The 53,440-nt window shown below is 61.5% G+C and carries 64 protein-coding genes and 1 pseudogene (1 of these 65 cut by a window edge); 42 read left to right on the plus strand and 23 right to left on the minus strand.

The genetic code is table 11. The features are described from left to right. Together CHB96_RS23500 and CHB96_RS23510 are read right to left on the minus strand one after the other, a co-directional pair. Positions 1-545 carry the 5' portion of an SDR family oxidoreductase gene (locus CHB96_RS23500; RefSeq protein WP_089250850.1) on the minus strand. Its footprint begins 208 nt before the window's first position, so only the first 545 of its 753 coding nucleotides appear in the window; it begins with the start codon at positions 543-545; the stop codon falls past the left edge of the window. A 358-nt stretch (positions 546-903) separates the two neighbouring features. Further along, positions 904-1,419 carry a hypothetical protein gene (locus tag CHB96_RS23510; RefSeq protein WP_089250854.1) on the minus strand — a complete coding sequence of 172 codons (516 nt, stop codon included), beginning with the start codon at positions 1,417-1,419 and terminating at the stop codon, positions 904-906. A 43-nt stretch (positions 1,420-1,462) separates the two neighbouring features. Here CHB96_RS23510 and CHB96_RS23515 point away from each other — a divergent pair, with 43 nt between their 5' ends. From CHB96_RS23515 to CHB96_RS30225, 4 genes are all read left to right on the plus strand, one after another. Continuing rightward, the gene (locus CHB96_RS23515) at positions 1,463-2,785 is read left to right on the plus strand and encodes an SMI1/KNR4 family protein (RefSeq protein ID WP_089250856.1); all 1,323 of its coding nucleotides are present in this window, start codon (positions 1,463-1,465) and stop codon (positions 2,783-2,785) included. Between the two features lie 106 nt (positions 2,786-2,891). Then, on the plus strand, positions 2,892-3,230 hold the full coding sequence (locus tag CHB96_RS23520) for a hypothetical protein (RefSeq protein WP_089250858.1): 339 nt from the start codon (positions 2,892-2,894) through the stop codon (positions 3,228-3,230). Between the two features lie 68 nt (positions 3,231-3,298). Beyond that, positions 3,299-3,583, plus strand: coding sequence for a hypothetical protein (locus CHB96_RS30220; protein WP_245866087.1), 285 nt, complete (start codon positions 3,299-3,301; stop codon positions 3,581-3,583). Positions 3,584-3,622: 39 nt separating this feature from the next. Beyond that, positions 3,623-3,820 carry a hypothetical protein gene (locus CHB96_RS30225; protein ID WP_245866089.1) on the plus strand — a complete coding sequence of 66 codons (198 nt, stop codon included), beginning with the start codon at positions 3,623-3,625 and terminating at the stop codon, positions 3,818-3,820. Positions 3,821-3,850: 30 nt separating this feature from the next. On the opposite strand, the gene CHB96_RS23530 is transcribed toward CHB96_RS30225, so the two are convergent. Further along, positions 3,851-4,066, minus strand: a complete 216-nt coding sequence (locus CHB96_RS23530; RefSeq protein ID WP_089250860.1) for a DUF4287 domain-containing protein — start codon at positions 4,064-4,066, stop codon at positions 3,851-3,853. Positions 4,067-4,175: 109 nt separating this feature from the next. Further along, positions 4,176-4,547, minus strand: a complete 372-nt coding sequence (locus CHB96_RS23535) for a MerR family transcriptional regulator (protein WP_089250861.1) — start codon at positions 4,545-4,547, stop codon at positions 4,176-4,178. A gap of 93 nt (positions 4,548-4,640) precedes the next feature. Here CHB96_RS23535 and CHB96_RS23540 point away from each other — a divergent pair, with 93 nt between their 5' ends. Continuing rightward, a complete protein-coding gene (locus CHB96_RS23540; protein ID WP_089250863.1) occupies positions 4,641-5,552 on the plus strand; it encodes an NADP-dependent oxidoreductase in 912 nt (303 codons plus the stop codon). Positions 5,553-5,671: 119 nt separating this feature from the next. On the opposite strand, the gene CHB96_RS23545 is transcribed toward CHB96_RS23540, so the two are convergent. Together CHB96_RS23545 and CHB96_RS23550 are read right to left on the minus strand one after the other, a co-directional pair. Further along, positions 5,672-6,178: a hypothetical protein gene (locus tag CHB96_RS23545; protein ID WP_245866090.1), complete on the minus strand. Its 507-nt coding sequence runs from the start codon at positions 6,176-6,178 to the stop codon at positions 5,672-5,674. Between the two features lie 623 nt (positions 6,179-6,801). Then, entirely contained in the window at positions 6,802-7,227 is a 426-nt protein-coding gene (locus tag CHB96_RS23550) for a MarR family winged helix-turn-helix transcriptional regulator (RefSeq protein ID WP_089250865.1), read from the minus strand. A 29-nt stretch (positions 7,228-7,256) separates the two neighbouring features. Between CHB96_RS23550 and CHB96_RS23555 the strand changes: the two genes are divergently transcribed. The 21 genes from CHB96_RS23555 (at position 7,257) to CHB96_RS23650 (ending at position 31,139) form a co-directional block, all read left to right on the plus strand. Further along, on the plus strand, positions 7,257-7,700 hold the full coding sequence (locus CHB96_RS23555; protein ID WP_089250867.1) for a VOC family protein: 444 nt from the start codon (positions 7,257-7,259) through the stop codon (positions 7,698-7,700). A gap of 206 nt (positions 7,701-7,906) precedes the next feature. Beyond that, a complete protein-coding gene (locus CHB96_RS23560; RefSeq protein ID WP_089250869.1) occupies positions 7,907-8,821 on the plus strand; it encodes a DMT family transporter in 915 nt (304 codons plus the stop codon). A 311-nt stretch (positions 8,822-9,132) separates the two neighbouring features. Further along, positions 9,133-10,452: a UDP-glucose dehydrogenase family protein gene (locus CHB96_RS23565; protein WP_089250871.1), complete on the plus strand. Its 1,320-nt coding sequence runs from the start codon at positions 9,133-9,135 to the stop codon at positions 10,450-10,452. 626 nt (positions 10,453-11,078) lie between these two features. Continuing rightward, entirely contained in the window at positions 11,079-12,587 is a 1,509-nt protein-coding gene (locus CHB96_RS23570) for a sugar transferase (protein ID WP_371829048.1), read from the plus strand. Positions 12,588-12,806: 219 nt separating this feature from the next. Beyond that, positions 12,807-13,715 carry a glycosyltransferase gene (locus CHB96_RS23575; protein WP_176444469.1) on the plus strand — a complete coding sequence of 303 codons (909 nt, stop codon included), beginning with the start codon at positions 12,807-12,809 and terminating at the stop codon, positions 13,713-13,715. Then, a complete protein-coding gene (locus CHB96_RS23580) occupies positions 13,712-14,689 on the plus strand; it encodes a glycosyltransferase (RefSeq protein ID WP_089250875.1) in 978 nt (325 codons plus the stop codon). Before CHB96_RS23575 ends, CHB96_RS23580 begins: the two co-directional genes overlap by 4 nt. Before the next feature lie 34 nt (positions 14,690-14,723). Then, positions 14,724-16,055, plus strand: a complete 1,332-nt coding sequence (locus CHB96_RS23585; protein ID WP_176444470.1) for an O-antigen ligase family protein — start codon at positions 14,724-14,726, stop codon at positions 16,053-16,055. Beyond that, positions 16,043-17,362: a hypothetical protein gene (locus tag CHB96_RS29480; RefSeq protein WP_141136548.1), complete on the plus strand. Its 1,320-nt coding sequence runs from the start codon at positions 16,043-16,045 to the stop codon at positions 17,360-17,362. Before CHB96_RS23585 ends, CHB96_RS29480 begins: the two co-directional genes overlap by 13 nt. Beyond that, positions 17,359-18,702 carry a lipopolysaccharide biosynthesis protein gene (locus CHB96_RS23590; protein WP_089250879.1) on the plus strand — a complete coding sequence of 448 codons (1,344 nt, stop codon included), beginning with the start codon at positions 17,359-17,361 and terminating at the stop codon, positions 18,700-18,702. Before CHB96_RS29480 ends, CHB96_RS23590 begins: the two co-directional genes overlap by 4 nt. A 271-nt stretch (positions 18,703-18,973) precedes the next feature. Then, positions 18,974-19,891, plus strand: a complete 918-nt coding sequence (locus tag CHB96_RS23595; protein ID WP_176444471.1) for a polysaccharide pyruvyl transferase family protein — start codon at positions 18,974-18,976, stop codon at positions 19,889-19,891. Between the two features lie 14 nt (positions 19,892-19,905). Beyond that, a complete protein-coding gene (locus tag CHB96_RS23600; protein ID WP_176444472.1) occupies positions 19,906-20,772 on the plus strand; it encodes a glycosyltransferase family 2 protein in 867 nt (288 codons plus the stop codon). Positions 20,773-20,913: 141 nt separating this feature from the next. Then, complete coding sequence (locus CHB96_RS30435; RefSeq protein WP_176444473.1) at positions 20,914-21,339, plus strand: DapH/DapD/GlmU-related protein; 426 nt, start codon at positions 20,914-20,916, stop codon at positions 21,337-21,339. 901 nt (positions 21,340-22,240) lie between these two features. Beyond that, complete coding sequence (gene gmd / locus CHB96_RS23610) at positions 22,241-23,263, plus strand: GDP-mannose 4,6-dehydratase (protein WP_176444474.1); 1,023 nt, start codon at positions 22,241-22,243, stop codon at positions 23,261-23,263. After that, entirely contained in the window at positions 23,260-24,237 is a 978-nt protein-coding gene (locus CHB96_RS23615; RefSeq protein ID WP_089250957.1) for a GDP-L-fucose synthase family protein, read from the plus strand. Before gmd ends, CHB96_RS23615 begins: the two co-directional genes overlap by 4 nt. Before the next feature lie 55 nt (positions 24,238-24,292). Continuing rightward, on the plus strand, positions 24,293-24,823 hold the full coding sequence (locus CHB96_RS23620; protein ID WP_245866093.1) for a DapH/DapD/GlmU-related protein: 531 nt from the start codon (positions 24,293-24,295) through the stop codon (positions 24,821-24,823). A gap of 216 nt (positions 24,824-25,039) precedes the next feature. After that, positions 25,040-26,317 (plus strand): O-antigen ligase family protein, encoded by a 1,278-nt coding sequence (locus tag CHB96_RS23625; protein WP_245866095.1) that lies wholly within the window; start codon positions 25,040-25,042, stop codon positions 26,315-26,317. Next, positions 26,314-27,222, plus strand: coding sequence for a glycosyltransferase family 2 protein (locus CHB96_RS23630; protein ID WP_089250889.1), 909 nt, complete (start codon positions 26,314-26,316; stop codon positions 27,220-27,222). The genes CHB96_RS23625 and CHB96_RS23630 overlap by 4 nt, the downstream gene beginning before the upstream one ends. Then, positions 27,219-28,004: a glycosyltransferase family 2 protein gene (locus CHB96_RS23635; protein WP_089250891.1), complete on the plus strand. Its 786-nt coding sequence runs from the start codon at positions 27,219-27,221 to the stop codon at positions 28,002-28,004. The genes CHB96_RS23630 and CHB96_RS23635 overlap by 4 nt, the downstream gene beginning before the upstream one ends. Further along, positions 28,001-29,365: a lipopolysaccharide biosynthesis protein gene (locus CHB96_RS23640; protein ID WP_089250893.1), complete on the plus strand. Its 1,365-nt coding sequence runs from the start codon at positions 28,001-28,003 to the stop codon at positions 29,363-29,365. The genes CHB96_RS23635 and CHB96_RS23640 overlap by 4 nt, the downstream gene beginning before the upstream one ends. Then, positions 29,362-29,874 (plus strand): acyltransferase, encoded by a 513-nt coding sequence (locus tag CHB96_RS23645; protein ID WP_245866097.1) that lies wholly within the window; start codon positions 29,362-29,364, stop codon positions 29,872-29,874. Before CHB96_RS23640 ends, CHB96_RS23645 begins: the two co-directional genes overlap by 4 nt. Next, on the plus strand, positions 29,874-31,139 hold the full coding sequence (locus tag CHB96_RS23650) for a glycosyltransferase (RefSeq protein WP_089250895.1): 1,266 nt from the start codon (positions 29,874-29,876) through the stop codon (positions 31,137-31,139). The genes CHB96_RS23645 and CHB96_RS23650 overlap by 1 nt, the downstream gene beginning before the upstream one ends. On the opposite strand, the gene CHB96_RS23655 is transcribed toward CHB96_RS23650, so the two are convergent. After that, the gene (locus CHB96_RS23655; RefSeq protein ID WP_245866099.1) at positions 31,091-32,098 is read right to left on the minus strand and encodes a cellulase family glycosylhydrolase; all 1,008 of its coding nucleotides are present in this window, start codon (positions 32,096-32,098) and stop codon (positions 31,091-31,093) included. The two genes, CHB96_RS23650 and CHB96_RS23655, sit on opposite strands and share 49 nt — an antisense overlap. Before the next feature lie 53 nt (positions 32,099-32,151). Here CHB96_RS23655 and CHB96_RS23660 point away from each other — a divergent pair, with 53 nt between their 5' ends. The 7 genes from CHB96_RS23660 to CHB96_RS23690 all read left to right on the plus strand — a co-directional run bounded on the left by CHB96_RS23660 (position 32,152) and on the right by CHB96_RS23690 (position 36,816). Then, positions 32,152-32,742: a serine acetyltransferase gene (locus tag CHB96_RS23660; protein WP_245866100.1), complete on the plus strand. Its 591-nt coding sequence runs from the start codon at positions 32,152-32,154 to the stop codon at positions 32,740-32,742. Further along, a complete protein-coding gene (locus tag CHB96_RS23665) occupies positions 32,739-33,251 on the plus strand; it encodes an LbetaH domain-containing protein (RefSeq protein WP_245866101.1) in 513 nt (170 codons plus the stop codon). Before CHB96_RS23660 ends, CHB96_RS23665 begins: the two co-directional genes overlap by 4 nt. Beyond that, positions 33,251-34,318 (plus strand): glycosyltransferase, encoded by a 1,068-nt coding sequence (locus CHB96_RS23670; protein ID WP_089250897.1) that lies wholly within the window; start codon positions 33,251-33,253, stop codon positions 34,316-34,318. Before CHB96_RS23665 ends, CHB96_RS23670 begins: the two co-directional genes overlap by 1 nt. A 145-nt stretch (positions 34,319-34,463) precedes the next feature. Continuing rightward, entirely contained in the window at positions 34,464-34,826 is a 363-nt protein-coding gene (locus CHB96_RS23675) for a hypothetical protein (RefSeq protein WP_089250899.1), read from the plus strand. Between the two features lie 100 nt (positions 34,827-34,926). Beyond that, a complete protein-coding gene (locus CHB96_RS23680) occupies positions 34,927-35,574 on the plus strand; it encodes a GNAT family N-acetyltransferase (RefSeq protein ID WP_089250901.1) in 648 nt (215 codons plus the stop codon). A gap of 106 nt (positions 35,575-35,680) precedes the next feature. Next, positions 35,681-36,073 carry a hypothetical protein gene (locus CHB96_RS23685; protein ID WP_089250903.1) on the plus strand — a complete coding sequence of 131 codons (393 nt, stop codon included), beginning with the start codon at positions 35,681-35,683 and terminating at the stop codon, positions 36,071-36,073. Further along, complete coding sequence (locus CHB96_RS23690; RefSeq protein WP_089250905.1) at positions 36,070-36,816, plus strand: RES domain-containing protein; 747 nt, start codon at positions 36,070-36,072, stop codon at positions 36,814-36,816. Before CHB96_RS23685 ends, CHB96_RS23690 begins: the two co-directional genes overlap by 4 nt. A gap of 188 nt (positions 36,817-37,004) precedes the next feature. On the opposite strand, the gene CHB96_RS29485 is transcribed toward CHB96_RS23690, so the two are convergent. The 3 genes from CHB96_RS29485 to CHB96_RS23695 form a co-directional block, all read right to left on the minus strand. Continuing rightward, complete coding sequence (locus tag CHB96_RS29485) at positions 37,005-37,223, minus strand: hypothetical protein (protein WP_141136550.1); 219 nt, start codon at positions 37,221-37,223, stop codon at positions 37,005-37,007. A gap of 151 nt (positions 37,224-37,374) precedes the next feature. Continuing rightward, entirely contained in the window at positions 37,375-37,578 is a 204-nt protein-coding gene (locus CHB96_RS29490; protein WP_141136551.1) for a hypothetical protein, read from the minus strand. Positions 37,579-37,590: 12 nt separating this feature from the next. Next, the gene (locus tag CHB96_RS23695) at positions 37,591-38,025 is read right to left on the minus strand and encodes a MerR family transcriptional regulator (RefSeq protein WP_089250907.1); all 435 of its coding nucleotides are present in this window, start codon (positions 38,023-38,025) and stop codon (positions 37,591-37,593) included. Between the two features lie 53 nt (positions 38,026-38,078). On the opposite strand from CHB96_RS23695, the gene CHB96_RS23700 reads away from it, so the two are divergent. After that, entirely contained in the window at positions 38,079-39,032 is a 954-nt protein-coding gene (locus CHB96_RS23700) for an oxidoreductase (RefSeq protein ID WP_089250909.1), read from the plus strand. A 4-nt stretch (positions 39,033-39,036) separates the two neighbouring features. Here the strand turns inward: CHB96_RS23700 and CHB96_RS23705 are convergent, their stop codons facing one another. From CHB96_RS23705 to CHB96_RS23735, 7 genes are all read right to left on the minus strand, one after another. Further along, positions 39,037-39,609: an Asp23/Gls24 family envelope stress response protein gene (locus tag CHB96_RS23705; RefSeq protein WP_089250911.1), complete on the minus strand. Its 573-nt coding sequence runs from the start codon at positions 39,607-39,609 to the stop codon at positions 39,037-39,039. Further along, positions 39,606-40,199 (minus strand): DUF6286 domain-containing protein, encoded by a 594-nt coding sequence (locus CHB96_RS23710; protein WP_089250913.1) that lies wholly within the window; start codon positions 40,197-40,199, stop codon positions 39,606-39,608. Before CHB96_RS23710 ends, CHB96_RS23705 begins: the two co-directional genes overlap by 4 nt. Continuing rightward, complete coding sequence (locus CHB96_RS23715) at positions 40,196-40,588, minus strand: Asp23/Gls24 family envelope stress response protein (protein WP_089250915.1); 393 nt, start codon at positions 40,586-40,588, stop codon at positions 40,196-40,198. Before CHB96_RS23715 ends, CHB96_RS23710 begins: the two co-directional genes overlap by 4 nt. Next, positions 40,581-40,760 (minus strand): DUF2273 domain-containing protein, encoded by a 180-nt coding sequence (locus tag CHB96_RS23720; protein ID WP_089250917.1) that lies wholly within the window; start codon positions 40,758-40,760, stop codon positions 40,581-40,583. The genes CHB96_RS23715 and CHB96_RS23720 overlap by 8 nt, the downstream gene beginning before the upstream one ends. Before the next feature lie 61 nt (positions 40,761-40,821). Then, positions 40,822-41,094 carry a hypothetical protein gene (locus tag CHB96_RS23725; RefSeq protein ID WP_089250919.1) on the minus strand — a complete coding sequence of 91 codons (273 nt, stop codon included), beginning with the start codon at positions 41,092-41,094 and terminating at the stop codon, positions 40,822-40,824. After that, the gene (locus CHB96_RS23730) at positions 41,091-41,420 is read right to left on the minus strand and encodes an Asp23/Gls24 family envelope stress response protein (protein WP_245866103.1); all 330 of its coding nucleotides are present in this window, start codon (positions 41,418-41,420) and stop codon (positions 41,091-41,093) included. The genes CHB96_RS23725 and CHB96_RS23730 overlap by 4 nt, the downstream gene beginning before the upstream one ends. Beyond that, a complete protein-coding gene (locus CHB96_RS23735; RefSeq protein ID WP_089250973.1) occupies positions 41,417-41,902 on the minus strand; it encodes an Asp23/Gls24 family envelope stress response protein in 486 nt (161 codons plus the stop codon). The genes CHB96_RS23730 and CHB96_RS23735 overlap by 4 nt, the downstream gene beginning before the upstream one ends. Positions 41,903-42,110: 208 nt before the next feature. Here CHB96_RS23735 and CHB96_RS23740 point away from each other — a divergent pair, with 208 nt between their 5' ends. Next, a complete protein-coding gene (locus CHB96_RS23740) occupies positions 42,111-42,713 on the plus strand; it encodes an RNA polymerase sigma factor (protein ID WP_089250921.1) in 603 nt (200 codons plus the stop codon). Beyond that, a complete protein-coding gene (locus CHB96_RS23745) occupies positions 42,704-43,168 on the plus strand; it encodes a hypothetical protein (protein WP_245866105.1) in 465 nt (154 codons plus the stop codon). Before CHB96_RS23740 ends, CHB96_RS23745 begins: the two co-directional genes overlap by 10 nt. Positions 43,169-43,182: 14 nt before the next feature. On the opposite strand, the gene CHB96_RS23750 is transcribed toward CHB96_RS23745, so the two are convergent. Genes CHB96_RS23750 through CHB96_RS23760 form a run of 3 tightly spaced genes read right to left on the minus strand, consistent with a single transcriptional unit; the run spans position 43,183 to position 45,989 of the window. Continuing rightward, on the minus strand, positions 43,183-43,818 hold the full coding sequence (locus tag CHB96_RS23750; RefSeq protein WP_089250923.1) for a GntR family transcriptional regulator: 636 nt from the start codon (positions 43,816-43,818) through the stop codon (positions 43,183-43,185). An 18-nt stretch (positions 43,819-43,836) separates the two neighbouring features. Next, complete coding sequence (locus CHB96_RS23755; protein WP_089250977.1) at positions 43,837-44,781, minus strand: hydroxymethylglutaryl-CoA lyase-like TIM-barrel protein; 945 nt, start codon at positions 44,779-44,781, stop codon at positions 43,837-43,839. Further along, entirely contained in the window at positions 44,781-45,989 is a 1,209-nt protein-coding gene (locus tag CHB96_RS23760) for a CaiB/BaiF CoA transferase family protein (RefSeq protein WP_089250925.1), read from the minus strand. The genes CHB96_RS23755 and CHB96_RS23760 overlap by 1 nt, the downstream gene beginning before the upstream one ends. A 179-nt stretch (positions 45,990-46,168) precedes the next feature. On the opposite strand from CHB96_RS23760, the gene CHB96_RS23765 reads away from it, so the two are divergent. Beyond that, a complete protein-coding gene (locus CHB96_RS23765) occupies positions 46,169-47,563 on the plus strand; it encodes a GntP family permease (protein WP_089250979.1) in 1,395 nt (464 codons plus the stop codon). A 190-nt stretch (positions 47,564-47,753) separates the two neighbouring features. Beyond that, positions 47,754-48,356 (plus strand): hypothetical protein, encoded by a 603-nt coding sequence (locus CHB96_RS23770; RefSeq protein WP_089250927.1) that lies wholly within the window; start codon positions 47,754-47,756, stop codon positions 48,354-48,356. Positions 48,357-48,362: 6 nt separating this feature from the next. Here the strand turns inward: CHB96_RS23770 and CHB96_RS23775 are convergent, their stop codons facing one another. Further along, positions 48,363-49,127, minus strand: coding sequence for a phosphotransferase enzyme family protein (locus CHB96_RS23775; RefSeq protein ID WP_176444475.1), 765 nt, complete (start codon positions 49,125-49,127; stop codon positions 48,363-48,365). A 151-nt stretch (positions 49,128-49,278) separates the two neighbouring features. Here CHB96_RS23775 and CHB96_RS23780 point away from each other — a divergent pair, with 151 nt between their 5' ends. After that, positions 49,279-49,692, plus strand: coding sequence for a YybH family protein (locus CHB96_RS23780; RefSeq protein WP_089250931.1), 414 nt, complete (start codon positions 49,279-49,281; stop codon positions 49,690-49,692). Then, positions 49,689-50,159 (plus strand): HIT family protein, encoded by a 471-nt coding sequence (locus CHB96_RS23785; RefSeq protein WP_089250933.1) that lies wholly within the window; start codon positions 49,689-49,691, stop codon positions 50,157-50,159. The genes CHB96_RS23780 and CHB96_RS23785 overlap by 4 nt, the downstream gene beginning before the upstream one ends. Positions 50,160-50,326: 167 nt before the next feature. On the opposite strand, the gene CHB96_RS23795 is transcribed toward CHB96_RS23785, so the two are convergent. Next, complete coding sequence (locus CHB96_RS23795) at positions 50,327-51,397, minus strand: NAD(P)-dependent alcohol dehydrogenase (protein WP_089250935.1); 1,071 nt, start codon at positions 51,395-51,397, stop codon at positions 50,327-50,329. Positions 51,398-51,490: 93 nt separating this feature from the next. Here CHB96_RS23795 and CHB96_RS23800 point away from each other — a divergent pair, with 93 nt between their 5' ends. Beyond that, the gene (locus CHB96_RS23800) at positions 51,491-52,069 is read left to right on the plus strand and encodes a TetR family transcriptional regulator (RefSeq protein ID WP_089250981.1); all 579 of its coding nucleotides are present in this window, start codon (positions 51,491-51,493) and stop codon (positions 52,067-52,069) included. 78 nt (positions 52,070-52,147) lie between these two features. Here the strand turns inward: CHB96_RS23800 and CHB96_RS23805 are convergent, their stop codons facing one another. After that, positions 52,148-52,747: a DJ-1/PfpI family protein gene (locus CHB96_RS23805; protein WP_245866108.1), complete on the minus strand. Its 600-nt coding sequence runs from the start codon at positions 52,745-52,747 to the stop codon at positions 52,148-52,150. Between the two features lie 229 nt (positions 52,748-52,976). Between CHB96_RS23805 and CHB96_RS23810 the strand changes: the two are divergent. Then, a pseudogene (locus CHB96_RS23810) lies at positions 52,977-53,440 on the plus strand (hypothetical protein); the annotation flags it as partial.

Consider the following 53,440-nt stretch of genomic DNA (forward strand, 5'->3'; position numbering starts at 1 on the left):
GGTACCAGCTCGACTACACGGACGCTGGTGTCGGTCAGCTGCACCCGCAGCGATTCGGTGAACGAGTGCACGGCCGCTTTGGTCGCGTTGTATGTCGGCGTCACGGGCAGGGGAACGAACGCGAGACCCGAGCTGACCGTCATGAGCGTCGCGGCCGGCTGGACACGCAGGTGCGGTAGGAATGCGTGGACGAGGCGGATCGTGCCGAGCAGATTGACGGAGATCGTGCGTTCAGCGACGTCGATGGATGCAGGGTCGAGAAGGTTCTCGGGTTCCATGATCCCTGCCATCGTGATCAGGGTGTTCAGTGCGGGGTGTCGTTCGGTGAGGGTTGCCGCAGCGGCAGAGATGGACTCTGCATCCGAGGTGTCGATTTCGACGGTGTCGATTCCCGGGTGCGCGGACGCGATCTCGCGCAACAACGCCGTCCGGCGTCCACCGACGATGACCGTGTTGCCCGCGGCCTGAAGTCGCAGCGCGAGACCGAGTCCGAGGCCCGACGTGGCACCGGGGATGAAGATCGTGTTGTTTCCGTTGACGTTCATGATGTTCACTGTGCGCCCGTTCGTGTATCCGAGCCACACCCCGCTGAACCCCGGACCGACGATCCGGGTCTCGGCGGCCGATCCTTCGGTTCTGCGAAAGGGATCGTCGGGCCTTGTGAGACAACAACATCAGCGCTACCGCGGCACCGAGCGTGGTCCCGTTCCGTCGCTCCCGCACAATCACCTCGTGCATCGTCCCGACGTGGAGGTGGTCACTCGAGATGCCCGACAAATGTCGATGCGATTGCGACAGACGAACTCACTTCAGCGGTAGGTGCCCACTAGGGAACGACGGATCCGGCGACCGACCGACAACAGTGCCCCGCAACCGATCGTTGCGGAGCACTGTCGTGCAACGTCAGAACCCGAACGAACCCGTTGGGAGACATGCGGAACCCGTGCAGACGGGCTCGGGTTCCGGCTCCACGAATTCGGGAACGGTGATGACGACCGCGTGAGCTGTTGCACCGCCGGGGATCTGCGCGGCCGGGGTGCCCCAGGCTTCGGTCTGCTCGCCGCCGCCGGCGGCGTACTGCCGGCATGCCCATTCGATCGTGTAGGTGCCGTCGGCCACGACCGGATCGGTCAGGACGAGTGATGCTCCCGTGGGGACGGCATTGTTCGCGACGTACAAACCGGGATCTTCGAAGCCTGTCTCGACGAAATCGTCGACGTCACCGAAGCCGCAGTACGTGGGGGCGGCGCCGCCGGCGAACGTGAAGGTGCCGGTGACGGTGTTGACGCCGGTCGAAGTGACTGCCGAGCTGAAAACGGCGGTGACGTCGCCGGGCGCAGCCTGCGCGGGCGTCGCAAAAGCGAGAGAGAGGGGTACGGCTGCGGTTGCGGCGAGCAGGGCGGTTGCGGTCTTGCGCATCTGACGGCTCCAAAGGGGAATACGGGTCCCGACCCACTCGCAGATGATGGCACGGTTGCGCGTCGGTCACCCAGTGAGTCCGGCCGCGCCCAACGGTGTGTCGGTCAGCACGGCCGGGCCAGGACACGTCGCGGTGACGGTCGAGGTTGCTTACCGCCCAGCCACCGACCACGTTCCGAACGGGTGGACCCTCGAAGCATCCGGCACCTTCGACGCCGTGACACCGTTGCGGGTCGAGACCTCGGACGGTGTGGTGCACGAGGAGTTCGTCGACCTCGCGCAGATCATCCTGCCCTCGGAAATCACGTATCGAATGTTTCGACGCTTCCGCGAGGACAACGGACTGGAACAGCATCTCTTCGAGCTCACGCCCGCGATGAAGCTGGACGGTCAAGGACGGCTCGCCCCGATCGCTCCCGCCGAGCACGTCGCGGACAACTTCGTACGATGGGAAGTTGCATGTCCGACATCGACGCCTGGCCAGTCCGTTGCAGTCAACGGAAGTGAAACGAGTCGCGCCGATGCCTTGAGTGCCATCGTCGACACCGGCCTCAGTCTTCTGCGAAGAGAAACCCCCGAGGCCGGACCGTTGTCACCGATCTTCGTGGCCTTGGACTCGGAGTTCGCCTGGGTCAACGGGTTCGGCGATCCGGCAGCGTCGAAATCAGATCTGACGCAGTTGGTTCTCGACGCTATCGAGGGCGAACGAGGCCGAGCGGTCGAACGTGCAGCGGATACCGCCACCCGCGCGGCGCGTCCGCCTGTGCGCTACTCGACGCCGCCATCGAGCGTCACGCACCAGTGGGATCGGATCGCTGCTTGGCTTCGAAATGCGGTGCCGAACTATGTCATCAACGGTGCCAATGAGGAACGAATCCTTGAGGCGAAGAGGCGGACCGGGGTCGAATGGCCCAGTGAGCTCGTCGAGCTGTTCCGATGCGTCGACGGGCTGCCTCGCGAACCGTGGATGGCGCTGTTTCCTCAGTACGCGCTGTTCGGTCTCGACGCGATGCTCGCGGATCGAGCGACGATGACCGAGATTTGGCAGAGGGGAGACGCGGAGAACGACCCGACGGGGGTGATTGAACGCACCGCAGGCAAGGCAGCGTGGACTTTCCTCGACGAATTCATTCCGATTGCGGGACTGGATGGTTACTTCTTGTTCGTCGACACCAGACCGGGCGACCTGAACGGATGCGTGACTGTTTTCGACAAGGTCGACTCCGATAACCAGGGCCCGCAATGGAATTCGATCAGCGCGATGCTCACGGATCTCGCGGAGAGTCTGGAGGCGGGCGTGCCGTTCGCGGGCGGGTGGCGTCACGAGATCGTCGACGGGCGTCTGCAGTGGGAGTATCACGGCTGACGGACAGCTCGCGTTGCTCGTACTGATCATCTCCCGCACCAACGCGGCAAATAGAGGGATCATTGTACGATGAGGTCGCTGACCTGCGTCAAGAGAGGAGTGCGAGATGCCCGTCGTGGATATGAAGGCAACTCGCCAGATGCTGATGCAAAAGGCGATCTTGCACAAGATCGAGCGGGAGCACCTTTCGTTCGACACCGATGCGGTACGCCAGAGTCTCGACGGCATCCGCCGGAACGTCTCGCGTGACGCACTTATGACCAGCTACCTCGACCGGTGGGAGCGGATCGTCCGCGACAACGACGTCGACGGTCTTCGTCGCCTCGTTCATTCCGAAGACGAGATCAGCAAAGACATGCGGAGCCTGTCACCGCTGTACGTGTTGCTCAACGAGGCCGAGCGACTCGACGTGATCGACGACCTTCGTACTGCCATCCAGGCGTGAACCGCGACCAGTTCGAGCGGGCCATCAGGGCTTCGTGTGCGAACCTCGAAGAGTTCCAGGTGATCGTCATGGGTTCGCAGTCGATCCTCGGGAGCTATGACACCAGTGAGTTGCCGGACTCGGCGTTCCAATCGACTGAGGTCGATATCCTTCCAGGCAGCGGTATTTCCGATCCCGATGGCGTGTACGAGAAGCTGCTTACTCTCGATGTACGGCTGGGCGAGGGCTCGCCGTTCCACGAGCACCACGGCGTCTATGTCGAGGGCATCCACAAGGACACCGTTGTGCTGCCGAAGCATTGGGAAAATCGACTGGTTCACTTCACCGTCGAGGACGGCACGTCCGAGCTGTAAGGGCGGATCGCACTGTGCCTGAACCCCGTCGACCTATGTGTGGCGAAGTGCATTGCAGGCAGGGAGAAAGACCATCAGTTTCTCTCTGCGTTGATCGACGAAGGCATCATCGCCGCAGAAGAGATCATCGAGCGGATCGACAAGTACGGCATCGAGTGGCCGGACACCTACGATCTCGACAAGGACTTGGCGCTCACGAGAGCCCGAACTTGGCTGGCGACTGTCGGCAACTCATGAATTCGAGTGAGGATTCCAACCCGGCTCGGTCTACAGCGTCGTAATCAACCCTGTTTGCTTGGCGTGAGCAACCAGGGCATTGGCGTGACCGTGCCCCATCCCGTGGTCGGTCTTGAGCCATGCAACCAGCTCGGAGTGCTTGGCCTGAGGTGCCGCGGCGATGGCGTCGAGCCATTCGCTGATGGGCTTGCCGTACTTCTTCTCGATGGACGGGAAGTAGGACTGCGGGCCTTTGACGTCGGGCATGGGACTTCCTTTCGAGGAGTTGTGCTGGAGCAGACTGCTGTTGCTCCGGAAACTAATCGACGGTGGGTGGTGATCCCTCGTGAGGGCACGTACCTGACTCCGGGAAGCGTCATGCGGACGTGGATGTCTCGAGGGATTCGTCCGCGCACGCGATGAGGTAGCTGAGTTGGCTACGCGTCTCGGCGATGGCCTGCATCTGCTCGCCGAGACGCTCGTGCTCGGCCCGCATGATGCCGACGGATCTCCGCGTGACATGCGATGAGGGCGCGTCCACGCACGGCAGGATCGACGCGATGACTGTGCTCGACAGGCCGGCCGAGTAGAGCTGGCGCAGCAGTCTGACTCGATCGACGGCGTCGGAATCGTAGACGCGATGCGCCCCCGACCCGCTGCGCTGGGAATTCAGCAGTCCGCACTCCTCGTAATAGCGCAGCGACCTGACGCTGGCTCCTGTCCGTTGCGCCAATTCGCCGATGCGCATGGTGACTCTCCTCATAAAAGCTTGAACCTGACACTGACGAGAGGTTCTACGGTTGATTCAAACACACCTCGACACGAAGGCAACGGTCCACCAATGTTCGCAGTGCAGTACCAGACGTATGGAGAACCTTCCGTACTCGAGATCGCCGATCGTCCCGAACCCCACGCCGGACCCGATTCGGTGCGAGTCCGCGTCCTGGCCGTCAGTGTCAACCCCATCGACAGACTCTTGCGGGCCGGGCATCTGAAAGAGCTACTGCCGCTGCAGTTACCGGCCATCCCCGGTCGCGACGCTGTCGGCATCGTCGACGAAGTCGGTGAGGGTGTCACCGACGTCGCGATCGGCGACAAGGTGTTCGGACTCGGTGGAGTCAGCGACACTACCGCCGAATACGCCGTCCTCACCGCGTGGGCGCCGGTTCCAACAGTGTGGAGCGATGAGGAGGCCGCCGCGGCGGGGCTGGCGTCGGTGACCGCGCTACGGGCGTTGGACGCACTCGGCGAACTCGACGGCTCGACACTGCTGGTCGGTGGCGCCGCCGGTGCCGTGGGTAGCGCAGCGGCGGCATTCGCAATCGCAGCCGGGGTGCGCGTCGTCGGCACCGCCAGTGAGACCAATCATGAGCGTCTACGCGCGATGAAGGTCATCCCCGTCACCTATGGTGACGGACTCGTCGACCGCGTGCGCGCGGCGGCACCCGACGGCGTCGACTTCGCTTTGGACGCAGCGGGATCGGGGTCGCTCCCACAGCTGATCGAACTTGCCGGCGACACAGCGCATGTCGTGACAGTTGCGGACCACCAGGCAGCGAGCGAGTTGGGTGTTCGCAGCGTGTACGCAGAGAACGACTCGGCTCTGCTACGCCGCGCAGCGGCCTTCGCCGACGCTGGTCAGTACACGCCGCACGTCAGCGAGGTCATGTCCTTCCGAGACGCAGCCCGCGCCCACGCCCAGTCCGAAAAACGCAGCGGCAAGATCGTGCTGCGAATCGGACTCGACCGGTGACCGCTGAGAACTTGCCGCGATCAGACCGTCAAGCCCGCAAGCTGCTCGTCGAGCCAGGGCTACAATTCCGCACTTATGCAGACGAAATCGCGTAATTCACCTGCATAAGTGCGGGTTGGTCAAGGAACGAAGATCACTCCCAAGCCGGGTACGAGCGCGTTGGAGATCGAGGGCGCCTCGTACTGCTCACGGTGATGAGTAACGGTCACAAAGACTGGGCCAGAACCTGTTTCGGCCGTGACCTCCAGCGGGAGAGATCTTCCGTAGCTCTCGGTGTCGCTGTTCTCGAGATCGAGCCAGTGCCGTAGGTCGAGTGTTCCGGATGCACCCGTCGCAAGGTTGCGCCACTGCACTCCCAGCCATCGGTACGGGTATTGGGAGTGCCAGGCGGCGATGTCGGCTGCAGCGAAGTCGACGACGCCGGGTTGTTCACCGACGGTCAGTCGGATGGGGACAGTCTGGATGAGGCCGCCGGGGACGGCTGCCGGACCTATCTCGGGGCCCGTCACCACGGGTACCTGCAGCGTGGAGGTGTGTGGTGCGGCCGCTGCCGTCGCGGCAGTTCCGAGAACGAGAGGGATCGACAAGGCGATAGCAATTACTCCGCGGCGCAGCGAGTTTCGCATGCAGGCAACCTTTCGAATGGCGTCGTGGAATATTTTGACCGCTCTTTACTTGCGGCACTCACACGATTGCAAGACCGCTCGCGAGGCGTCCACCCTTCTGCGGCAGTTGTGATGGGGTTGTGACCGGCGCCGGCGCGAACCAGGGCGAATCGATGTTTCCAGGCGCTGTGGGTGCTACTCGGCAATTAGAGGGCATCAGATCCAAGACGGTTCGAGCTACGAGCACGTCCGAGTCAAGCATGAACCGATGCTCTGGATCCCGGATGCGGTGGCATGGTGTCTGGCGAAAGGAGGGCACTGGGGTAGTCGAGTCGAACCGAATATCCGTGCTCGCCACACAGTGCGATAGAAACGCAAAACCCGGCTCACCAACCGTCCGGAAGGCTGCCGGGCTCACTTCGACGAGGCTACTGCCCCGCGCTTCGACATTGTCGCACCGACCGGGTCGAATGTGGGTGTGACAACGCCGAATCCGCACTTATGCAGGCGATTTGGCCCAATTCTCCTGCATAAGTGCGGGTTCGGCCGGGGGAACATGCGCGCTACCGCGACACCGAGCGTGGTCCCGGCCCGTCGCTCCCGCACAATCGCTTTCAGCATCGTCCCCCAGACCGGAGCCGCACTCACTCGTTACGGCGTAGGACCAAGGCGAGGGCGTCGCGGAGCGTGTTCTGCTCGTCGGCGGGGAGGGCGCCGAGGAGGTCGCCTTCCATCTTCCGGATATCCCGACGGGCGGCGCGGACCAGCGTTCGGCCCTCGTCCGTGAGCTCGACCATTCGCCGCCGGCGATCCGCTTCGTCGACTACGCGGACGATCAGTTGCCGGTCGCCGAGGGCGTCCAAGTGTCCGATCAAGCGTGTCGGATCTCGGCGGGTGCGCGTGGCGAGCTCCTTCTGCGTCAGCCCTGGCTCGCCCCACAGACGGCTCAGGATCACGTACTCCCACATCGTCACGCCGTGCGCTTCCAGGATCGGTGCTTCGCGCTCGACGACGAGACTCAGCAGCTGACTGAGTAGAGCGCCGAGCTCCTCACTCTCTTCTCTTGCCATAATTCATACACCCTCGTAGATTATCTACCATGACCAACGAATCCGATCTCGACTCCTTAGAGCACAGTGCCACGTCCGGGCGCCCGCGTTTCGGGATGGTGGTCCTCTATGTCGGCGACCTTCAGCGCTCGATCGAGTTCTACCGCCTCCTCGGTATTGACGTGTCCGACGCGCACCCCGAGCGGCCGGTCGCCTTCTATAAGGAAGGCGACGAGACGAGGCTGATCCTCACCACCGCGCCGATCGCGCAACGCTTCGACCCCGAGTGGGTCCGACCCGCACCTAGCGGCTACCAGCAAGTCGTGGAGTTCTTCGTCGACACGGACGCAGCCGTCGACGCCACCTGGGAGCGACTGACCGCCGCCGGCCACACGGGCATCACCGCCCCCGCGAACCTCCTGGGGCCGTACGCAACGGTCGTCAAGGACCCGGACGGCAACGCAGTGCTGATCACCAACGAACCGCAACAGTAAGTTCTATCCACGCCAAGCAGAGCATGAGCGCTACGGTGCGGCTCCGCCGCCCGTGAGTGGAGAGTTGGTGTGGGAGGTAACTTTTCGCGCACGGGTGGCGAAGCCGCACTTGTGCAGGCGATTTGACCCGATTCTCCTGCATAAGTGCGGGTTCGAGCCGCGATAGGATTCGCCCTCACGGGCGTCGACACTGCATAGTCACACTCATGTCCACCGGCACCACTGTTCGCGGATCGACGTTCGGGATCTTCGCCCTGCTGGCGGCGACGCTGTTCTGGGCCGGCAACTACGTCGTGGGTGGCGCTGCGGTGTCGTCGATTTCGCCACTGGATCTGACGGCGTCGCGCTGGGTGATTGCTCTTGTGCCGTTGCTGGCTCTGGCGCACCTGATCGAGAAGCCCGACTGGTCCGCCGTCGCACGATCGTGGCCGACGATGATCGCACCCGCACTCCTCGGTCTGCTGGCCTACAACTTCCTTCTGTATTCGGCTCTGCAGCACACCACTCCGGTCAGTGCGTCACTGATCAACGCATTCAATCCTGCGTTGATCAGTCTCGCCGCAGCGCTCTTCCTGCAGCAGCGACTCAACGGAACGTCGATCGCCGGGATCGGTGTCGCTCTCGTCGGCGTCCTCTGGGTTCTGAGCGACGGTCATCCGACGGCTTTGCTGTCGTCGGGACTCGGTCTCGGTGATCTCTTGATGGTCGGCGCCATCTGTGCCTGGACCGCCTACACGTTGTCGGGGCGCCGCCGGTCGACGATTCCGCCCATCACCGCGACGGCCGTCCAGGCGCTCATCGTGATCGTCGTCCTGATACCTGTCGTACTCCTGACAGGTGGACCTCACATCCCCACCGAACCGGGCACGATCTGGGCACTGCTGTTCGTCGGCCTCGGCCCGTCGGTCGTGTCGTACGTGATGTGGAACAAGGCGCTGACGGTCATCCCACCCGCCCGCGCGGGGGTCTTCCTGAACCTCATCACAGTCTTCACTGTGGTGATCAGTGTCGGGTTGGGTCAGTCGTTCACTCTCGCCCAGGCAATCGGGGGAGTCACGGTCATCGCGGGAGTGGTCCTGACCAACCTGAAGGCGTTGCGACGACCCACCGAGACCACATGAACTGAAAGACTCGGAGCTACCGCGGCACCGAGCGTGGTCCCGCTCCGTCGCTCCCGCACAATCACGTCGAGCGTCGTCCCCCACTGGGAGGTGGCTGGGTGGAAGGACCTGCAGAGAACTTGGTTCTGCCCCGGTTGGCAGAGCGTCAATACTCCGTCCGAATGAAAACTGGCGAGTAACTACGGGTTTCGTTGTGGTGAACGACAACTCAACCGGTGCGACAGATGTCGGTGCCGCGCTCTACTATCTCCTAGTTGGAACTTCAACGTGACGACTTCGGCCAACTTCCATTTCGGGGGATACAGCGCATCATGCGGATCACAGTGTTCGGCACGGGGTACCTCGGTGCTACCCATGCTGCGTGTATGGCCGAGCTGGGGCACGAGGTGCTGGGCGTCGATGTCGATCCGGCGAAGCTCGCGAAGCTGGAGGCCGGTGAGGTCCCGTTCTACGAGCCCGGTCTCGAAGAGGTGCTGCAGCGCAACATCGCGGCAGGCCGGTTGCGGTTCACGTCGTCGTACGAGGAAGCTGCCGAGTTCGCCGATGTGCACTTCCTCGGTGTCGGCACCCCGCAGAAGAAGGGCGAGTTCGCCGCGGACATGGTCTATGTCGACGCCGTCGTCGAGACTCTTGCCCCGCTGCTGACCAAGCCTGCCGTCATCTTCGGTAAGTCGACGGTTCCCGTCGGGACGGCGTCTCGTCTCGGCGCGCGGGCCCGTCAGCTCGCCCCCGCGGGTGACGACGTCGAGGTCGCGTGGAACCCCGAGTTCCTGCGCGAGGGGTTTGCCGTCAAGGACACGCTGCACCCGGATCGTCTGGTGCTCGGCGTCGACCGTGACCGTCCGGGCCGTGCCGAGGCTCTAGCCCGTGAGGTCTATGCCCAGCTGCTCGACGAGCAAATTCCGTTCCTCGTCACCGATCTCGCGACTGCGGAGCTGGTGAAGGCGTCGGCGAACGCTTTTCTGGCCACGAAGATCTCGTTCATCAACGCCATCGCCGAGGTCTGCGAGGCCTCTGGAGCGGACGTCAAGATACTGGCCGACGCCATCGGACACGACGAGCGCATCGGCCGCAAGTTCCTCAACGCTGGCATCGGTTTCGGTGGTGGTTGCCTGCCCAAGGACATTCGCGCGTTCATGGCTCGTGCAGGTGAGCTCGGTGCCGACCAGGCGCTGACGTTCCTCCGCGAAGTCGACAACATCAATATGCGACGACGCACTCGCATGGTCGAGTTGGCGCGTGAGGCCTGCGGTTCGCTGCTCGGCGCTCGGGTGGCCGTGCTGGGGGCGGCGTTCAAGCCGGACTCCGACGACGTTCGTGACTCCCCGGCGCTCAACGTCGCCGGTCAGATTCAGCTGCAGGGCGCCGCGGTCAACGTGTACGACCCGAAGGCCATGGACAACTCGCGTGCACTGTTCCCCACGCTCGGTTACAGCGCGTCGACGCTCGAAGCGTGCCAGGGTGCCGACGTCGTACTGGTCCTGACGGAGTGGAAAGAGTTCAAGGCGCTGACTCCGGCCGATCTCGACGGTGTGGTTCGGGCGAAAGTCTTGATCGACGGCCGTAACTGCCTCGACCCGCAGCAATGGCGTGACGCAGGCTGGACGTATCGCGGACTCGGGCGGCCATGACCTCATAGTCCTCGAGAATCCGGACCTATGCCGCACGAAAACCAGCACAACTGACGGAAATAATTGGTGTCGTTCGGACGGATGATCCATTTACGGTTCGGTTTGGATACTGTCGGACATACCCGGCACAATGAACGTCAGCCGGTGCTAGATCGGCAAAAGGATTGTTTTCGAATAGCGGGCCACGGCCCCTGTTCGTAACAGTCAGAGTTTCAAAGTTTCCATTGCGTTAAGAACCGCGACAGAGACGTCGCGGTTGCGTGCTGCTCACAGGAGAATCGCTGTAGCGCAGTGACATTCGACGAAGTCACACTAGTCGACGTCATCTGTAACGCGGCAGCCGTCCACGGCGATGGTTGGTCTGGTCGGAATTTTTGTCAATTGCATCCACGCGCGTCTACGTGGGTGTGATAAACCGGGTGTGGTTACGTGATCATTCTGTGATGTGACCCACTAGGAGAGCTTTAAACACTACTGCGTGGGAAGATTTTCAAGGCTCAGCGAAGCGCAGCAGTACGAGGACCGGTTTCTTCACGTCAGTGCAGATGTGAGTGGAGAAGGTTCGTCAATGAACCTAAAGGACCGTCGGCCGCAAGCTGTCGGAGCATCGTAAGGAGGGGGAGTCCGTGGCAACACTGGATTCGGTGCAACAGACTCCAAGGGGAGTTACTCCGGCTAAGCAGGCCTGGCGCGTTCGGCGCCTCACGTCGCGTCGTGTGTGGGAGCACCAGTACGTCGACAGGCTTCGGGTCACGGACGTTCTGGTCGTCGTCGCTTCGATCGCGCTCGCGCAGATCATGCGCTTCGGCGAGGCGCAGACGGATCAGCCCAAGGCGTTCTTCGCGTACACGGGAGTGTCCGTCGCGTTCGCAGCTCTGTGGATCGCGTTCCTCGCGATCTTCCGCACTCGTTCACCACGCGTCATCGGCAACGGCGCGGAGGAGTACCGCCGCATCGTCTCGGCGACGTTCCGGTTGTTCGGCGTCGTCGCAATCTTGTCGCTTCTGTTCAAGGTCGACATCGCGCGGCTGTATCTGGCGATCGCTCTGCCCGTCGGCCTCCTCAGCTTGCTGCTGAGTCGATGGTTGTGGCGCAAGAGCGTCGCGGGCAAGCGCGGTAAGGGTCAGTACCAGACCTCTGTTCTCATCGTCGGTAGCCGTAAGGCAGCTGTCGCGATGGCCAAGCAGTTCGAGAAGTCGCCGTCGTCCGGTTACAGCGTGGTCGGCATGTGCCTCCCGGGCTACGAGATGGAGCGCGACGGTTTGATCGTCGACGGTCACGAGATCCCGGTTCTGGGCGACGAGCACACAGTCACCGACGCCATCGAGGCGTCCGGTGCCGACACGGTGGCCGTCACCGCGACCGAGCACCTGGGCCACAAGGGCATTCGCAAGATGGTGTGGGACCTGGAGAAGAAGAACGTCGATCTGGTCGTGGCACCGGGTGTGGTCGACGTGGCCGGCCCGCGTCTGGTGATGCGTCCCGTTGCCGGCTTCCCGTTGATTCACGTGGAGAAGCCGCAGTACAACGGTGCGACGCGTTTCAGCAAGACGGCGTTCGACATGGTGTTCGCCTCGATGGTTCTGTTGCTCATCGCTCCGCTGCTGCTCGTGGTTGCGGCTGCGGTGAAGCTGACGAGCAAGGGGCCGGTGTTCTACAAGTCGGAGCGCATGGGCATCGACGGTAAGCCGTTCCCGATGATCAAGTTCCGCAGCATGGTTCAGGACGCCGACAAGCATGTCGATGCTCTGCTCGCTCAGAACGAGAGCGAGGGCGGTGTGCTGTTCAAGATGCGTGAGGATCCGCGCGTCACGAAGGTCGGCAAGTTCATGCGCCGCTTCAGCATCGACGAGTTGCCGCAGTTCCTCAACGTCCTGCGCCGCGAGATGAGCGTCGTCGGTCCACGGCCGCCGTTGCGTCGCGAGGTTGAGACCTACGACGGAGATGTACGACGCCGTCTCCTGGTCAAGCCCGGCATCACAGGACTCTGGCAGGTCAGTGGTCGTAGCGACCTGTCGTGGGAAGAGACTGTGCGCCTGGATCTCTCGTACGTGGAGAACTGGTCGATGGTCGGAGACCTGCTGATCATCGCGAAGACGGTCAAGGCCGTCGCGGGGAGCGACGGGGCGTATTAGCATCAGGAATTCAATCTAGAGTGCAACAGTTTCATGCTGTGTTACGCGCTGTACGGCCTGGCAACCCATTCGTGTAGTAGTAGATTCAAGTGGCTGCTCCGGGAGAGCCTATGGAACGAACACTCTCATCTAGCTAAAGTAATATCGGAAGGTACTCCGTTGAACCACACACCGGCCTCCCTCGCTGAGATTATTCGGCCAGATAGCAGAGGTCTTTGGGTGGCCTCTACTGGCGGCCATCTGGAACAGCTTGTCCGAATTTCCAATCAAAATGAACACCGAAAAGATTCGACCTGGGTGACCTTTGACAATCAGCAGTCCCGAGGGCTTCTAAATGACCGGCCAACTGTCCACGTAGACTATGTTCGCCCTCGGGATGTTATTCGCGCGATCAAAGCTGCATTGACTGTAGTGCCATTGCTGAAGTCGCAGAAGTTCGACTTCTGTATAAGTACCGGTGCAGCGATTGCAGCTTTTATATTGCCTTTGGCTCGATTGTTTGGTGTCAGATCCATTTACATTGAGAGCGTCAGTCGGACGGCGGGCCCATCTTTGACAGGCAGATTGATGGCGCGCACTCCTGGAGTTGAAACATTCACCCAACATTCTCATTGGAATCTGCCGAGGTGGACTTACGCCGGAACACTGCTCGACAACTGGGAAATTGCGGAATCCAAATCATATAATGGCCCATTAAAGATATTCGTTACACTCGGCACAATCAAACCTTATAGGTTCGACAGGGCAGTGAACGCAATTCTAAAAATTGTCGATAACCGCGACCAGATAACTTGGCAAGTGGGCCAGACGGACCGGGACGATTTGCCGGGAGAAGTTTTTCTTGAACTAGACTCGACTCATATGGCGAAATACATTGCTGAAGCTGACGTGGTTGTGACTCATGCTGGCGTTGGATCCATTCTCAACATCCTCGACGCCGGTTCAGCGCCCGTTCTCGCAATTCGCACAAAGGAACACAACGAACATATCGACGATCACCAAATTCAGATCGCCGAGACAATGCGAACAAGGAACCTTGCGTTAGTATTGGATCTCGATATTCCTGATCGCAAGACGTTGCTGAGCGCTGGGAATCGTCGCGTGAAATTGAGGACCAGGACATCATGAAAAGTATCAACCAAACGGGTCTTTTCATCAGCTGGATAGGTTACCACGGCCGCAGCGACGCAGTTGCGACGATGATGAACTACACTCCTGTCTTCGTCGAGCCAACTCAAAAAAATGTACTTTTCAAGTACGCAATTTCCTGTTACCGGACCGTCGGAATACTACGCGCGAACTCGCCACGCGTGGTGGCATTGATGCTGCCCCCCATTCCTCTGCTACTGATCGTAAGACTGTATGGCTGGTTTCGGCCCGTTGTTATCATTGCAGACCTTCATACAGGAGTATTTCTGAATCCTAAATGGAGATGGGCATTGCCGGCGACCTTTAAACTGCTTAAGAAATCCGACATTGCACTTGTCACGAACGCAGAGCTGAAACAATGGTGCGAGCGGGCGGGTGTCGCGGGTTTCGCACTCCACGACCCTCTTCCGTCCGCGCCACAGGAAATATTTGGAACCAAAAAGCGCAACACAGTTGTAGTTCCTTTGAGTTATGCAAACGACGAACCGGTCTTAGAAATCCTTAAAGCAGCCTCTCTTACTCCATCGCTTACATGGTATTTCACTGGACGGGCGCCGACATCTGTCGCAGCCGCGGCACCGGCCAATGTGATCTTCACCGGCTTCCTCGAACAACGGGACTACGAAACACTGATTTACGAAAGCAGCGTAATTGTGGCGTTGACAGTGCGACCTCACACAATGCAAAGAGCGGCCTATGAAGCGCTGGCGAGTGGTACTGCGATCGTCACCAGCGACTTTCCTGAACTGCGAGAATATTTTGGCACCTGCGCAAATTACACTGCAGCGCAATCTGATTCGATCGCAGACGCAGTTGTTGAAGCTCAAACTGGCCAGGACGCAGCGCTAAAGCAACTCTCCGGTTTGGCGCAGGACAAGCGCGCAGAGACGACCGAAGCAATCGAGACGCTATTGAAGATTATCGACAGCAGGCTGGACGGCGCTAATGTCTAGCCTAGAAGTTACCTCTGTTTCGTGTAAGCAGCCTGTGCATACTGAGCCTAAGGGTGATCGACTCACTGCGCGCGAACGCATCGTCTGGATCGCAGTAGCGAGCGCTTCCCTGCCGTCGATCTTCGAGACCGAGTGGAAACTGGAGATTCCACTCGGTTCTGTCTATCTGGCGGATCTACTTTTGATAGTCGCTATCCTTCAGTCATTGGCTCACGTTCGCCGTACGCCGGGAAGCGCTGTCTTCTACTACTGCGCGGTGTTTGCCATCACCGTTGGAGCAATCTCCGAAGCAACCATACCTTGGATCGTCCGCGACTCCAGGCCTTTCTTTTATATGATTGCCGGCCTTGTCATCGGTGCGTTCGCAGTGCAGAATCCTCGATCGATCCGTTTCGGTGTCCGGTGCCTAGTTTTTGTAGTAGTAGCGACTACGGTACTGGCCGTCATCAGCCAGTTCAGCGAGATGAACGTGGTTGGCACCGAACGCGGCGCAACGAATGCAATCTACTACAACGGGGAAGCGCGCAACCTCTCCGCTAAGCGGATTCAGACTGAACCTGTTCCGTTGGCTTTGTTCTTGCTGTGCTGTTCCGTGGCTGCCTGGGTGATGAAGTTCGACTTGTCAGGTTTTCTCGGGAAAACTTGGTTCCGAATAGGGCTGTTGTCGGCAGTTATCCTCACAGTAGTTGCATATTCTCGTAATTCGGTTGTAGGCCTCGCTGCTGCGATATTTCTAGCTGCGATAATTCCAGCTGCTCTATCGCGCGCAGAGCGCCTAATGCGGCTGTTAGTCTTGATCGCCGCCGCCGCAGTTTTTGTCGGAATACCGATCTGGATCGGCTATCAGTTTGGGTACTTTGGTAATGTCATTGATTCTTTCTCCGCTCGAGTTATTGCTGGAATAGCGCCTGATGTTATCGGAACCGACCCGTCTGTGGGATGGAGGTTCACCGAGATGAATGCTGCGGCGCAGTTCGTACTACAACACCCAATTGGCGGCAGCGGATTCGGTGGCTACTACCGGGACCGAGTGGCGGGGGAACCGTTTCGCGGAGACCAGGGACGTCTGTACCTCCATAATTACTACATGCTTCTGTTTGTAAAATTCGGAGTTCTGGCTGGAAGTGCAGTGCTCACTGCGATTATCGCGTCGGTTGTGCGATTGATCCGTAGCGGGAGCACCGGCCTCGGAGCCTCGAATGCATGGTCAGTATTAGCGTGTGGATTCTTCGCTCTACTGGTTGTTAGTTCCGTGGCGCCAGTGATGTTCTCGCGTAGCTTTGCTGTTTTAGGGGGCGTGATAGTCGGAGTTGGGCTCCTGAGCACCGGAGTGCAGCGTCGGTATGAGGCGGTGTGCAAATTATGATGGGCTACCCAGGCCAGTCTCGACGTTCGTCGACCTATTTACCGGGTGGCAACCTGAAGCATTCAGCTGAAGGCGGCACAGGTACCTCGACACTTAATTGGCGCTATCTCGGCGCATGCTTCTTCCTGGTGAGCGTAAGCCTTACCGTTGCGGCGATGCTGATGCACAACGGAGTGCGATATCACGACGAACGTGTGTATCTAGAACTGGCTGAGAGCGTCACGAGAGGGACTTATCAGCTGGGAGGGAACGAGACCGCTTACAGACCGCCAGCATGGCCAATCATGCTCGCAATCCCGGTAGCGACTGGAACAAACTGGATAGTCTTCGGACTCCCGTTGGCACTCCTAATCGCAGCAGCGATTGCTGCCGGCGTGATTGCTGCGCGGATTGCGGGAACTCTCGCCGGCATAATTGGTTGCGTTGCTGTCGGATTTTATCCACTGAGTCTATACACGGCGACGACTCTCTACCCTCAAACGCTGGCGTTGACGAGTCTACTCATGATGTGGTTGGTAGTCGTTTCTTGGGAGACAGACGTTTCTCATTTTCATCGTAAGATTTACGCCCTGGCTGTGGGGATTTTTGGCGCTGTAATGTCGCTTGCAGTTCCGACGCTCGCACCTACAGCCTCTGCAGTTGTTCTGCTTGCGATGGTGACAGCGCGACGTTCCACACTGCGGTTAGGCCGTACCTTCATCGCCGTTGGTTTCGTCGTTCCGTTCGCAGCCTGGGTTCTTCGCAATATGGTCGAACTGGGTCATTTTATACCTCTTAGTACCTCGTCCGGAATCAATCTACTGTATGGAAACCATCCCAATGCAACCGCCTCCAGTGGTGTCGACGTAGACATTAATGAGCAGCGGGACTACGTTCGTGCGTCGGGCTTGAACGAGTATGATCGTGATAAATTCTTCCGTCAGGAAGCGATCCGTTGGATAAAAGAGAATCCGGCCGAATCGGTCAGACTATACTTTGGAAAGCTATTGAACTATTTCTCGCCGCTGAGTGAACCTGCAACTGGCGGGACGCACCTACCAGCAACAATTGGTGTAGCTGTAACACTCGTCTGCGGTATATTATTACTTTTGTCTTTGTTTAGGCTACTGTGGCGGGGACGCGTACCGTTATTGCGGTCTGAACTTTGGATGCTGGCAATTTTCTTCGTCAACGCGCCGTTTATGGCAGTTTTCTTCACTCGAGCACGTTTTCGACAGCCTCTCGATTCCATCCTGTTGGTAGAGTCTGCCATAGCCCTGGGTGTTATTTTGTGTTGGCTTGTCCAAACTAGAAGGAAGGCGGCATGAGGAATCTGGTGCTGAGGGCTAAAGGCACAAGACTTTCTCGCACATTGGTGAATACCGTCTCCAGCCCTGCTGGCTTGCTCGTCGGGCGCGTCGTTGCGTCTGGGACCGCAGTTATTACCTCTCCTATAATAGCCCGAGCAATTGGTGCAGACGGCAGAGGTTTAGTCGCCGCATCGATGACAGTTCTAACTGTTCTTCCAATAGCATTGGCACTTGGCTTGCCGTGGGCGGTCCGAAGGCGATGTGCGGTCGACCCGGCAAACCGCATGCCGGTGATGAGGACTTCATTCATTCTGAGTCTGGTGTCCGTGATTCCTGCAGGCGCAATGGGATTGGCTTTAACCCACTCGATTCTCGCCTCACTGCCACCGGCCGGGAAAGTCTGGCTGATGGTAGGCCTATTACTGACACCCCTTATCGTGAGCCGAAATTGTTTATACAGTGTCCTCGTGATTGAGGATCGGTTTCGTGCGCTATTCTTCGCTACAGTGAGTCAACCGATAGCAAACTTAACGGTGTTAACATTGCTATATTTGTCAGGTGCACTAACCGTCGCCAGTGCAATCGCGTCGACTTCAGTCTCTGTTTTGGTTTCATTTTTGATTACATCCAGGCTCAACGATATTCGGTTGCGAGGTCCTAAAGTTCCAGTTGGTGGGCTTCTCCGCGAAGCAATAAAATCGGCAGGTGCGCAGATTTCGGAGATTGCTTCGTATCGCCTGAACCAACTCATTTTGTTGCCAATAATTGGAAGTGCGGCACTTGGCAACTATGCAGTAGCCCTCAATATCGCACTTGCGCCGGTGCCGGTAGGTCAGGCGTTGGGCACGGCAACTTTTAAGAAGTCTGCAACTTTAGACACCGAGGGCAGGAAGGCTATTGTTCAGGAGTCGCTGCGCGCAGCTGTGTCAACTGGGTTCTTGTTAATGTCTATTATTGCCATTCTCGCACCGTGGGTAATTCCTTTCGTGTTTGGTAGCCAGTTTGAGCGATCCGTTCCAGTGACGTTGATTTTATGTATAGGCGCGCTGTTTGTTATTGCCAACTATACGCTGACGTCAAACATGATTGCCCAGGATCGGTCACATCGAGCAAGCATCGCGCAGTATGCGGGGTTTTCACTAGGACTAGTGGCGACCGTATCCCTCGGACACTTTTTTGGCTTAATTGGCGCGACAGTTGGTTCTGTTCTTGGCTTCGTGACTACCTCGGTCACGGCCACACTTCTGCTAAAGGTCCCGCTGCGGGCTTGGATTCCTACATTCGCTGGTGTTAAATGCGCTGGCGCTCTACTCAGAGGTAAGACCATGCAAAACAGATCCTCTTTTTCGGAAGGATAAGGCAATTTCCAAGCTGACACTGGGCGCTTACGAGCGCTTTAACTACGGCGATCTTCTATTCCCGATAATGTTGGACGAGAGTGTGCGAAGATCGCCAAGTGTGACCGGAAGTGACTCTTTGGTCCATTGCACGGTCGCCGGTGGCGATATGCGTTCGGCTGGGGGTGTTGCGACCTCGAAGATTCAGTCAGTCACCGGTGGTGGTCAGCATGCCGTCATCGTGGGTGGTGGAGAAGTTGTTGGCGCTGGCTGGTTTAGTATGTGGGCGAGTATGCAGTCAGAACGTAGTGACAGCATCATCCGGTTTGGAAGAAAGGTTGTGCCGAGAGGTCCACGAGAGTGGTTCGGGCGGCTCGCTCTCGGAGGGCAGTGGCAATATCCATTCGTTCCGCAGCATCCTACGATTCGAGCTCTCGGGTTTAACGCGGTCGGCGCTGCGCATTCAGCGATTCTTCCAAGCGCTTGTCAACGCGAACTCTGGGGTGTAGTCGCGACATCAAATTCTGCTACCGTACGCGACGTGAGGTCGGCCGAACTTGCGTCTCAGTTCGGTCTCGAGTTGCCGGTTGTACCGGATTCAGCGGCTGCGTTATTCGAAACTCGGCGATTCGCTGACTATAGATCGTTGACCCCGGCGGGGGGTTCTGTTCAAAGCAGCGGTGTCGTTGTGCAAATGTCTCGTGCCTGGGCAAATGGTTGCACCAAGGAAACTATCGACGCATTGAGTCGCATTGGGACAGAGGCGGACGGGCTTACTTTGCTTGCAGTTGGTATGGCGGGTGCGCATTCCGATCAGGTCGGATTGGGCGCGATTGCCTCTCAGCTTAAGTGCCCCACTACTCTGTTGGTTCCGCAAACCATCGATGAGATTGTCGAGACGATCGCGCGATCATCGCTGATTATTGCATCGAGCTTGCATGTGAATATTACAGCTATGGCGGCAGGTATTAAGCAAGTACCACTTGGTGGAGTTAAGAAGTTGGCTGCGTATATGGAGACCTGGGGGTTCGAATACGAACGTCCGGTGGCTGGATGGGGGATTGTGGAGTCAGCGGGCGTGGCCACTGATCAAGAGTCGGTGTCCGCGCGTGTTTCCCGCGCTCAGAAGTTAGCCGCACTGGCAAAAGAAGCTACAGACTTGGTCGTCCGGAGCACATTTGATGACTGTGCAACATGGAACTCCAACTAGGGAGGTGGGTGTCGGTGTCTATACATATCGTCATTGTTAATTATTTCTCAAGCGATTACGTTTTCAGGCTGTTGGATAGCATTGATCGATCATCTTTTGGATCGATCTGCATTGTTGATAATTCGGTGGCTAGCCATGAGTATGATGCCCTGGTTGCTGCTTCTGCAGGCTTAGACGCTCAATTAGTCTCTACTTCGGAAAACCTTGGATTCGGTCCGGCAGTTAATCTTGGAATAAGTAGCATTGTAGTTCTTCACTCAGACTACATATGGATTCTCAACCCTGACACGCTGCCAGCACCTGGTTCCGCGGCCAAACTTGTGTCGTCTATGAAGTCTCAGGGGGCGGATCTGGGTTCACCGCTAGTTACAACTGGCATCGACGGAAGCGATGTCTGGTTTGGGGGTGGTGAATTCGATTTCGCACGCGGAAGAACACAACATTTCTCAGGCCGGGCGCCTGGCGTCTTTGAGGTCAACTTTTTGACGGGTGCGGCCCTCATGGTCTCGGGAAAGGCGTGGGCATCACTGGGTGGGTTTCGTGACGACCTTTTTATGTATTGGGAAGACGCTGATCTGTCGCTCCGAGCGGCAAAGGAAGGATATAAGTTGATCGTAGAACCGTCGGCAGTCGTTTGGCACGCCGTCGGTGCGACGTCAAGTGAAGACGGCAGGAGTGAGCTTTTTTATTACTATATGCAGCGAAATCGGATTGTGGTCCTAGCTGAGCAATTTGGTTTATCTTATTGTATGCACCCGCGTCGAATTCTTGAATCGGTGATTATGGCTGGCAGAGCCGTACGGGAGCGGCGACGTAAACTAGCGAAGCTAGTAGCCGCAGTTCGCGGTCACTTAGCTGGTGTCAGTGGTGCCTTGAGGTAATGTCTTAAATGTTGTGTCCGGGTTAGCACCGCTAAGGAGTGAAGGTTGAGTTCGCACGTGCATTTTCGTCGACATTTGAGTCGAGCTGTCAGGGATGTCGTCAGGAACCGACTTTTCGCATCGGTAGTTATCCCTGCTCCTGTGAGGTGGCGTCTTTATCGAATTATTGGGCTGTCGTTTAAGAAGAGCTTTATCGCGCCTGGCCTTTTTGTTGGTGGCTCAGGGCTTGTCGTCAACGAGGGCGTAATTCTAAATTATAACTGCTTTATCGACGCTACGGGAGAAGTTAAACTTGGAAGTAATGTTGCAATTGGTCCAGGATCTACAATCTTGACAGTTACCCATCACATCGGTCCTGCGGCAAAGCGGCGAGGTCTGGAGCAGTTGGTATTGCCGGTTAAGATCGGCGACGGATGTTGGATCGGTGCCAACGCCACAATTCTTCCAGGCGTGAAGATCGGTGAGTCCTCTGTCATTGCCGCAGGTAGTGTTGTGACTTCCGACTGTAAGGCTAACTCCGTGTACGGGGGCGTTCCGGCTAAGTTTTTGAAGTCGATCGAATCATAGATGTTATCGCAGGTGCTGGATTAGAACGTTGTTCCATGGTATTTTCAGTTCATTCTGGGGCAGGGTAATGATTTGTATTCGGTCCCGTGTGTGGGTGTTGGGTGTGCTCGCGATTGGGTCCGTATTTGTGAATAGGTTGCGACCTTAGGTAAGTCGGCGTCTGAACGTACTCAGATCCTTTCAATTATTGTTGGGGAAGGTGATGTTGCAGCGGGATGCGACGGGTCTTGTACGCCCCAAAGAGTCACCAATGCCCGTTCGATCGATTCGCAATGAAGGAAATCGGCGGACGGCACCGCCGGGTCGGAGGGTTACGGGTACGGTTAAGGTCGGGACGAATACTCATCGAATAGTATTGGGAAACCGGTCGAGTGTGGCAAATCGGGGCTAGGTCCCGCCGGCGTTGCTGCTATGTAGCCGTCGCTTTTCCCTCATCTAGAACGTGTGCTTGGGTCCGGGCAACAGGATGTTCGCGGCCAGGCAAGGACGGATATCATCTTGAGTAGTATGCCGAGGGCAGCTCATCCCCCGCGACTGCGCATGTTTGACCGTAATCCGAACACAGGTATCGACGAAGCTTTACGGATTTCCGATGGAGGCTTTGGTTTGTTCGGGCCTGTTGGTTGGGGTCGTGGCGTGTCCCCGCCCCAGGGGCGGCGGACTGGAGGTGCCAAACAGTCTGATCAACCGATATCGAAACCTTTTCCGAATCGCGGAATCGTAGTCTCCTGGTATCAGCGGGACGGTAGCGAGAAATCAGCTAATGCGAGAGCCGTCTTGAATATTGCGGCTCTAAAGAGTTAAAACAGACTGCAATCAATGCTATTTCAACCGTAGCGCGACGACGTGCATCTTTGTACTCTTACCTGCATCATCCGCATCACGCTTGGACGGAGCAGTGGTGAAAAAGGCATTGATTACGGGGATCACAGGCCAAGACGGGACATACCTAGCCGAGCTTCTGCTCGCCAAAGGGTACGAAGTCCATGGGTTGATACGACGCGCATCGACGTTCAACACCGCGCGCGTCGACCATCTGTACGTCGACCCACACGTACCCGACGCGAAACTCTTTCTGCACTACGGGGATCTGAGTGACGGGGCCAGACTCGTCACCCTGATGGCCGACATCCGGCCCGACGAGGTCTACAACCTCGCCGCACAATCCCACGTACGCGTCAGCTTCGACGAGCCGGAACACACCGGAGACACCACCGGTGTCGGATCGATCCGGCTCCTCGAAGCAGTACGGCTGACCGGCGTCCAATGCCGGTTCTACCAGGCGTCGAGCTCCGAAATGTTCGGTGCCAGCCCGCCGCCGCAGAACGAGGACACGGCCTTCCATCCCCGCTCGCCGTACGGTGCCGCAAAGCTGTACTCCTACTGGGTCACTCGCAACTACCGCGAGGCCTACGGCATGTTCGCCGTCAACGGCATCCTGTTCAACCACGAATCCCCGCGTCGCGGTGAGACGTTCGTGACCAGAAAGATCACTCGCGCGGTCGCCCGGATCAAAGCCGGCCTCGAAGACCACCTCTACATGGGAAACCTCGACGCAGTCCGCGACTGGGGATACGCACCTGAATACGTCGAAGGCATGTGGCGCATGCTGCAAACCGACCAACCCAACGACTACGTGCTGGCCACCGGAGGCAGCTACACCGTCAAGGACTTCCTCACCGTCGCCTTCGAGCACGCCGGGCTCGACTGGCAGCAGCACGTCCGCTTCGACGACCGCTACCTGCGACCGAGCGAGGTCGACGCACTCGTCGGGGATCCGAGTAAAGCGGAGACCGACCTCGGATGGAAGGCATCGGTCCACACGCCTGAGCTCGCGCGCATCATGGTCGACGCCGACATCGAAGCACTCGCCTGCGAAGGGCGTCCCTGGATCGACACCCCCTTGCTGAAGGAGTGGGCATGACTGCAACCGTCGACGCGACGTGGGAGGCAACTCTCGACCGTAACGCGCCGTTCTACATCGCCGGGCACAAAGGGCTTGTCGGGTCCGCCATTTGGAGGGCGCTCGACTACCGCGGCTTCACCAATCTGATCGGGCGAAGTTCCGCCGAACTGGATCTGCGTGATCGTGCGGCCGTGTTCGACTTCTTCGCCGAGACCAAGCCCGTCAACCTCGTGCTCGCCGCAGCGAAGGTCGGCGGCATCATGGCCAACAACACGTACCCGGTGGACTTCATCTCCTCCAATCTTCAAGTCCAGGTGAACGTGCTCGATGCAGCGCTCGAGCACCGCGTCGAACGTGTCCTGTTCCTCGGCTCGTCGTGCATCTATCCCAAGCTCGCGCCGCAACCGATCAAAGAGGAATACCTGCTCACGGGCCTCCTCGAACCCACCAACGACGCCTATGCCATCGCCAAGATCGCCGGCATCCTCCAGATTCAATCCGTCCGAAAGCAATACGGGCTGCCCTGGATCTCGGCCATGCCGACCAACCTGTACGGGCCGGGAGACAACTTCTCACCGCAGGGCGCGCACGTACTGCCGGCACTCATCCGTCGGTACGAGCAGGCGCGGCAGGACGGGCTCGACGTCGTGACCAACTGGGGCACCGGATCGCCGATGCGCGAGTTCCTTCACGTCGACGACATGGCCGCCGCGTGCCTGCACTTGCTCGACCACTACGACGGACCTCAGCAGGTCAACGTCGGAACCGGTGAAGACCAGTCCATCAAGGAGATCGCCGAGATGGTCGCCGAGGAGGTCGGCTACCTCGGGCGGATCGAATGGGACACAACCAAACCCGACGGCACACCACGCAAACTGCTCGACGTCTCCACGCTTATGGCCACCGGGTGGCGCCCGAACGTCACGCTGCGCGACGGGATCGCGTCGACGGTGAAGTGGTATCGCGAGAACATCGACACCATCCGCGAGTAGCGCCCCTGCGAGTCACGTCATCCTTGATACGCGTCGTGACCGTTACGCTGTGCCGATGATGCGTCGGATCCGAAAAGTCATCGCCGGCGAACTCGGCCCAGTGGGGCGGGATCTCGTGCTCAACCGCATCCTCGCGAGCGTTGCCGTGCCGCGCAGGCTCCGAACTGCCCTGCTGCGCAGGCTCGGTCACGACATACACCAGACTGCGCAGATCAACCCCGGACTGTTTCTCGGCGCGTGGACCGGTTTGACGCTGAAAGCAGGAGCCTTCGTCAACTACGGCTGCTTCCTCGATCTCGGCGCACCCATCACCATCGGCGTCAACTCCGGAATCGGTTACGAGACAATGCTTGTAACGTGCGGTCACAGTATCGGCCCGGAACACAGGCGAATCGGAGACGCGGTCGATGCGCCAATCGTCATCGGCGACGGCTGCTGGGTCGGCGCACGAGTGACGATCCTTCCCGGCGTCACGATCGGCGACGGCTGCGTCGTCGCATCGGGCAGCGTCGTCACCGAAGACTGCCTTCCCAACAGCCTGTACGCAGGAGTGCCTGCACGATTCAAACGCCGACTGGACTCGTAATATCGGACATTCCAATCCGAATGCCCGTAAGTGGGTCCATTGATTGTCGCACTACTGGATAAACCGTGAAACAAGCTGAACGGCAGCGGAATACCGGTCACCTATCAGTTCCGATTGCTGCTTTGTATGAGCTGCGCACCAGGCACTTTCACGCTACGCTCGCCCGATATCGCAGGTAATGCGCATGCACTTTTCGGGGCGGAGTGGGGTGAGCGATTGACCGTTGCATACGGCGGGCACCACGCTGAATCCTTCCCGGAAGGTCGCGCAGCGGGTACCGACCTCGACGTACTCCGAATGCCCGAACGCGCCGGATTGTTCGCGCTCGGAGCCACCTCGGCTCTGCCCCTGATGAACTTCACCGTCACCGGATTCTCTTTTGTCTGTGCTGCGGTCGCGGTCGCCTATTTCATGCCGACGAACCGTCGTCGTACTGGGTTGCCGTTGTTGTTCGCCGGGTTGGGCACGGCCGCGTACCTGCTGTCGGCGTGGACCAACGACACAGGCGTGTTCGCACCCAACGTGGTGGCATTCGCAGCGTTCGCGCTGTACTTCTGCGGAATTACCGTGCTGGCCCGCGATATTCAGCGCATCGCCACCGTAATGGTGGGCATCGCCTTCGGGTCTACCGTGTTCTTCGTCCTCATCGGCACGATGCTGACGGCCACGGGAATGCTCGTCGACCTCTGGAAGTACGGGATAGCACCGGCAGCAACGGTATTCGTGCTGTACCTGGCCGCGGCACGGTCGACCAGATGGACCGTCGTCACCCTTCTTCTCGTTGCTCTCGGAGGCGCCAGCCTCGTCCTGAACTTCCGATCCCACGCACTGGTGTGCTTCGGCGTCGCACTGCTGTTGGTTCTGTCGCACTACCGGGGCGGCAGGCTGTCGGTTAGGGCGCGGGTAGCCGTCGTCGCGATGTTCGGTGTCGTCTTCTCGTGGGCGCTCGAGTACGCCGCACGCGAGGGCATGCTCGGGCAGGCGCTACGCGACAAAGTGTTGATGCAGTCCAACGGCAACGTCCCGATGCTGCTCGCCGGCCGCACGGAACCGCCTCTGTCGATCACGGCCATCGTCGAGCGCCCTTGGCTGGGTTGGGGAGACGCCGATAACATCTCCCACGCCGTCTACACCCAGGCGCAGCACGCGGCCATGAACCTCGGCTTCGAGCGCTCCTTCCCGTTCGAGTACGCATGGAAGCTGCCCAACGGTTCGATATCGCTACACTCCATCCTTCTCGGCTCCTGGGCCGAAGCCGGCATCGTCGCCGTGCTGCTTCCCCTGTGGTTGTTGTGGGCGTGCTACCGGCTGGTGTTCGCCTCCGAAGTCGCGGGCCCGTGGACGCCGCTGCTGATGTACCTCGGACTGCAGGGGGCGTGGGACATCATGTTCTCGCCGTGGTCGTACAACCTCCCGGCCGTGTTCGCCGTCCTCGCCTGCAGCTGCGTCGCCCTGCGATCTGTGGGGCCGACGCGTACCGAGGGGACACCATGACGAATCCGACTGTCAGCGTCGTCATCCCGACCATCGGACGCGCGAGTCTGCGCACTGCCGTCGAATCGGCTCTCGCTCAATCGGTGCCGGTGCTCGAGGTCATCGTCGTCGCCGACACCGCAGGGCCCCTCGACCTTCCCGACGATCGCCGCATCCGCGTCCTCCGCACAGGACCCGCGTCGGGCAGCAGTACTGCCAGGCAGAGGGGCGTCGAACTCTCCACCGGAGAGGTGATCGCGCTACTCGACGACGACGACCTCTGGCACCCCTTCAAACTCGAACGCCAGCTCGCGGAGGTGGCGGACATCGAGGGTGACCACTGGGTCGTCACGTGCAAGTGCGCCGTCCGAGAAGCCGGGAAACGCGAACGGATCTGGCCGAAGTACACCATCGGCGAACACCAATCGGTGGCCGAATACCTCTTCCGGCTGGGCAATCTGACGATGGGCGGAGGGATGTTGCAGAGCAGTACTCTGTGCTTCCCACGGACGCTGGCACTCGAGTTGCCGCTGAACTTCGCGCCCGATTCCATCCACGACGAGCCGGGCTGGCTCATCGCCCTCCAGAACCGCTTGCCGGATTTGACGTTTCGTCATGTGCCCGACTGCTTCTCGATCTACAACATCAGCGACAACTCCGTATCTCGGCGCAGCACAGACGTATCCGAGAAGTACATCGAGTGGGGTCGGGAGAATCTGCGGGAGGCCAGCACCCGGGTGCGCGGCGACTACTTCCTGTCCAGCGCCGTCACCGCCGCCGCGTCGGCGAGATCGCTTGCCAGCATCCGGCGGGCAGTGACCGCCGGTTTCGCCGAGGGGCAGCCGGGTCTGGGTGCAATGGCCTATGCCGCAGCCAAATTCGGAACAACCGCGGTACGACGCGCAGGCCGTGGGGGTGGCGCGTGACCGAACCGACGTTGAGCGTCGTCACCATCAGCTACCGGGACCCGATCGGCCTGGCCCGCACACTGCAGAGCGTCGCCGAGCAGACATATCCCTCGATCGAGCACATCGTGATCGACGGCGGCAGCGGCGACGACGTCGTCGAGATGCTCACCGAGGCATCGCCGTCGTACTGGCATTCGCGTCCCGACGGCGGACGCTACGACGCGATGAACCAAGGCATTGCACGGGCGAGCGGTGACGTGGTCTGGCTGATGCACTCCGGTGACTGCTTCGCAGATGCGGACTCGGCGGGCATCGGCGTTCGCGGGTTGGGATCCGGCATCCGGGACCGGTGGGGGTATGGGCAGGTCCGTATCGTCGGCGACCCGTCTCGTGACGGAAAGGTATGGGGCTACAGCCCGTTCGACATGGACGGATTCGCCCTCGGAGTCCGCCCGATTCCCCATCAGGCTGCGTTGTTCGGCGTCGACCTGCTCGGTCGGCTCGGGGAGTACGACACCGACTTCGGACTCGCGGCCGACCACCTCTTCATGCTGAGAGCTGCCACCGTCGAGCAGCCGCTTGTCATCGATCACGTGCTGTGTGATTTCGACGCGTCCGGTGCGGGCAGCACGCGGCCGCAACGCGAGCACTTCGCCGATGTCCGGCGTGCCTGGGACGTCGCCGAGTATTACCCGCTCGGGCGGCGCTCACGGGCCGTCGCGTACTCACGCGTGCTGCAGGCGTCGGCCAAGGCGAAGCACCTCGTCCGCACACGACTCTTCAGGGGCGTACACGCATGACCGGCAGACACCGCAAGCCCGAGGAGGACCAGCCGGGTCTGGACGCCACCGAGCGCCGAGCCGTCGTGCTCAGCACGGTGTTCCGCATCGCGGGAACGCCCATCGTCGCGGTAGCGGGTCTGATCAGCGCGGGGTTGGTGATTCGGGCGACCGGGCCGTCGACGTACGGGGTCGTGGCGCTCGTCGCGACCGTCGGGCTGCTGCTTCCGTTCGCCGATCTCGGCATCGGCGCCGTCGTCACCAGCGCCGCGTCACGGTCCCGCGATCCGGCGACGGACCCGTACGCTCTCGCCGTCATCCGGCGCTCGTACCGGGTTCTCAGCGCAGTGGCGGGTGTCGTTGCCGTCGTGGCGATCTCGATCATGATGTTCGACGGCTGGGGCACCCTCATCGGCAGCAGGACGGGCCCCGACGACAGGGTGGTCATCACACTTGCCGTCATCCTGTTCGGGCTCACCATCCCCGCGGGCCTGGGGCTGCGCATCCTCATCGGTGTCGACCGAGCGCCGTTGGTCGTGCTGGTGATGGTCAGCAATTCGCTGTTCGCGCTCGTCTTGACGGCCTTGATGTATTTCTCTGGTGTGCAGGGCATTTGGTATGTGTTACCACCGCTTGCCGGAGCGTTGCTCGGCAACCTGACCGGTACTGTCGTGGCGCTGCGGGTGTCGGGCCTCGGGCTGGCGGTGTTCGATCGTGACCCGCGAGCGGTGTCGACGACGGGATTGCTCGAGGGATCGTTGTGGCTGTTCCTCGTCAGCGTCGGAATCCCGTTCGGACTACAGGTGCAGCGAGTTGTGTTGTCGCACTTGTCCGATCCTCTCGAACTCAGCCGATATGCATTGATGGCGCAGCTGTACGGTCTGTGCTGGTCCGTGTTCTCGATGGCAGCGTTGGCCTTCTGGCCGATCTTCGTCAAACGCCGCGGCGACGTTACCGAGACAGTCCGGCTGTGGCTGGCGTCGACGATGATCTTCGGGCTGCTCGCCGCGATCGCGTCGGTGCCGTTGGTGGTGGTGAGCCCGTGGCTCGCAGATGTATTGTCGGGCGGCACGATCGACGTCAGCAGTACGTTGGCCGCTGCGTTCGCGGTACTGCTGATCGCGCAATGCTTCCACCTGCCGTCGGGCATGCTGCTGACGAAGCCGACCGAAGCGCGTTGGCAGGCTGGGTGTCTCGGGGCGATGGCAGTGGTGACAACTGCGGGAGCGATCTGGGTGGCGCCGGCGCACGGGGCCGCCGGTGTCGTGTTGGTGACGGCAGCTGCCGTGATCGCATGCCAGTTCATCCCGGACATCGCGTGGATTCCGCGGATCGTCGGTCGGCGTGAAGTGGTCGACGTGAAGGCGCCGGTGTTGGTGTGATCGTGAAACTCATTCCGCTGCTTCGGTTGTTGAACCGCGTCGATCAGGGTCTATACATGACGGTGGTGCTGGCTGTGCTTCGTCGTACTGGTCTATCCGTCGTTGGTCGACCACTATGGATCTCGTCGTCGGTGTTTCTGGATCACTCCGGCCCGGGGTCGATCAGCTTCGGGGACCGGTGCGTCGTATCCGATTCGGTCAAGATCCTCACACATGACTTCTCGCTCGACCGCATCGCCGAAGCCAGAGGCGATCTGCCCGCAGACGAGGAGCTGTACCGTCGGGCACCGGTGAGTATCGGTGCACGTGCGTTCATCGGTCTGGGTGTCATCATCATGCCCGGGGTGTCGATCGGCGACGACGCGATCATCGGCGCGGGATCGGTAGTGACGCAGTCCGTTCCGGCGAAGGAAGTGTTCGCGGGCAACCCTGCTCGACGAGTGTGTACGACCGACGACCTCTGGGACAGACGACGGGACGAATTCGACGTACGGAAGCGGAGACGCTGATGCGGGTCACACTGATCGGACTCAACTACAAGCCCGAGGTCACGGGTATCGCGCCGTATACCGCCGACGTCGCCGAGGGTCTCACCGAACGCGGCTACGACGTCCACGTCGTCACCGGATTCCCGCACTACCCGCAATGGGTTGCGGATCCGCGGTACGGCGGGTCGACCATCTCCGAAGTGGTCGACGGCGTGCCCGTCACCAGACATCGACACTACATTCCGGACCGTATGACGGTGCGCCAGCGGACGCATCTCGAGATGTCGTTCGGCAGCAAGGTGGTCAAGAGTCACCTCCCGGCGTCCGACGTGGTGATCTGTGTGTCGCCCGCACTCGTGTCCACCGGCATGGTGTTCGCACGTCTGAAAGCGCAGCTGGTACGGCCTGCGATCGGTGTGTGGGTGCAGGATCTCTACAGTCGTGGCGTCATAGAGACCGGGACCATGCACGGACCGAGTGCCGGTGCGACAACCAATCTCGAATCCGGAATCCTGCGATCCGCCGACGGCGTCGCTGTCATTCACCAGCGGTTCGCGGATCATGCGGTCGGAGAACTCGGCGTGCCGCGCAGCAAGATCAGCGTTATTCCCAACTGGACGCACATGCCGCCGCAGGTGCCGATGGACCGTGACCACGCGCGCGATCTACTCGGCTGGTCCCGCGACGACGTCATCGCCGTGCACGCGGGGAACATGGGACTCAAGCAGGGACTCGAGAACGTGGTCGACGCCGCCAAGCAGTCGGATCGTCTCGGCGGCCCGGTCAAGTTCGTCCTGATGGGCGACGGCAACCAGCGCGAGATCCTCGAAGCGCGGGGACAAGGTGTGGCGTCGTTGACGTTCGTGCGGTCGTTGCCGGAGAAAGAGTTTCGGGCAGCGTTGGCTGCGGCCGACGTGTTGCTCGTCAACGAGCGGCCCGAGATCGCCGAGATGTCTGTGCCGAGCAAGCTGACGTCGTACTTCGGGAGCGGAAGCCCTGTCGTCGCGGCGACCAGTGCGGGCAGCGTGACGGATCAGGAGGTTCGTGCTGCCGGTGCGGGAGTGCGAGTGGATCCGGCCGACCCTGTGGCGTTGGTCCACACCGTCGCGGCGTTGGCTGCGGATTCTGTCAGTTCGCGGATTCTGGCGTCATCAGGTCTGAAATACGTGCAGGAGAACATGTCTCGCGACGTCGCGATCGACAGGTTCGAGACGTGGCTACAGGCGTTGGTCCACACTCATCGGGGGAGGTTCCGTACCGCATCGAACGCAGGCTTGGGGCTGTAGTCGGAGCGGAGGAGGCCGTAGTTGAAGTCGGGAATGTCGCTGCCGGTCAGCGAGTCTCGATAGTCGAACACGAAGACGGGGCCCGCGTAGGGGAGGCTCTGCAGTGTCTTGATTCCGTCGGCGAGGATGGCTGCTTGATTCTCTGAGCTGGGCGCACCGAACTCGGTGAACCAGATCTGTTTGTCTGCGTCGTTGTTGCGTTCCATGACGTGGCGGACTGCATCTATTTGGTGTGTGGAGATGCTTTGGGCGAGGAGGTTCGGAGTGCTGTAGGGGTGCATGGCGATGGCGTCGAACGTGTGGTGTCCGGCGCAGCGATACAGTGCCTCGACGAAGGTCTCCGGTGACAGGTCGTTGGTGGAATCGACTGCGGGTGAGGTGGGTCCGGTGATGACGAGTGCGTTCGGTGCTGCTGCTCTGATGGCCGTTGAGGTTTCGCGGAGGATGGCGCAGTACTGTTCGGGGTTGGCGCTGGGGCCGAAGCTCGCAGCGATGTTCGGCTCGTTCCACACCTCCCACGCGGTGATCCGATCGCGGTAGCGCGACGCTGCGGCAGAGGCGAATTGGGCGAAACGCTGCGGGTTTGTCGGAGCTGGGTGTGCTGTGTGTGCGTAGTCGGGCGGGACGGCCCACGTGGGAGCCCACGTGACGACGCCGAGGATGGGGAGTCCGTTGTCAGTCGCGGCGTCGACCTTCGCGTCGCTGGCGGACCAGTCGATGGTGCCCTCGGTGGGCTCCGACCAGGGGATCACCAGTCGGATGGCGCCGAATCCTGCATCACGTGCGCCGGTGATGTCGCGTCGTACATCGGTGCCGGGCATGTCGACACTGGCCGTATTGATGGCCAGCCGGACGGAATTCCAGACGGAAACGGGGTCCTGCGCGGGTACGGGCGTCGGTTCGGGGGTGCAGGCGGTTACGGTAAGTGCCAGTGCCACAACGACTACCGCGAATCTCACGACTGCAGTATGACGGGTGGACACCGGCGATGCGCGACTCTAGGTTAGGTGCCATGGTGTACACCGCGCGCAAGTCAGTGATGATTCGGCTCGCTCGGGTGTGGGCGCGGCCGCTGTGGTGGGGAGTGTCGTTTTCGGGGAATGCGTTGGTGGTGACGGCCGACGTCGACCGCTGGATCGACTGCTTCGACAACGAGGCTCTCGTTCCGCTCGACACGTATTCGCGATTCGCTTACCTGGCCGGAGCGTTGCCGGAGTTCCGCAATGTGGTGCACTACCGTCTGCGGCCGAGTCCGTCGATCGTGCGCCTGGTGTTGCGGCGGCTGTACCGGCCCGACGGCACCATCATCCTCGAAGCCGACTCCATCGGACCCGGACTGTTTCTGCATCACGGGAACGGCATCATGATCTCGGCGACGTCGATCGGAAGGAACTTCTGGATCAATCAGCACGCGTCGGTGGCGTACACGGCCAAGGGGCGACCCACGATCGGCGACGACGTGACCATCGCAGCAGGAGCCGTCGTCGCCGGTCCGATCGTCGTGGGTGACGGCGTCACCGTCGGCGCGAATGCCGTTGTGACCAAGGATGTGCCGAGCGGATCCGTCATGGTTGCGCCTCACGCTCAGCCGCTGGTTCGGTGACGCGCTCGCTGGCCGGGTTCACCGGCGTCGGATACGACAAGGGTCGATCCGTGTGGGTGCAGGGGCTGTGGATGGTGGTGTCGACGTCGGTGCTCGGTCGGTGGTGGTTCCCGAACTCGTTGCGCATCAGAGTTCTTCGCGTATTCGGCGCGTCGATCGGTCGCGGGGTACTGATTCGTCACGGCGTCAAGATTCACTGGCCGTGGAAGTTGACCGTCGGGAATGATTCGTGGATCGGCGAAGGGGTGTGGATTCTGAACCTCGAACCGGTGACCATCGGCGCTGACGTGTGCATCTCGCAATCGGTTCTCCTGTGCACGGGGAGTCACGACAGACGTTCTCCGACATTCGAATTCGACAACGCGCCTATCGTCGTCGGCGATCGTAGTTGGATTGCTGCACGGGCGACCGTGCTGCGAGGGGTGCGGGTGGGCTCCGATGTCACGATCGGTGCCACTGCATTGGTCGTCAAAGATGTGCCCGACGGTTCGACGGTCCTCGCCCCGTGATGCGCATCCTGCACATCGTCACGTTGATATCCGACGACGGTGCATACGGGGGTCCTGCGCGGGTGGCGTCGAACCAGGCCGATGCGCTGCGGGAGCGGGGGCATGACGTGACGGTGATCGGGGGTGGAGAGTCCTTCCGGGCCTTTCAGGTGATCCCGTTCGCGGGATTTGCGGGGCTCGCGGCACCGGGGATGCTGTGGTGGCTGTTGCGACGGGCCAGGGGATTCGACGTCGTACATGTTCATGTGGCTCGAGATCTGGTGACCTTGCCGGCTTTCGCCGTGTGTCGTGTATTGGGTGTGCGGGTGGTGGCGCAGACGCACGGGATGATCGATCCGAGTTCCAAGTTGCTGTCGCGGCCGTTGGACCTGTTGTTGACGAGGCCCTTGCTGCGGCGTGCGGCGGCGGTGCTGTACCTGACGCCTCGGGAGCGAGTGGATCTCGTGGCGGTGGCAGGGGAGTCGTTGGCGTTGTCGCGGTTGACGAATGGTGTGCCCTCTTCGTCGTGTGAGGGGCCTGGGGATCGGTTGGAGGTGCTGTTTCTTGCCCGGCTGCATCCGCGGAAGCGGGCGGACCTGTTCGTTGCGATGGCGGAAGTGCTGCTGGCCGAGCATGATTCGGTGACGTTTTCTTTGGTCGGGCCCGATGAGGGTGGGTCGTTCGTCCGGGACTGTGGGCCTCGGGTTCGCTGGGAGGGGGCGATTTCGCCGTCGTCGAGTGCGGCGCGGATGGCTGAGGCGTCGGTGTACGTGTTGCCGTCGGAGGACGAGCCGTATCCGATGTCGGTGCTCGAAGCCATGGCCGTCGGGTTGCCCGTGGTCGTGACGGACAGTTGCGGATTGGCCGGGGATGTCTCGCGCCTGGGGTGCGGGGTCGTGGTGCGGGCGGGGGACTTGGAGGAGTTGGTCTCCGCGGTGCGGGGGTTGTTGGAGGATCCGGTCGGGCGCTCGGCCATGTCGGCTCGGGGTCGCTCCGCCGCGCGCGAGGAGTTCGGGATCGAATCAGTGGCCTCGAAGTTGGAGGGGGTGTATCGCCGACGCGGGGTCCCTGGATCAAAGAGAACATGACGACAGTTCTGAGTCGACGCTTGCGTTTGGGCGACGCGGCTCTTGCCTCGGGTTGGGGGCGTTCGGTTGAACCCTAAACCGGGGTTTGGCTGGGTTGTATTGTTGAAACCGACGATCAGACTGTTGACAAGGTATCCTCGGTCACATGAATGCGCTGGTGAGAGCGACGACGACCTACGCAGCCCGCGCGGCTGCGGTCGTCGTCGTGCTCGCCGCTGTTCTGCTGATGCTGTCGATACCGATCGGGCCGAATACGCATGGCCACGCGTCGAACGTCGCGCATGCCTCTGTTTCCCATGAAACACAGTGCGGGCACAGTTGCACCGACCATGTCGGGTCGAACGATTCCTTGGCCGTCCTGACCGACACGAAAAAGGTCGACGACGCGCGCGTCGTGCTGACCGATGCCGCGTCGGACCGGTCCGATGTCGTTCGGACTTGGTCTCCGATCCGGTTGGGCAGAACCCCGACGTTGACCGTCGAACAGCTTTCTGTTTTCCGCATCTGACGGGTGAGCTCTGCCCAAAAACTTTGCCTGCCTCGTGGTCTCGGGTAGGTCTACACCCACTTCTTCCCGCGGTGACGCGGCATTCCCATCAGAGGCACAGATGCGGCAACGATCGCAGAGAGAAACTGTCGCCCGGTTCTACGTCGGACGCGTCCGCGACCGACTCACCGCCCGGCAGACGTCACGAAAAACCACACTCATAGGACTCACCCCGACCGGCCGAGTCGTGACCCTGCGCCCACCACGCGTGTCCGACGCCGACGCATGGCGTCGCATACGGCTACGGGATCAGGCCGCAATAGAGCCGTTCTGGTCGTCGTCGACCCTCGGTTGGACCGACCGGCACACCGAGGCGATCTGGATCCGCGAATGCTTACAGAGTCGCCTCGATACCGCGGCGGGTCGCGCGTTGCCGCTGGTGATCGACGTCGACGGTCAGTTCGCCGGGCAATGCAACCTCGAATGGATCGACGCGTACAACGGGACCGCCGAGATAGGGATCTGGGTGGATTCGGCTCAGGGGCGATCGGGAGTCGGTGCGACCGCGGTCTCCGTGATGCTGGCTCACGCATTCGGGGCGCTCGGGCTGCACCGCATCTCCGCGCCCGTGAGTGTCACCAATGCCGTCGCGAAGAATCTCTTCAAGAAGGCCGGGTTGGCGCACGAGGGGACGATGCGGGACTACATGGACGTCGGGGGTGTCCGGCGGGACCACGAGCTCTGGGCGGTCACCAACTGCGGGCAGTGAGGGGCGCTCCACGCGAATGCATATGCGTTTGCGTGGGGTGGGGCTGATCGTGAGCATGGACGACATTGAAGGTGTGATTTACGATGTGACGAGGAGGCTGATTGCTATGACAACCGCGCACCCACGACCTGACCTCGCCGCATACAACGACGCAGCCCGTATGACTCAGGCGGAACTGGTCTCAGCGTTGCGTACCCTTCTCGGCAGCAAGCTCGTCGCGTACCTCGGGAAGGTCAAGGAAACCCGCGCGGTTCGACAGTGGGCCGAGGGGACCCGCACTATCAACAACGAGACCGACGTCGAGCGGCTGCGGATTGCGTACCGTGTGGTCCGGCTGATCACCGAACGTGACACCCCTGCGGTTGCCCAGACGTGGCTCCAGGGACTGAATCCCATCCTCGAGGATCAGCCGCCCGCGCTGTTGCTGCGAGAGGGCGAGCTGAACGACGTCGGACCGAGGGTGCTCGCCGCGGCTCGTCAGTTCGCCGCGGTTGGATGATCGAGCAGGAGGGTGCGCTGACGCCAACACCCCGTGGCGATGTCTGGTGCGTGCTTGCCGCGGGTGCCGCTGCGTTTCGAGTCGGATACCCGCCGACGTCGTGGGAATGGACACCGTGGGAGTACGCGACCGGCGGGCGTTTCAGCGGCCGATGGGACGACCCCTCCGGGGTTTGGCGCACGCTCTACGTCGGCTCGAGCCTGCTCGCCTGCTATCTCGAGGTACTTGCGTACGCCAGACCCAGCGACGAACTCACCCGGGCCCTCGACGAGATCAGCGAGGAAGACGGCGAGCAGTTCCCCAGTGTCGAGCCCGGGCATGTGCCACGGTCGTGGATGAAGGCTCGGATCAGCGGCAGCGGCGCGATCGATGGATGGTTTGTGGTGCCGGGCCACCCAGAGTCGATGGCAACTCTGCGGACAGCTTTTCGCGGTCAAGCAATCCGGCTAGGCCTGATGGACCTTGACACTGCTGCGATCCGTGACGGTCGGCCACGGGCGTTGACCCAGGAGATCTCGAGCTGGATCAACACCCAAACTGGACCCGACCGCGAGATGGTGGCCGGAATTCAGTTCGAGTCGCGGCACGGTGATGGCCTGAAGTTGTGGGCGATCTACGAACGCCCAGGAGACAGCGTCGTGAGCGCGAACGTCACCCAGCTGGAATACGGCCCTGTACTCGAGGACGACCCTGACCTCGTCGAAGCGATGAGGTTGCACCATCTGGTGTGGGACGACGTCTGAGCGTGAGAGCCAAATTTACGCTCCAGTTCAGGATCGTGCACGGTATGGAGCGTTGTTGCGGAAATTTCTGAAGGCGGAGTGAGGATTTCGCGATTGTGTGGTTGAAGGGGACCGAGTGAAGCTGGGTACGGCACGTGGACGTGCGTGGTGTGTCAGGTTCTCGTGGTCTGAGATTCAGATCGTCCCTGTCACGAGTAATAGATGCCGAACGCGTTCAGAATCGGCTGCAACGTGTTGACGAGGAAGTCCGCGATCACGAAGCCGACCGCCTCGACAGCAGGCCGTGCCCACATGGGCGCCCACGGATATGGGTAGGGACCACCAGGGCTTGCGCTTGCGATGCCGCTGGTGAACAGCATGATCGCTAATACGGACGCGGTTACGGTGGCGACTCTGATCCTGTTCATGGTTGGTAGTCGCGAGAGGGGAGTGCAGCGTTAGCAACCTTGTGCCCATTGCAGCCGACTGTCTGACAGTATTTGTGTTTGCCGACGGATTATTCGTTTGCCGACCGGACCCGGTGGGCAAACGAATAATCCGTCGGCAAACACGGACCCGTCAGACCTCGACCGCCGACGTCGATCCGAGATCGACGCCCATGAAGTAGTCCGTCCTCGTGAGTTGGGCGTCGGCGAGATCGCTGAGCATTGCGCTGATCGAGATCCATTGTGGCCCAGCCTCGTCGGCACCTACCTTCTGAAACTCCGGAAGCGGCGGGGTAGGTTGTTCTGCCGCGGGCGGGTGGTTTACAGCGCTGCTCACCTCGACGGGGTGTTACCCGAGAGTCGGTGTTTCCGGTGACCATGGCGCCCACACACCAACGGCCGTGCCATGTTTCACGTGGTCGTCGTAGATCGCGACCTTGGTGCGGATGACCTCCAGGTTGTCCTGGAGTGCGGCGATCTTCTGCTCGACGGCCGCCTCGTGTTCCCTCAAGAGGGCGAGGCGATCGGCTTCGTTGCCAGGACCATCGCGCACCAGTTCGGCGAAGCGTCTGATCGTCGCGATCGGCATGCCCGACTCTCGAAACCTGTTGATCAGCAACAGCCAATCGACGTCGCTGGCGTCGAACATTCGGTGTTTCGAGCCCGAGCGTTCGACCGGACGCAACAGCAGGCGTTCACGCTCGAAGTAGCGCAGAGCATGGACGCTGAGCCCGGTTTTCGCGGCTACGTCTCCGATGGACCATCGTTTCGACGACTTGTCCACGCGAACCCCTTTCGCCTTGACCTAGAGCGCACTCTAGTTTCTACGGTCGACGCATGCCTACAACACAGCAGCGGATAGGAAGCGGCTTCGGCGCACACAGCACGGTCGACGACGTCCTGGCAGGAATCGATCTCACCGGGCGCACAGCGGTTGTGACCGGGGGTTACTCCGGTCTCGGCCTCGAGGTCACGCGCGGACTGGCGGCCGCGGGTGCTCAGGTGATCGTGCCTGCGCGACGCCCGGACATGGCTCGCGACAATCTGATCGGCGAGGATCGGGTGCGGTCGGTTGCCTGTGATCTGTCGGATCTCGCGGGCGTCGCGCGATGTGCGCGCGACATCCGCGCCATGGCGTCGAACATCGATTTTGTCATCTGCAACGCCGGCATCATGGCCGTGCCGCTCACGCGGGTGGGGGACGGGTGGGAATCGCACTTCGCGGTCAATCATCTCGGTCACTATGCGCTCGTCAATCATCTGTCTTCGGTGCTGACCGGCGGGTGTCGGGTCGTGGCTGTGTCGTCGTCCGGTCATTTCCAGTCGCCGATTCGATGGAACGACATGCACTTCCGCGACGGCTATGACCGCTGGGTTGCGTATGGGCAGTCGAAGACGGCCAATGCGCTGTTCGCCGTTCATCTGAACGGACTGCTCGAGTCTGCCGGTGGCCGAGTATTTTCGGTGCACCCCGGCAGCATCCTGACGCCATTGCAGCGGCATGTGCCGGACGAGGAACAGATACGTCTCGGGTGGCGTGATGCTGCAGGCGAATCCGCCGAGGGGTTCAAGACACCTGTGCAGGGCGCGGCGACCGCGGTATGGGCGGCGACGTCACCGGCTTTGATGGATCATGGCGGTGCGTATCTGCAGGACTGCGACGTCGCGGAATCGGCGACGGGTGACGACATGCTCGTCGGGGGCGTGAAGCCGTGGGCCGTCGACCCCGCCGATGCCGAGAGGTTGTGGGAGGTGACGGCCTCGCTCGTCGGGACCGATTCTTTTTCCTGATGCCTCAGCGAACGCGTCGATTCCGTGCCGGTGGCGGAAGGCGCAGCAAGACCCGTGTCGAGGCGCGGGTGTCATCGAGCGCGATTGCGACGTCCCGAGTCGACTCGGCGAGGACCGGAGCAGCCTGAACAAGAGCGGAGGGGGAGGGTTCGAGAGTGGCTGTCAGTTCGATGACGCGTTCGCCTCGATCCGACCGCGTCGTGCCACGCGCAGTGCGGATGTGGTCGGATGTGTTCAATGCGTCTGCGGCGCATCGGGCGATGGTGTCGACATCGACAGACAGTTGACCGGCCTGGTCACCCGTCGCGGATACGGGGATCCGGCCGACACGTCGACCGGGGCGGTGCGCGAGCAACCATCGAAGCCCAGCGAGGACGAGCACCAGGGCGACGGCCCCGAGCGCCCATGGCCACCACGTCGCCTGGATGGCATTCTCCGCGAACGGAATCTCGACGCGTTGCCGATCTTCCGGCAGATAACCCCACTCCCACGCTGCTGCCCCCGCGCCGATCGCGATCAGGGCCAGGCCGGTCACTCCGACTGCGGCACGGTCGAACACCGTCGTCGTGCGGTTCATGGACTGGTCCTTCCCTCGGAGACCGAGACGGTTGCTTTCGGCGGTTTCGTCAACGATGCCAGCGCATCGGTGATGGCTGCGGCCGCTGCCTTCTGCACAGCGTCGCAATCGGTTCCCGGGTGCGCAGTCAACGTCACGGTGAGTCGGCGTCGCCGCGATCGGATACTCGTCGACGTCACCGAAGGCATGTCGACGACGGCAGCATGTGCGACGGCGGGGAGGTCTCGTCGACGAAGCCACACTCCCGGAATCGACGTGGCGACATAGGGGCGCCGACGCGGTGCCAGGGCGAATACCAGGAACATCAGCCCCAGCGCGGCGACGGCAATTCCGGCGGGGGCCATCCACTCCTGCGCGGTCAGACCGTCGAGCCAGAGAAGTCCGGCGTCGATCCATGTGCCGCCGGACAATGCGCCCGCGACGATGAGCGCATCGCGGCCGGCGATCACACCTGCGGTGACGACTGCCACCGCCAGTACGACGGCGATCGGCGCCGCTGCGGAACTCCCCAGAGGCCTCTTCGCGACGACAGGTGAGTTCGAAAGCGACTGCGGTGGTGCACTTTCCGGGGTGGTTGTCGGCGCGGTCACTGCACCCTCCTCTGTTGTCTCACCGAGGAAGCAGGTGCGGCGGCGATTGCCTCCGCTGCCACGACGAGGACGGTGACGTCGACCGCGTCGACGGTCATTGCCGTGTAGCGGGCCAGGCCCGCGGCAACGCTCGCACGAATTTCGGCCGCGGTCCGCGCAGTCGGCGCCGGCCACACGATGGCCACGTCGAGCGCTGCCCGAATGTGGCGGTCTCGAATCGTGACCTCGACACGCGGCAAGCCGCGACCGGTCAGCTTGGACAGACCCGCCGATCGAGGCACCACGTGTGGCACCGCCAGCGCGGCCTTGCGCGCGATGGTCTCCGCGGCCGAATCGCGTATGGTCAGCGCGCCGCGATCATCGGGTAGGACCGTGATCGTGTCAGCCACGGCCGCGGCCTCGCAGGATCGACTGCAGGTCGACTTCGCCGTCCCGGTAGCTGCCGTAGAAATATCCACCGGCGCCGAGAAGCAGCGCAAGCAGAAATCCGGTGAACCCGCCCGCGGCAGCCGCAATGGCGATCAACAAACCTGCCAGCAGTCCGATCGTCGACGTTCTCATGAGGTCTCCACGTGTAGGTGATGAAAAGCGATGTCAGGGTGAGCAATTCGGGATCGTGAGGTCAAGGCAACTCGATGTAGCGACGCTGAATCCTGCGGCGCACTGCGTCGATCGTGCGACGCCACGCCGCGTGGCGCAGCGTCCGCCGAGACGCGCCGTGCACCGTTGCTGTGCCTGGCGTCGAAATGTGCCTGCACTCGAGTTCGGCGAGCAGACGGATGTACGTGTCGGGATCGCCGCCCAGATCAGGGTGATGGGTGCGCGCGACCTCGCGGCGTGCTGCTCTCAGTGCAGCAGTGTGCCCACGATCGCCCGACTTGTCCCGGCCTGTCATTCGACGATGTCCTCGACGGTGACGTGTATCGGGCTGTCGACGACAGCATGCACCGCACGGCGGACGGCGTCGGCCGTCTCGCGTACGGGCGCATCGGATCGAAGCGAGATGTGTACGTCGATTCCGCTGTCGCTCAACCGGATTCCAGCAACGCGGCGACCCGGCAGGTACGTCGCGACTTCTCCGAACATGCCACCGTGCAGACCAGCGACACCCTCGGTGGCGGTCACGGTCCGCGCGAGTGTCTCGGACAGGTCGACACCGCGCCCGTCGTCCCCGCCCGTGTCGGAGCGGGGACGACGATCGTCTCTGTCGCCCAGTGTCATTGGACTCGAACAGTCGCCGTTTCAGCTGCTGTGTCGTCGCTGCCGTCGTCGAGGAAGACGTCGTGAACGGTGATGTTCACTTCGGTGACCTCGAGGCCGGTCATCCGCTCGACCGCGGTGATGACGTTGCGGCGAATCCCTGCGGCGAGGTCGGCGATGGAGACGCCGTACTCGGCGACGATGTCGATGTCGACGGCTGCCTGCCGCTCACCGACCTCGACCGCTACTCCTTGAGACTGATTGATGCGTGCGCCCGGAATGCGCTCGCGCAACGCGCCGATGGCACGGACCGCCCCGCCGCCGACGTCGTGAACACCCTGGACTTCGCGGGTCGCGATACCGGCAATCTTGGATACGACCGTGTCGGCGATGGTGGTGCGGCCGTCCGAGCTGACCAATGCCGAATCCGCTGCCCGCTTCGGGGTCGTCTTCGCGGTGGTTGCGGGGGCCGTGTCGGCGGGTGCCGCCTGCGTGGTGGTCATCGTGCGATATCCCTTCGTTCGATTGCGTGTTCTTCGGTAGTTGGTCGAGACGAGTCGGCCGAAGCGCACGTCTCGATTCTGTGTTCTGGATCACATAGGTGCATGTTTCGGACGAACAATCCCGAGGTACAACGGAGCACTGTGAAACGGGGTCGGCACCCGCCGGTTCCGTGGGACGCGTCGGGCGGTCCGTGAAAGGGACATGGGGATGCTCGACGACAGAGAAGACGACGATGCCGGTGGCCCGGAGTCACTGCGACGCGGCGCCGCCGAGGTGCCGGACCAGTCGCTGATCGCGGCCGCCGTCCTCGGGGACCGAGATGCCTTCGAAGCCATCGTCATGCGCTATGGCCCCGACATGTATCGCTTCACGAGAAACCTGCTGAGCGACTCCGGTGCAGCTGAGGAGGTGGTCCAGGATGCCTTCGTCGCAGCATGGAAAGGGTTGGAGAACTTTCGGGGAGCATCGAGCCTCCGGACGTGGCTGTTCAGCCTGGTCACGCACAAGGTCGTCGATCATCGTCGACGACGCGCCATTGCTCCTGCCGAGGACTGGGTGTTCGAACGTCCCGATCACGACCCATCCGGCGACCCCGAGCGTCAGGCGGCGAGTTCCGGGTTCATGGCTGCCCTGGACGCAGCATTGTCCGAATTGCCCTACCGTCAGAGATCAGCATGGCTCCTTCGGGAAGTCGAAGGCATGACCCACGTGGAAATCGGGCAGATCATGACGATGTCCCCCGGCGCGGTGCGCGGACAACTGCAACGAGCCCGAACCACACTGAGCGCGAGGATGTCGACATGGAGATGAACCCCGGCGAGCCGGACGACGCTCTCCTCGCCCGTGCCGCGCGCGAACTGATGGCGCACGATCCCGAACCACGGTGGGTCGACGTCAGCAACTCGGTGCTCGCAAGAGTACGGGCGACCACCCGCCGCACCTGGCCGGTCGACGCCGCATTTCCAGGTGAATCCGCTGTCGAACGGCCTGACACCCTTCGTATCAGTGACCACATCGTGCGCACGACTCTGCGCCGGGCACTGCTCGGTGTGCACGGTGCCGAACCGATTGCCATCGACCTCCAGCTCGACGGGCACACATGTATCGGTGCGGCCATCACCGTTACCGGCGTCTACGGCACCGACTTGCACGCGGTCGGGCGCGAGCTCGGCGACCTGGCCCACTCGGCGCTCACCGGCCTACTCGGCCTCCCGATCGCCGACGCCGCCGTCACCGTGCACTTCGAGGACATCACGGACGCATAGATATAGAGCTCGCACTATCCGCCGGCGGATCGGGGCCCATCCACCGCACTGTGATACCCCGACCGAATGTGGGCCCGCATGATGGACTCGACCCATTCGGGATCGCGGGCGGCCATGGCGTCGACGATCTCGAGGTGGTGGAGAGCGCTGCGCATCAGCTGAGGACCGGTGTAGCTGCGGAAGGTGCGTGAGGCGACCAACGGCTTCAGCAGACCCGACGTCATCTCGGCGATACGCACGTTGGGGCAGCGTTCGAGGATCGCGGCGTGAAAAGCATTGTTGAGCACCGCGATTTCGGCGAAGTGCGACTCGCCCACGACCTCCGCGTACATGTCGTCGGCCAACTGTCGGAGGGCTGCCACGTCGTCGTCGCTCATGTTCTCCGACGCCAACCGCGCGGCATGCGGTTCCATCATCGATCGCGCGGAGTACATCATCGCTATGGAATCTTGCGAGTACTCGTTGACACGCGCGCCCTTGTTCAACTCGATCGTGATGACGCCGCTGCTCGCCAGAGTCTTCAGCGCCTCGCGCACCGGTGTGCGGCTCACACCGAATCGTTCGGCCAGCTCGATCTCTCTGAGCTTCTCACCAGGCTGGTACGTCCCGCCGATGATGAGGTCGAAGATGGCGTTGCTGAGTTCGGACAATGGGTGGCTCCTTGTCGGCTAGTCCAACCATTGTGTACGAGCCACAGCGTCCCGTGTACCGCCGCGTGACAGGAACGAGTAGGAACCCGTTCCGGTGACCTTCTCCGAGTACTCGACCACCTCGAGGTAGCGGTCCAAGTCGATTCCGGTGGCGATGTCCATACTGTGCAGCAGGTTCAGGACATCCTCCATGGGGGCGTTACCGAGTACGGATTTGTCACCCGGAAACCACATGTCGCCACCGAGACCACCGAACGACGCCTCGATCCAATCGGCACCCGCTCCCAGCGCCGCAAGGGCATTGACCGGACCGAACCCGTTGCGGTTGTGCAGGTGCACACCGATCGGCACATTCGGTGCCAACGACTTGGCAAGCGTTATGCCCCTGTCGAATTCGGACGGGATCTCCATGCCGCTCGTGCCGGCGAGGTACAACGAGTCGACGCCCGAGTCGATCACCCGTCGAAGTGCTTGGTGCAGTGCGTCGTTCGGGATCGGCCCCCGGCAGGTGGCGAAGAACGCCGTCGCGACGGCAGCGCTGACTTTCTTGCCCGACGCATGGGCGTGAGTCACGATCTCGGCCAACGCCGACAGCAATGCGTCGGGACTCGCGTTCTGATTGCGACGAGCCGTTTCCTCGTCGACCGGGACGACCATGACGATCTCGTCGATGCTCGTCTCGATTGCGCGAAGCGCCCCTTTGAGATTGGGCACCAACGCCTTGTATGTGACCCCGGGTGGTCGCGGGGCGTCCGCGATGACTCGTTCGGCGTCCGCGAACTGCGGCAGCACGCGTGGGTGGGCGAAGGACGTGATCTCCAACGAAGTGAATCCCGACGCCAGCAGACCGTCCAGGATCTGGAGCTTCTCGTCCGTTTCAAGCACATGTTCGACGGCTTGAAGCCCGTCCCGAAGCCCGACGTCGACAACTGTTGCTGCCCTGGGTAAATCGTGGCCGAACATCACACTGTTCCGTTGCCCGCGAACTGCGCGAGATCTTCGTCGGAATACCCGCCGAGGCGGCCGAGTACTTCGGCGGTGTGCTCGCCGAGCTGGGGGCCGGGCCAGCGTACGCCACCGTCGGTACGGCTGAAGCGGGGAAAGGTGTTCTGCATCGGAACCGAACCCAGGACTGGGTGCTCGGTTTCGATGATGCTGCGGCGAGCGATGAATTGTTCGTCTTCGAGCATGTCCGACGGCCGATAGATCTTGCCGGACGGGACCGAATGCTCGTTCAACAGCTTTTCCAGTTCGGCGGTATCGAGGCTTGCGGTGAATTCGGCGACGAGACCGTCCAGCTGCTGCTGCCGTTCACCTCTCGCGGTGTGAGTGCTGAAACGCTCGTCCGCCGCGAGTTCGGGCTGGCCCATCGCAGCGGCGAGTCGGGCAAAGACGGTGTCTTGGTTGGCTGCAATCAGAATCCAGGCGCCTTCCTTCGTCGGATAGACGTTGCTCGGTGCCACGTTCGGTAGGATCGCGCCGCTGCGTTCGCGCTGGTAGTTTGCGATAACCCATTCGGGGACAAGCGATTCCATCACTCCGAGCACTGCCTCGTAGATGGCCGAGTCGACCACCTGGCCACGGCCGCTGCGGGTGCGTTCGAATACCGCACCCAATGTTCCGATGGCCGCGAACAGGGCGGCGAGCGTGTCGCCGATCGAAATGCCCACGCGCGAAGGGGGAGTGGACGGGTCGCCCACCACGTACCGCAGTCCGCCCATGGCCTCACCGATCGCCCCGTACCCCGCACGCGACGAATACGGGCCTGTCTGGCCGAATCCGGACACGCGCGTCAGGATGATGCTCGGGTTTATTGCTGACAGGTCGTCGTAACCCATTCCCCAGCGCTCCAGCGTGCCCGGCCGGAAATTCTCGACGACGATGTCGGCGTTCTCGATCAGTCGCTTCGCGATCGACTGACCTTCGGGTGTGCGCAGATTGACTGTGACCGACTGCTTGTTCCGGCCGACGACGGACCACCACATGGACTCGCCCTTCGGCAGGGTGCGTCCCCAGGCGCGCATCGGATCTCCGCTTCCCGGCTGCTCCAGTTTGATGACCTCGGCACCGAGATCGCCCAGGATCTGGCCGCAGAACGGTCCGGCGATGAGCTGGCCCATCTCTATCACTCGCAGTCCGGCGAGGGGGCCGGAGCGGGGCTGTTCTTTCATGTGTCGATCCCATTCTGTATGCATTTGCACGCCATCGATACCGGAAACGCTACCTGTTTGGCCGGAATGTATGCAATCACTTGACTTTGGTGATGCGGACCACATAGCGTGCCGAGGTGATCGAGGGTCGATCCTCGTAGTGCCATGACAACGAGAAGGGCATCCCCCCAATGGAATCAATGTCGCTCATCCACATCGCGATCAGCGTGGTCGGGGTGGTGGCCATCATCGTTGCCTTCAAGATCGAGCCGGTGATCGCGCTCGTCCTCGGTGGTGGCTACCTGGGTATTGCCACTGGGCAAGGATTCGCAGGTACGACGACCGAGATGGTCGAAGGCTTCGGATCGGTGATGACCGAGATCGGACTCTTCATCGCCTTCGGCGTTCTGCTCGGGGCACTGGTGGAGGCGCTTGGAGTTCCGCAACGCGTCGCCGAGGGCATGCTCCGAATATTCGGACGACGGGGATTGCCCTACGCGCACGGACTGTCGCTCGGCGTTGTTCTCGCGTCCGTCTTCGCCGACGTGCTCATCGTCCTGTCCGGCCCGCTCACCCGCCACGCCTCCAGCAAACTGGGCAAGAACGGGCACGGTCTGCTGTCGGGCGTTGCGATCACCGGCATCACGGCCGGCCTCGTGTTCGTGGTTCCTGGTACCGCGCTCATGGCAGTCGTCGGCATTCTGGGGATACCGATCGGGACTGCGCTGCTCTACGCACTGCCGCTCGGGATTATGGCGATCGTCCTCACCGTCGCCGTGTATTCGACCCTCATCCGCCTCGGTCTGTGGGACGAGGAGCGTGACGAGTCGGAGGTCGTCGGGGGTGCTGTTGGTTCTGAGGGTGCGTCGGAGGGGTCTTCTGATGGCTCTTCGGATGGCTCCTCGGCTGGTGGTGGTGTGGCGACGGCGACGCGGCCGACGACCTCGGCGCCGCCGTTGCTCCTCCTGTCCAGCCCGCTGATTGTCGCGGTGGGATTGATGCTCACCGGTGCGTTCCTCGCAGTCTTCGAGGTCGAGGGGCCGGTCACCGAGGCTCTCGGCAACGTCAGCTTCGCGCTCTTCGTCGGTGTATGCCTCGCGTACATTCTGGCGCGTCGCTACCTCGGAGTCGACGCGGTATCCACAGCCGTCGGAAATGGCATGCGCACCAGCGGATCGATCCTGATCCTCACCGGTGTGGGCGGCGGATTCGCAGCCCTCGTCAACGGTTCGGGTGTGGGTGACCAGCTGACGGAGATGTTCGGCTCGAGCGGCGGAGCACCGATCTTGGTGGCCTGGGTCATCGCCGCCATCCTGCACGCCGCGGTCGGATCCATCACCCTGGGTGCGATGACGGCCGTCGGGATTCTAGGTCCCGTCGTCGCGGCCGCAAGTCCAAGTGGCGCAATGCTACTCGCGCTCGCTGCGCTTGCGGGTGCCCTGTTCGGCGGACTGCCGAATGCCAACGGATTCTGGTTGTTCAAGTCCGTCTACGGCTTGTCGGTCCGCGGAACCCTCAAGACCTACACCCTCGGCCCCTCCATCTGTTCCGTTGTCTCCCTTGCCCTCATCCTCGTCGTGTCCGCGGTTGTGTAGGTGGGTGGTGGGGTCAGGTGGCGATGTTGTCTGCTGCAGGGCGATCGGTGCCGGCAGGTTCGGTGTCCGGGGGCGCACCGTGATCCTCACCAGATTCGGGTGAAATTCGTCAGGTCCTCGTCGAGGGCGTCCTTCCGGCACGACGATTACGGGCGGCAGGAGGTGATCGATCGACTGATGGGGAGGGCTCATGAACGGGAAGATGATGTTGCTGGGACTGGCGCCGTGGGTGCTGTTCTCGATACTGACCGAACGGATCGGCGCCGGCGTGGTCGGTGTGGCTGCACTGCTCGCCGCCGCGGGCTCCCTTCTGCTGGCCGCCGTCGGTGCGCGGGGTAAGGGCGGATTCAAGATCATCGACGTCGCCGGTGTCGCCACGTTCGGAATCATCTTTGTGGTCTCGCTCGTGGGAGGACAGAGCGTCGACGACGCGTTGGCCGACTTCGGCCGTGGCGGAGCGACTCTCGTTCTGGCGGCGGTGATGGCGATCTCGGTGGTGACAGTTCCGTTCACCGAGCAGTACGCGCGCGACGTCGTCGACCAGCAGTACTGGGGCAGTCCGATCTTCCGTGCCAAGAACAAGAGTCTCAGCGCGATGTGGGCGGGCGTGGTCTTCGCGATGGCGGTGTGTCACATCATCGCCGGCGTATTGACCTCTGCCGCCGAAGTTTCCGGATCGCATCCCGGAAATCTGTTGCTGAACTGGATCATTCCCATCGCGCTGATCATCTGGGCCGTCAAGCGTACTCAGGCGGTCGCTGGAGATCGTCCTTCGCAGGAAAACGCCCAATAAGGGGTGCTAGAGCTCAGCCAGCCTCGAGGCTTCGATATAGGCGATGTCCCGTTCGTAGATCACCGTGTCGCCGCGATCGAGTACGACGCGTTGCGCCGGGTCGCCGGCGCGGGCTTGCGTGACGATGAAGTCGACGAGTTCGCTCAGGCGCGCGATGGTTGTTGCGGCAACGTCGGCTGGCGTGATCGCTTCTACGCCGTAGCTGTCGACGAACAAATTTAGCCTTCGACGTTGTTCGGCGAGGCCGGGATTGCGTACATCGGGGTTCGCCGGATCGGTCAGAGGGACGAACCTGTACGCGGTGTACGCCATGTCCCACACCCGTGGTCCGGGCGACGCGGTGTCGAAGTCGATGACGCCGGTGAGTCGATCGTTCTCGAACAGGAGATTGTAGGGCGCGAAGTCGTTGTGGCACAACACCTCTTGGGGTTCATGCGGTGGCCACTGCCACTGGGCGTCGCCGGGAGGAACGAAGTCTACGGTCGCGTCGTGATAGGCGCGTAGCAGCTTTGCCACCGCGACAAGGGTGTCGTCGGTGAGCACATGTGGCGCAAGGGGATACGTCGCGACCGTGCCCGGCAGGAAGCTGAGGATCTCGCGTCGGCGATCGTCTGTTCCGAGTGCTTTTGGTGCGTAGAGGAACCCGCTCTTGCGGAGATGCGCAAGAAGCGCATGTACCGCGGGGGTCCACGGTCCCGACGAGCGGCGGACCGTGTCGCCCACCCTGACGACCGGGGTCATGTCTCCGCCGTGTAGCTCTATCTCCTCCATCCGGTGATGGTAAGCCGAGCGGCGTGATTGCATGTGGCGATGGGTCGAACCCGCGGCGTCCCACGCAAACGCATATGCGTTTGCGGGGTGATGCAATGACGCACTAGGTTTCACCCGCCTGGCACTGACCGAGCGGACGGATGGGGTACTTATGACGCGCGAGTTGCTCGAGGTCTACAGCGAAGCGGCCTATGCGAAGGACGTCGACCGGTTCATGACGATGTACTCCGAGGACGTGCGCGTCTTCGATCTGTGGAACACGTGGGAGTTCGTCGGCGCTGCTGCGTGGCGAGAGTCGATTGCCGGATGGTTCGGATCCCTCGGCGATGAGCGCGTTGTCGTCGAGTTCGACGATGTTGTCGTCTCGGGCGGAGCGGACTTCGGGTCGATCAGCGCGGTCGTGTCGTACTCGGGAGAGTCGGCCTCGGGTGAGCGGGTGCGGCACATGCAGAACCGGTTGACGTGGGTGTTGGTTCGCCGGGCCGACGGGTGGCGTGTGATCCACGAGCACACCTCGGCGCCGGTCGAGGACTCATCGGGCAAAGTCATTCTCACGCGGGGATGAGGCCTGTCCATCATGCCCCGGCGAACTATCGGTGCCCGTTCTGCCGATTCGCTAGGAACGAGTTCGACGAACTGAACGCGGAGGGTGACCTCGTCGCGCGTACCGATGCGGTGGTGGCGAGAGTGTCGCCGAAGTGGTGGCCGAACAACCCGGGTCACGTCATCGTGTCGCCAGTCGAGCACTTCGAGAATTTATACGAACTGCCTCAGGCCGTCGGGCAGGCGTTGTTCGATTCGATTCAGAAGGTTGCCATCGCGATGCGTGAAACCTATTGCTGCGACGGTATATCGACGCGACAACACAACGAGCCGGCAGGAGGGCAGGATGTGTGGCATCACCACGTCCACGTCTTCCCTCGGTATCACGGAGACGATCTCTACCTCCGCCACGATGAGTCCGTGTACGTCCCAGTCGAGGATCGAGCAAGGTATGGATCGTTGCTGCGAGAATTTCTGAAGGAGGAGTGAGACTTTCGTGATCGTCTGGTTGAACGGGACGCATGGGGTCGGTAAGACGGCGACTAGTTCGCTTGTCCAACAGCTTGTTCCAGGCTCGCGGGTGTTCGACGCCGAGAAAGTCGGGGAAACACTGATGGACATCACGCCTGGTCACCCTGCCCTGAGGGCGTAAGTCCTCATCGTGTCGGCGGTTGTGTAGGTAGGCTCGTGGAGCCGAGGTCCGACATGTCGAGTACGAAGCGGTAGCGGACGTCGCCTTTGTCCAATCGCTCGAATGCGACGTCTACTTGTGCGGACGTCAGAGTTTCCACGTCCGCTGTGATCCCGTGCTCGCCGCAGAAGTCCAGCATGTCCTGGGTGTATGCGGTCCCCCCGCTGCCTGCCGAACTGAGAGATTTCCGTCCGATGAGCAAGTCCAGAGTTTCGACGGCGACAGGACCGAGATGTCCGACGGTGCAGAGGGTTCCGTCGAGCGCCAGGACTCTCAAGTAGGGCGCCACGTCGTGTTCGACGGGTATGCAGTCGATGACGAGGTCGAGTGTTCCGGTCGCTGTGGCCATTGCCTCCGGGTCGGTGGAGATGACACTACGGTGTGCGCCGAGTGCCTCTGCGTCGACGGCTTTCGCTGCGGATGTGGTGAAGACGGTGACGTCAGCGCCGAGCGCCCGAGCGAACTTGACTGCCAGATGTCCCAATCCGCCGATGCCTGCAACGCCGACACGACTGCCTGGCCCGACGCCATTGCTGCGCAACGGTTCCCAGACTGTGACACCTGCGCACATCAGCGGTGCGACTGCCGAGGGGTCGAGATGCTCGGGGCGGTGATAAGTGAAGCGCTCTCGGACGATGTATTCGTCGGAGTAGGCACCGATGGTCGTCGTGCCGTCGACGCGGTCGGCGCCGCCGTAGGTGAGTGTGGGGATGTCGCGGCAGAAGTTCTCCTGGCTGGCATGGCACATGTCGCAGGTTCCGCATGAGTCGACGATATTGCCGACAGCCACCGGGTCTCCCACCGTGAACGCCGTGACCTCAGAGCCGATGGCGGAGACCACCCCGACGAACTCATGGCCCGGTGTGGTCGGGAACTGGCCGTCGGGATTCTTCACGGTGTGCAGATCGGTATGACAGACACCGCAATGGGTGATGTGCACTGCGATGTCATCGGGGCGCAGGTCACGGCGGGTGAAGTCGAACCGAGTCGCGGGTCCGCCCGGTTCGGTGAAGCGGTATCCGGTGGCGTGGCGCATGAGCAATCCTTTCCAACTAACTGGTTAGTTTGGACTGTATAGCGCTGAGTCGAGCCGTGCAACCAACTAGTTGGTTGCGGTAGGGTGTCGCCCGTGGGAGATGCAACGGCGACACGTGAACGGATTCTCGAAGCAGGCACTGCGGAGTTCGCTCAGTTCGGTCTCGCGGGGGCGCGGGTGGACAGAATCGCATCGAACGCGTCGATCAACAAGGCGCAGATCTACAGCTACTTCGGCAGCAAGGACAAACTCTTCGACGCCGTTTTCGATTACCGAGTCGACCTCGACATCGCCACCGTTCCACTCGATGCAGACGACATCCCGGGATACGTAATCGCTCTGTACGACATGTATTTGGGTGATCCCGCGCTGGGGCGGTTGCTTGCCTGGGCTCGGCTCGAGCGCACTCCCGTCGGCGCGCTGTTTCATCACCGGGGGGATCCGGACCGGGCGAAGCTCGACGTCCTGGCCGACGCCCAGGAGCGTGGAGTTCTCGTCGACGATATTGCGCCGGAAGACCTTTGGGCAATGATAGTTTCGCTGGCGGCGACATGGGCTCAAGCAGCAATCGTGCATACAGCCGATGCTGACGAGGACCCACTCGTGCACAGTCGGCGCAAGGGCGCGCTGGCGTCTACGGCTCGACGGGCTTTCTGTCAGTCGATCGACTAGGGGCTCAGGCGGGTCTGCTAGCCGGCTGACAACGGATCGCCGACGCGATGCCAGCGCGATCTGTGTAACGAGCGCGGGCTATGTGAGGCCGTTCGCAGCTGCGAACGGATCCCAGTCGGACGAGGTGTGGACCTCCAATTCTGCTGCAGCTGTGATGAGTTCGGCCCTCTCATTGCCGAACAGTTTCGTGACGAGGGCGGTAGCCATATCCATTCCGGCAGCTACGCCCGAGGAGGTCCAACGGTCGCGGTCCTCGACCCAACGCGCCTTGGCGACCCATTCGACAGAAGAACCATGCGACGTCGCCCATTCCCAGGCGCGCTTGTTCGACGTCGCACGATAGCCGTCGAGCAATCCGGCTGCTGCGAGGACAGCCGATCCAGTGCACACCGACGTCACCAGTCGGGCGTCGCTGGAGAATCGGGCGATCCACGTGAGGAAGGCGTCGTCGTGCACGAGTGAGCGGGTGCCACGTCCGCCGGGCAGCAGAACGATGTCGGGGGATCGGGCGTCGTCGTAACCCACTGTTGCAACTACTTCGGTGCCTTGGCTGCTGCGCACCGGTCCGGCGGAAGGGCCGACCATCTCGACGGCGATGTCGTCGGGCATCATGCCGAACAGGCCGACGGGGCCGAAGACGTCGAGCAGCTCGAAACCGTCGAACAGTACGACCGACACGCGTCTCCGAGGCTCATTCACGGTGTGAGTATGGCAGCTGAAGCGGACTCGTTGGGTTCGTCATGTTTCCAGTCTGTTCGGCGGCAATTTAGTTTCTTCAAACGGGTTGTTGCTCAGCCATTCTCGGATGGGGGTGCGGCGGACGTGAGCCGGTAGGGGACGGGGGTGATTTCAGTTTGTATTCGAAAGTATGTTCGACAAACGCTGGATTGTGGGTTAGACTTGTCGCATGCTTTCGGGGGATGGCGTTGCGGGGGAATCGGATTCGGCGTTGGCCGATTCGGTGCTGAGTGGCGTGGTGCCGGATTCTTCGGTGTCTGCTGGTTCGTCGGTGCCTGCTGATGCTTCTGCTGCTTCTGGTGGTGGGTCGTTGCTCGATGGTGTGGTGTTGCCGATCGTGGATCCGGAGTTGCGGGGTGTGGTCGAGGACATCGAGGGTGGGGTGGGGCGGTTGCGGGGGCGGGATACTGTCGCGATTTCGAATGCGGATCGTCGGGCGTTGCTGACGCGGATGGAGGCGGTGTCGCGTAGTGTGTTCGGGTTGTCGCATACGTGGATCGCGGATCTGCTGGTCCAGCATGGTTTGGACGGGATCGATGGGTCGGTTCCGGATGCGTTGGCGGTGTTGATGCGGATCTCGCGGACGCGGGCGTCTCAGCGGATTCGGTATTCGCAGGAGTTCGGGAAGCGGAC

Origin of the sequence: Rhodococcoides kyotonense, from assembly GCF_900188125.1 — a bacterium.
In the GTDB taxonomy this organism is placed as follows: Bacteria; Actinomycetota; Actinomycetes; order Mycobacteriales; family Mycobacteriaceae; genus Rhodococcoides; species Rhodococcoides kyotonense.

What these genes read in the sequence shown, in the direction of transcription:
- CHB96_RS23515 (WP_089250856.1), top strand. Translation starts at nt 1,463, where the DNA reads ATGATGGCACGGTTGCGCGTCGGTCACCCAGTGAGTCCGGCCGCGCCC.
- CHB96_RS23730 (WP_245866103.1), bottom strand. Translation starts at nt 41,420, where the DNA reads ATGACACTGGGCGACAGAGACGATCGTCGTCCCCGCTCCGACACGGGC.
- CHB96_RS23720 (WP_089250917.1), bottom strand. Translation starts at nt 40,760, where the DNA reads ATGAGAACGTCGACGATCGGACTGCTGGCAGGTTTGTTGATCGCCATT.
- CHB96_RS23785 (WP_089250933.1), top strand. Translation starts at nt 49,689, where the DNA reads ATGAGGCCTGTCCATCATGCCCCGGCGAACTATCGGTGCCCGTTCTGC.
- CHB96_RS23780 (WP_089250931.1), top strand. Translation starts at nt 49,279, where the DNA reads ATGACGCGCGAGTTGCTCGAGGTCTACAGCGAAGCGGCCTATGCGAAG.
- CHB96_RS23700 (WP_089250909.1), top strand. Translation starts at nt 38,079, where the DNA reads ATGCCTACAACACAGCAGCGGATAGGAAGCGGCTTCGGCGCACACAGC.
- CHB96_RS23765 (WP_089250979.1), top strand. Translation starts at nt 46,169, where the DNA reads ATGTCGCTCATCCACATCGCGATCAGCGTGGTCGGGGTGGTGGCCATC.
- CHB96_RS23745 (WP_245866105.1), top strand. Translation starts at nt 42,704, where the DNA reads ATGGAGATGAACCCCGGCGAGCCGGACGACGCTCTCCTCGCCCGTGCC.
- CHB96_RS23580 (WP_089250875.1), top strand. Translation starts at nt 13,712, where the DNA reads ATGAAAAGTATCAACCAAACGGGTCTTTTCATCAGCTGGATAGGTTAC.
- CHB96_RS29485 (WP_141136550.1), bottom strand. Translation starts at nt 37,223, where the DNA reads ATGAACAGGATCAGAGTCGCCACCGTAACCGCGTCCGTATTAGCGATC.
- CHB96_RS23545 (WP_245866090.1), bottom strand. Translation starts at nt 6,178, where the DNA reads ATGCGAAACTCGCTGCGCCGCGGAGTAATTGCTATCGCCTTGTCGATC.
- CHB96_RS23650 (WP_089250895.1), top strand. Translation starts at nt 29,874, where the DNA reads ATGCGGGTCACACTGATCGGACTCAACTACAAGCCCGAGGTCACGGGT.
- CHB96_RS23670 (WP_089250897.1), top strand. Translation starts at nt 33,251, where the DNA reads ATGCGCATCCTGCACATCGTCACGTTGATATCCGACGACGGTGCATAC.
- CHB96_RS23760 (WP_089250925.1), bottom strand. Translation starts at nt 45,989, where the DNA reads ATGAAAGAACAGCCCCGCTCCGGCCCCCTCGCCGGACTGCGAGTGATA.
- CHB96_RS23680 (WP_089250901.1), top strand. Translation starts at nt 34,927, where the DNA reads ATGCGGCAACGATCGCAGAGAGAAACTGTCGCCCGGTTCTACGTCGGA.
- CHB96_RS23640 (WP_089250893.1), top strand. Translation starts at nt 28,001, where the DNA reads ATGACCGGCAGACACCGCAAGCCCGAGGAGGACCAGCCGGGTCTGGAC.
- CHB96_RS23555 (WP_089250867.1), top strand. Translation starts at nt 7,257, where the DNA reads ATGACCAACGAATCCGATCTCGACTCCTTAGAGCACAGTGCCACGTCC.
- CHB96_RS23770 (WP_089250927.1), top strand. Translation starts at nt 47,754, where the DNA reads ATGAACGGGAAGATGATGTTGCTGGGACTGGCGCCGTGGGTGCTGTTC.
- CHB96_RS23615 (WP_089250957.1), top strand. Translation starts at nt 23,260, where the DNA reads ATGACTGCAACCGTCGACGCGACGTGGGAGGCAACTCTCGACCGTAAC.
- CHB96_RS23630 (WP_089250889.1), top strand. Translation starts at nt 26,314, where the DNA reads ATGACGAATCCGACTGTCAGCGTCGTCATCCCGACCATCGGACGCGCG.
- CHB96_RS23775 (WP_176444475.1), bottom strand. Translation starts at nt 49,127, where the DNA reads ATGGAGGAGATAGAGCTACACGGCGGAGACATGACCCCGGTCGTCAGG.
- CHB96_RS23685 (WP_089250903.1), top strand. Translation starts at nt 35,681, where the DNA reads ATGACAACCGCGCACCCACGACCTGACCTCGCCGCATACAACGACGCA.
- CHB96_RS23620 (WP_245866093.1), top strand. Translation starts at nt 24,293, where the DNA reads ATGATGCGTCGGATCCGAAAAGTCATCGCCGGCGAACTCGGCCCAGTG.
- CHB96_RS23550 (WP_089250865.1), bottom strand. Translation starts at nt 7,227, where the DNA reads ATGGCAAGAGAAGAGAGTGAGGAGCTCGGCGCTCTACTCAGTCAGCTG.
- CHB96_RS23520 (WP_089250858.1), top strand. Translation starts at nt 2,892, where the DNA reads ATGCCCGTCGTGGATATGAAGGCAACTCGCCAGATGCTGATGCAAAAG.
- CHB96_RS23565 (WP_089250871.1), top strand. Translation starts at nt 9,133, where the DNA reads ATGCGGATCACAGTGTTCGGCACGGGGTACCTCGGTGCTACCCATGCT.
- CHB96_RS23725 (WP_089250919.1), bottom strand. Translation starts at nt 41,094, where the DNA reads ATGACAGGCCGGGACAAGTCGGGCGATCGTGGGCACACTGCTGCACTG.
- CHB96_RS23660 (WP_245866100.1), top strand. Translation starts at nt 32,152, where the DNA reads ATGGTGTACACCGCGCGCAAGTCAGTGATGATTCGGCTCGCTCGGGTG.
- CHB96_RS23755 (WP_089250977.1), bottom strand. Translation starts at nt 44,781, where the DNA reads ATGTTCGGCCACGATTTACCCAGGGCAGCAACAGTTGTCGACGTCGGG.
- CHB96_RS23675 (WP_089250899.1), top strand. Translation starts at nt 34,464, where the DNA reads ATGAATGCGCTGGTGAGAGCGACGACGACCTACGCAGCCCGCGCGGCT.
- CHB96_RS23540 (WP_089250863.1), top strand. Translation starts at nt 4,641, where the DNA reads ATGTTCGCAGTGCAGTACCAGACGTATGGAGAACCTTCCGTACTCGAG.
- CHB96_RS23530 (WP_089250860.1), bottom strand. Translation starts at nt 4,066, where the DNA reads ATGCCCGACGTCAAAGGCCCGCAGTCCTACTTCCCGTCCATCGAGAAG.
- CHB96_RS23740 (WP_089250921.1), top strand. Translation starts at nt 42,111, where the DNA reads ATGCTCGACGACAGAGAAGACGACGATGCCGGTGGCCCGGAGTCACTG.
- CHB96_RS23705 (WP_089250911.1), bottom strand. Translation starts at nt 39,609, where the DNA reads ATGAACCGCACGACGACGGTGTTCGACCGTGCCGCAGTCGGAGTGACC.
- CHB96_RS23795 (WP_089250935.1), bottom strand. Translation starts at nt 51,397, where the DNA reads ATGCGCCACGCCACCGGATACCGCTTCACCGAACCGGGCGGACCCGCG.
- CHB96_RS23690 (WP_089250905.1), top strand. Translation starts at nt 36,070, where the DNA reads ATGATCGAGCAGGAGGGTGCGCTGACGCCAACACCCCGTGGCGATGTC.
- CHB96_RS30220 (WP_245866087.1), top strand. Translation starts at nt 3,299, where the DNA reads ATGGGTTCGCAGTCGATCCTCGGGAGCTATGACACCAGTGAGTTGCCG.
- CHB96_RS23535 (WP_089250861.1), bottom strand. Translation starts at nt 4,547, where the DNA reads ATGCGCATCGGCGAATTGGCGCAACGGACAGGAGCCAGCGTCAGGTCG.
- CHB96_RS23735 (WP_089250973.1), bottom strand. Translation starts at nt 41,902, where the DNA reads ATGACCACCACGCAGGCGGCACCCGCCGACACGGCCCCCGCAACCACC.
- CHB96_RS23510 (WP_089250854.1), bottom strand. Translation starts at nt 1,419, where the DNA reads ATGCGCAAGACCGCAACCGCCCTGCTCGCCGCAACCGCAGCCGTACCC.
- CHB96_RS23560 (WP_089250869.1), top strand. Translation starts at nt 7,907, where the DNA reads ATGTCCACCGGCACCACTGTTCGCGGATCGACGTTCGGGATCTTCGCC.
- CHB96_RS23595 (WP_176444471.1), top strand. Translation starts at nt 18,974, where the DNA reads ATGCAGTCAGAACGTAGTGACAGCATCATCCGGTTTGGAAGAAAGGTT.
- CHB96_RS23590 (WP_089250879.1), top strand. Translation starts at nt 17,359, where the DNA reads ATGAGGAATCTGGTGCTGAGGGCTAAAGGCACAAGACTTTCTCGCACA.